This is a genomic window from Tritonibacter sp. AK171, assembly GCF_030127025.1.
In the GTDB taxonomy this organism is placed as follows: domain Bacteria; phylum Pseudomonadota; class Alphaproteobacteria; order Rhodobacterales; family Rhodobacteraceae; genus Epibacterium; species Epibacterium mobile.
This window is the reverse complement of record NZ_CP126134.1, coordinates 2,266,271-2,322,331: the sequence shown is the minus strand read 5'-3', so window position 1 is coordinate 2,322,331 and position 56,061 is coordinate 2,266,271. Positions and strand designations below refer to the sequence as shown.

57 protein-coding genes (2 of these 57 only partly in view) are annotated in these 56,061 nt (G+C 58.3%); 30 read left to right on the top strand and 27 right to left on the bottom strand.

The genetic code is table 11. From position 1 onward, the window contains the following. The 8 genes from QNI81_RS10870 to folD form a co-directional block, all read left to right on the top strand. Positions 1–376, top strand: the 3' portion of a protein-coding gene (locus tag QNI81_RS10870; protein WP_126137541.1) for a tetratricopeptide repeat protein. The gene continues 479 nt to the left of window position 1, outside the view; 376 of the gene's 855 nt are visible here — the last part of the coding sequence; its start codon lies beyond the left edge, outside the window; the stop codon is at positions 374–376. Then, complete coding sequence (gene tilS / locus QNI81_RS10865; RefSeq protein WP_283966508.1) at positions 367–1,647, top strand: tRNA lysidine(34) synthetase TilS; 1,281 nt, start codon at positions 367–369, stop codon at positions 1,645–1,647. Before QNI81_RS10870 ends, tilS begins: the two co-directional genes overlap by 10 nt. Positions 1,648–1,736: 89 nt before the next feature. Next, positions 1,737–3,650: an ATP-dependent zinc metalloprotease FtsH gene (gene ftsH / locus QNI81_RS10860; RefSeq protein WP_005628012.1), complete on the top strand. Its 1,914-nt coding sequence runs from the start codon at positions 1,737–1,739 to the stop codon at positions 3,648–3,650. A gap of 122 nt (positions 3,651–3,772) precedes the next feature. Further along, positions 3,773–4,534, top strand: a complete 762-nt coding sequence (locus QNI81_RS10855; RefSeq protein WP_283966507.1) for a hypothetical protein — start codon at positions 3,773–3,775, stop codon at positions 4,532–4,534. A gap of 68 nt (positions 4,535–4,602) precedes the next feature. Then, a complete protein-coding gene (locus QNI81_RS10850; protein WP_283966506.1) occupies positions 4,603–5,184 on the top strand; it encodes an MOSC domain-containing protein in 582 nt (193 codons plus the stop codon). 176 nt (positions 5,185–5,360) lie between these two features. Beyond that, positions 5,361–7,037, top strand: coding sequence for a formate--tetrahydrofolate ligase (locus QNI81_RS10845; RefSeq protein ID WP_009178184.1), 1,677 nt, complete (start codon positions 5,361–5,363; stop codon positions 7,035–7,037). 65 nt (positions 7,038–7,102) lie between these two features. After that, complete coding sequence (locus QNI81_RS10840) at positions 7,103–7,408, top strand: chorismate mutase (protein ID WP_172599687.1); 306 nt, start codon at positions 7,103–7,105, stop codon at positions 7,406–7,408. A gap of 44 nt (positions 7,409–7,452) precedes the next feature. Then, positions 7,453–8,355, top strand: a complete 903-nt coding sequence (gene folD, locus QNI81_RS10835) for a bifunctional methylenetetrahydrofolate dehydrogenase/methenyltetrahydrofolate cyclohydrolase FolD (protein WP_283966505.1) — start codon at positions 7,453–7,455, stop codon at positions 8,353–8,355. Positions 8,356–8,445: 90 nt separating this feature from the next. On the opposite strand, the gene QNI81_RS10830 is transcribed toward folD, so the two are convergent. The 14 genes from QNI81_RS10830 to QNI81_RS10765 all read right to left on the bottom strand — a co-directional run bounded on the left by QNI81_RS10830 (position 8,446) and on the right by QNI81_RS10765 (position 21,121). Next, positions 8,446–8,853 carry a PaaI family thioesterase gene (locus QNI81_RS10830; protein ID WP_283966504.1) on the bottom strand — a complete coding sequence of 136 codons (408 nt, stop codon included), beginning with the start codon at positions 8,851–8,853 and terminating at the stop codon, positions 8,446–8,448. 97 nt (positions 8,854–8,950) lie between these two features. Then, positions 8,951–10,258, bottom strand: coding sequence for a DUF8689 domain-containing protein (locus QNI81_RS10825; RefSeq protein WP_009178071.1), 1,308 nt, complete (start codon positions 10,256–10,258; stop codon positions 8,951–8,953). Positions 10,259–10,425: 167 nt separating this feature from the next. After that, positions 10,426–10,923 (bottom strand): prepilin peptidase, encoded by a 498-nt coding sequence (locus tag QNI81_RS10820; RefSeq protein WP_283966503.1) that lies wholly within the window; start codon positions 10,921–10,923, stop codon positions 10,426–10,428. Positions 10,924–10,938: 15 nt separating this feature from the next. After that, the gene (locus QNI81_RS10815) at positions 10,939–11,790 is read right to left on the bottom strand and encodes a tetratricopeptide repeat protein (protein WP_283966502.1); all 852 of its coding nucleotides are present in this window, start codon (positions 11,788–11,790) and stop codon (positions 10,939–10,941) included. 33 nt (positions 11,791–11,823) lie between these two features. Continuing rightward, positions 11,824–12,429 (bottom strand): tetratricopeptide repeat protein, encoded by a 606-nt coding sequence (locus tag QNI81_RS10810; RefSeq protein ID WP_065324299.1) that lies wholly within the window; start codon positions 12,427–12,429, stop codon positions 11,824–11,826. A 10-nt stretch (positions 12,430–12,439) separates the two neighbouring features. Next, positions 12,440–13,411 carry a type II secretion system F family protein gene (locus QNI81_RS10805; protein ID WP_283966501.1) on the bottom strand — a complete coding sequence of 324 codons (972 nt, stop codon included), beginning with the start codon at positions 13,409–13,411 and terminating at the stop codon, positions 12,440–12,442. A 10-nt stretch (positions 13,412–13,421) separates the two neighbouring features. Further along, complete coding sequence (locus tag QNI81_RS10800; protein WP_283966500.1) at positions 13,422–14,390, bottom strand: type II secretion system F family protein; 969 nt, start codon at positions 14,388–14,390, stop codon at positions 13,422–13,424. Further along, on the bottom strand, positions 14,390–15,841 hold the full coding sequence (locus QNI81_RS10795) for a TadA family conjugal transfer-associated ATPase (protein WP_283966499.1): 1,452 nt from the start codon (positions 15,839–15,841) through the stop codon (positions 14,390–14,392). Before QNI81_RS10795 ends, QNI81_RS10800 begins: the two co-directional genes overlap by 1 nt. A gap of 32 nt (positions 15,842–15,873) precedes the next feature. Beyond that, entirely contained in the window at positions 15,874–17,118 is a 1,245-nt protein-coding gene (locus tag QNI81_RS10790) for a CpaE/TadZ family protein (RefSeq protein ID WP_009177561.1), read from the bottom strand. A gap of 230 nt (positions 17,119–17,348) precedes the next feature. Then, entirely contained in the window at positions 17,349–17,972 is a 624-nt protein-coding gene (locus QNI81_RS10785) for an OmpA family protein (protein WP_283966498.1), read from the bottom strand. 21 nt (positions 17,973–17,993) lie between these two features. Then, on the bottom strand, positions 17,994–19,397 hold the full coding sequence (locus QNI81_RS10780; protein WP_039983106.1) for a type II and III secretion system protein family protein: 1,404 nt from the start codon (positions 19,395–19,397) through the stop codon (positions 17,994–17,996). 213 nt (positions 19,398–19,610) lie between these two features. Then, positions 19,611–20,474 (bottom strand): Flp pilus assembly protein CpaB, encoded by an 864-nt coding sequence (gene cpaB / locus QNI81_RS10775; protein WP_039983104.1) that lies wholly within the window; start codon positions 20,472–20,474, stop codon positions 19,611–19,613. A 164-nt stretch (positions 20,475–20,638) separates the two neighbouring features. Then, positions 20,639–20,824, bottom strand: a complete 186-nt coding sequence (locus QNI81_RS10770) for a Flp family type IVb pilin (protein WP_005607458.1) — start codon at positions 20,822–20,824, stop codon at positions 20,639–20,641. Positions 20,825–20,935: 111 nt separating this feature from the next. Continuing rightward, the gene (locus QNI81_RS10765; RefSeq protein WP_065324498.1) at positions 20,936–21,121 is read right to left on the bottom strand and encodes a Flp family type IVb pilin; all 186 of its coding nucleotides are present in this window, start codon (positions 21,119–21,121) and stop codon (positions 20,936–20,938) included. Between the two features lie 354 nt (positions 21,122–21,475). Here QNI81_RS10765 and QNI81_RS10760 point away from each other — a divergent pair, with 354 nt between their 5' ends. Then, the gene (locus QNI81_RS10760; RefSeq protein WP_283966497.1) at positions 21,476–22,294 is read left to right on the top strand and encodes a lytic transglycosylase domain-containing protein; all 819 of its coding nucleotides are present in this window, start codon (positions 21,476–21,478) and stop codon (positions 22,292–22,294) included. Between the two features lie 157 nt (positions 22,295–22,451). Here the strand turns inward: QNI81_RS10760 and QNI81_RS10755 are convergent, their stop codons facing one another. The 3 genes from QNI81_RS10755 to QNI81_RS10745 all read right to left on the bottom strand — a co-directional run bounded on the left by QNI81_RS10755 (position 22,452) and on the right by QNI81_RS10745 (position 24,370). Further along, positions 22,452–23,078, bottom strand: coding sequence for a 3-oxoacid CoA-transferase subunit B (locus tag QNI81_RS10755; RefSeq protein WP_005639216.1), 627 nt, complete (start codon positions 23,076–23,078; stop codon positions 22,452–22,454). A gap of 3 nt (positions 23,079–23,081) precedes the next feature. Then, positions 23,082–23,786: a CoA transferase subunit A gene (locus tag QNI81_RS10750; protein ID WP_283966496.1), complete on the bottom strand. Its 705-nt coding sequence runs from the start codon at positions 23,784–23,786 to the stop codon at positions 23,082–23,084. 158 nt (positions 23,787–23,944) lie between these two features. Continuing rightward, the gene (locus QNI81_RS10745; protein ID WP_283966495.1) at positions 23,945–24,370 is read right to left on the bottom strand and encodes a VOC family protein; all 426 of its coding nucleotides are present in this window, start codon (positions 24,368–24,370) and stop codon (positions 23,945–23,947) included. A 62-nt stretch (positions 24,371–24,432) separates the two neighbouring features. Here QNI81_RS10745 and QNI81_RS10740 point away from each other — a divergent pair, with 62 nt between their 5' ends. Continuing rightward, the gene (locus tag QNI81_RS10740) at positions 24,433–25,017 is read left to right on the top strand and encodes a TetR/AcrR family transcriptional regulator (protein WP_283966494.1); all 585 of its coding nucleotides are present in this window, start codon (positions 24,433–24,435) and stop codon (positions 25,015–25,017) included. 96 nt (positions 25,018–25,113) lie between these two features. Here QNI81_RS10740 and topA read toward each other — a convergent pair whose 3' ends face one another. The 3 genes from topA to tldD all read right to left on the bottom strand — a co-directional run bounded on the left by topA (position 25,114) and on the right by tldD (position 30,820). Continuing rightward, positions 25,114–27,768 carry a type I DNA topoisomerase gene (topA, locus tag QNI81_RS10735; protein WP_283966493.1) on the bottom strand — a complete coding sequence of 885 codons (2,655 nt, stop codon included), beginning with the start codon at positions 27,766–27,768 and terminating at the stop codon, positions 25,114–25,116. A gap of 139 nt (positions 27,769–27,907) precedes the next feature. Beyond that, on the bottom strand, positions 27,908–29,056 hold the full coding sequence (gene dprA, locus QNI81_RS10730) for a DNA-processing protein DprA (RefSeq protein ID WP_065324306.1): 1,149 nt from the start codon (positions 29,054–29,056) through the stop codon (positions 27,908–27,910). A gap of 342 nt (positions 29,057–29,398) precedes the next feature. Next, positions 29,399–30,820 (bottom strand): metalloprotease TldD, encoded by a 1,422-nt coding sequence (gene tldD / locus QNI81_RS10725; protein WP_283966492.1) that lies wholly within the window; start codon positions 30,818–30,820, stop codon positions 29,399–29,401. A gap of 181 nt (positions 30,821–31,001) precedes the next feature. Between tldD and coxB the strand changes: the two genes are divergently transcribed. The 11 genes from coxB to QNI81_RS10670 all read left to right on the top strand — a co-directional run bounded on the left by coxB (position 31,002) and on the right by QNI81_RS10670 (position 40,843). Continuing rightward, positions 31,002–31,916 carry a cytochrome c oxidase subunit II gene (gene coxB, locus QNI81_RS10720; protein WP_039983100.1) on the top strand — a complete coding sequence of 305 codons (915 nt, stop codon included), beginning with the start codon at positions 31,002–31,004 and terminating at the stop codon, positions 31,914–31,916. A gap of 122 nt (positions 31,917–32,038) precedes the next feature. Beyond that, positions 32,039–32,980, top strand: a complete 942-nt coding sequence (gene cyoE, locus QNI81_RS10715; RefSeq protein ID WP_005619799.1) for a heme o synthase — start codon at positions 32,039–32,041, stop codon at positions 32,978–32,980. A gap of 1 nt (position 32,981) precedes the next feature. Further along, entirely contained in the window at positions 32,982–33,143 is a 162-nt protein-coding gene (locus QNI81_RS10710; RefSeq protein WP_005619797.1) for a cytochrome c oxidase system small membrane protein, read from the top strand. Between the two features lie 4 nt (positions 33,144–33,147). Next, positions 33,148–33,735 carry a cytochrome c oxidase assembly protein gene (locus QNI81_RS10705; RefSeq protein WP_009178039.1) on the top strand — a complete coding sequence of 196 codons (588 nt, stop codon included), beginning with the start codon at positions 33,148–33,150 and terminating at the stop codon, positions 33,733–33,735. 25 nt (positions 33,736–33,760) lie between these two features. Beyond that, positions 33,761–34,576 (top strand): cytochrome c oxidase subunit 3, encoded by an 816-nt coding sequence (locus QNI81_RS10700; protein ID WP_005619791.1) that lies wholly within the window; start codon positions 33,761–33,763, stop codon positions 34,574–34,576. A 139-nt stretch (positions 34,577–34,715) separates the two neighbouring features. Further along, on the top strand, positions 34,716–35,378 hold the full coding sequence (locus tag QNI81_RS10695) for an SURF1 family protein (protein WP_283966491.1): 663 nt from the start codon (positions 34,716–34,718) through the stop codon (positions 35,376–35,378). Between the two features lie 14 nt (positions 35,379–35,392). Then, positions 35,393–36,784, top strand: coding sequence for a threonine synthase (gene thrC, locus QNI81_RS10690; protein ID WP_283966490.1), 1,392 nt, complete (start codon positions 35,393–35,395; stop codon positions 36,782–36,784). Further along, positions 36,781–38,043 carry a M16 family metallopeptidase gene (locus QNI81_RS10685; RefSeq protein ID WP_005619782.1) on the top strand — a complete coding sequence of 421 codons (1,263 nt, stop codon included), beginning with the start codon at positions 36,781–36,783 and terminating at the stop codon, positions 38,041–38,043. Before thrC ends, QNI81_RS10685 begins: the two co-directional genes overlap by 4 nt. Then, positions 38,043–38,633 (top strand): GNAT family N-acetyltransferase, encoded by a 591-nt coding sequence (locus QNI81_RS10680; protein WP_065320928.1) that lies wholly within the window; start codon positions 38,043–38,045, stop codon positions 38,631–38,633. Before QNI81_RS10685 ends, QNI81_RS10680 begins: the two co-directional genes overlap by 1 nt. A 76-nt stretch (positions 38,634–38,709) precedes the next feature. Continuing rightward, the gene (locus tag QNI81_RS10675) at positions 38,710–40,125 is read left to right on the top strand and encodes an FAD-binding oxidoreductase (protein ID WP_283966489.1); all 1,416 of its coding nucleotides are present in this window, start codon (positions 38,710–38,712) and stop codon (positions 40,123–40,125) included. Positions 40,126–40,240: 115 nt separating this feature from the next. Continuing rightward, complete coding sequence (locus QNI81_RS10670) at positions 40,241–40,843, top strand: methyltransferase family protein (protein WP_283966488.1); 603 nt, start codon at positions 40,241–40,243, stop codon at positions 40,841–40,843. A 69-nt stretch (positions 40,844–40,912) separates the two neighbouring features. Here QNI81_RS10670 and QNI81_RS10665 read toward each other — a convergent pair whose 3' ends face one another. The 3 genes from QNI81_RS10665 to QNI81_RS10655 all read right to left on the bottom strand — a co-directional run bounded on the left by QNI81_RS10665 (position 40,913) and on the right by QNI81_RS10655 (position 43,147). Beyond that, positions 40,913–41,395: a fasciclin domain-containing protein gene (locus QNI81_RS10665; RefSeq protein WP_009177968.1), complete on the bottom strand. Its 483-nt coding sequence runs from the start codon at positions 41,393–41,395 to the stop codon at positions 40,913–40,915. Between the two features lie 215 nt (positions 41,396–41,610). Continuing rightward, entirely contained in the window at positions 41,611–42,150 is a 540-nt protein-coding gene (locus QNI81_RS10660) for an adenine phosphoribosyltransferase (RefSeq protein WP_283966487.1), read from the bottom strand. A 124-nt stretch (positions 42,151–42,274) separates the two neighbouring features. Next, positions 42,275–43,147, bottom strand: coding sequence for an S-methyl-5'-thioadenosine phosphorylase (locus QNI81_RS10655; protein ID WP_283966486.1), 873 nt, complete (start codon positions 43,145–43,147; stop codon positions 42,275–42,277). 192 nt (positions 43,148–43,339) lie between these two features. Between QNI81_RS10655 and dnaE the strand changes: the two genes are divergently transcribed. Continuing rightward, complete coding sequence (dnaE, locus tag QNI81_RS10650; RefSeq protein ID WP_283966485.1) at positions 43,340–46,840, top strand: DNA polymerase III subunit alpha; 3,501 nt, start codon at positions 43,340–43,342, stop codon at positions 46,838–46,840. A gap of 338 nt (positions 46,841–47,178) precedes the next feature. Here dnaE and QNI81_RS10645 read toward each other — a convergent pair whose 3' ends face one another. Continuing rightward, complete coding sequence (locus QNI81_RS10645; protein ID WP_005619765.1) at positions 47,179–47,667, bottom strand: DUF995 domain-containing protein; 489 nt, start codon at positions 47,665–47,667, stop codon at positions 47,179–47,181. Positions 47,668–47,816: 149 nt separating this feature from the next. Then, positions 47,817–48,011, bottom strand: coding sequence for a SlyX family protein (locus QNI81_RS10640; protein WP_005619763.1), 195 nt, complete (start codon positions 48,009–48,011; stop codon positions 47,817–47,819). A 142-nt stretch (positions 48,012–48,153) separates the two neighbouring features. Between QNI81_RS10640 and hisS the strand changes: the two genes are divergently transcribed. The 3 genes from hisS to hisG are packed head-to-tail and all read left to right on the top strand — an operon-like array spanning position 48,154 to position 51,451. Next, positions 48,154–49,668, top strand: a complete 1,515-nt coding sequence (gene hisS / locus QNI81_RS10635) for a histidine--tRNA ligase (RefSeq protein ID WP_283966484.1) — start codon at positions 48,154–48,156, stop codon at positions 49,666–49,668. A 2-nt stretch (positions 49,669–49,670) separates the two neighbouring features. Further along, positions 49,671–50,762: an ATP phosphoribosyltransferase regulatory subunit gene (locus tag QNI81_RS10630; protein ID WP_165809858.1), complete on the top strand. Its 1,092-nt coding sequence runs from the start codon at positions 49,671–49,673 to the stop codon at positions 50,760–50,762. Beyond that, the gene (gene hisG / locus QNI81_RS10625; RefSeq protein ID WP_005649804.1) at positions 50,759–51,451 is read left to right on the top strand and encodes an ATP phosphoribosyltransferase; all 693 of its coding nucleotides are present in this window, start codon (positions 50,759–50,761) and stop codon (positions 51,449–51,451) included. Before QNI81_RS10630 ends, hisG begins: the two co-directional genes overlap by 4 nt. 156 nt (positions 51,452–51,607) lie before the next feature. Here the strand turns inward: hisG and QNI81_RS10620 are convergent, their stop codons facing one another. Together QNI81_RS10620 and QNI81_RS10615 are read right to left on the bottom strand one after the other, a co-directional pair. After that, positions 51,608–52,039 (bottom strand): DUF1489 family protein, encoded by a 432-nt coding sequence (locus QNI81_RS10620; protein ID WP_283966483.1) that lies wholly within the window; start codon positions 52,037–52,039, stop codon positions 51,608–51,610. Positions 52,040–52,255: 216 nt separating this feature from the next. Further along, positions 52,256–52,585: a TIGR02300 family protein gene (locus QNI81_RS10615; protein ID WP_005649809.1), complete on the bottom strand. Its 330-nt coding sequence runs from the start codon at positions 52,583–52,585 to the stop codon at positions 52,256–52,258. Positions 52,586–52,697: 112 nt separating this feature from the next. Here QNI81_RS10615 and QNI81_RS10610 point away from each other — a divergent pair, with 112 nt between their 5' ends. The 5 genes from QNI81_RS10610 to QNI81_RS10590 form a co-directional block, all read left to right on the top strand. Beyond that, positions 52,698–53,399 (top strand): M48 family metallopeptidase, encoded by a 702-nt coding sequence (locus tag QNI81_RS10610; RefSeq protein WP_283966482.1) that lies wholly within the window; start codon positions 52,698–52,700, stop codon positions 53,397–53,399. 32 nt (positions 53,400–53,431) lie between these two features. Next, positions 53,432–54,094, top strand: coding sequence for a GntR family transcriptional regulator (locus QNI81_RS10605; protein ID WP_005649814.1), 663 nt, complete (start codon positions 53,432–53,434; stop codon positions 54,092–54,094). Positions 54,095–54,225: 131 nt separating this feature from the next. Continuing rightward, positions 54,226–55,011 (top strand): serine acetyltransferase domain-containing protein, encoded by a 786-nt coding sequence (locus QNI81_RS10600; RefSeq protein WP_283966481.1) that lies wholly within the window; start codon positions 54,226–54,228, stop codon positions 55,009–55,011. Next, the gene (locus QNI81_RS10595) at positions 55,008–55,901 is read left to right on the top strand and encodes a VOC family protein (RefSeq protein WP_283966480.1); all 894 of its coding nucleotides are present in this window, start codon (positions 55,008–55,010) and stop codon (positions 55,899–55,901) included. Before QNI81_RS10600 ends, QNI81_RS10595 begins: the two co-directional genes overlap by 4 nt. 8 nt (positions 55,902–55,909) lie before the next feature. Further along, on the top strand, positions 55,910–56,061 hold the beginning of the coding sequence (locus QNI81_RS10590) for an amidohydrolase (RefSeq protein ID WP_283966479.1). The gene runs 988 nt beyond the window's last position; the window shows 152 of its 1,140 coding nt (coding positions 1–152); its start codon is at positions 55,910–55,912; its stop codon lies off the right edge, out of view.

Below are 56,061 nucleotides of genomic sequence, written 5' to 3'. Positions count from 1 at the left end.
TGAAGAGGCCGACTACAAATTGGCGATGAGCGATCTGGAAGCTAAAAATTACCAGGCCGCTGCGGATCGGTTTGCGAATTTCAAGCTTGCCTACCCGGGAAGCCCGCTGACCGCCAAAGTAGATTTTGGCCTTGGAAAGGCGCAGGACGGGTTGGGTGACACGCGCGAAGCTGCGCGTTCCTACCTAGCGGCTTTCACCGGTGATACCGCTGGCGCCATTGCACCCGAAGCATTGTTTGAACTGGGCGCCGCGCTGGGGCGTTTGGGACAGACCGATCAGGCTTGCATCACGCTGGCAGAAGTCGCCGTACGCTTCCCCAATGATCCTGCGGTGACCGCTGCAGAGGCGGAGCGGTCTAAACTGGCGTGCTCCTGACGCCGACAGAAGAGGCCCTGATCGCTGAGATCAGGGCTCGTATCGGTGTATTGCCCTCAAAGCTCGGCATCGCTGTCTCCGGTGGCAGCGATTCCGTTGCGTTGATGCATTTGCTTGCGGCACTGGCGCGCAACAGCGGTGCAGACCTTGCGATCGCAACTGTGGACCATGGCCTCCGCACCGATTCGCTGATCGAGGCACGAGGGGTCGCACAGCAGGCCGCAGATCTCGGGCTATCGCATGACATTCTGACATGGCAGCATCCTGCTCAATCTGGGAATCTTCAGGCCGAAGCCCGCGCCGCCCGCTATCGATTGCTAGGGGAGTGGGCGACTGCGCGTGGAATTGAAACGGTTGCTGTCGGCCATACCGCAGACGATCAAGCCGAGACTTTTTTGATGCGTTTGCGGCGCGTCTCTGGTGTGGCCGGCTTGTCCGGTATGGCATCGCGCCACCATCGGGACGGCATCGAAATTTTGCGTCCCTTGCTCGGAATTCGTCGCAGCGATCTGCGCTCTTACCTGACAGCCCGTGAAATCAACTGGGTCGACGATCCTTCCAATCTCGATATGAAATTTGAGCGTGTCCGCGTTCGCGATGCACTGAAAGCACTGGAACCGCTTGGCCTGACCGTAGACGCACTGACGGCGGTGGCTGATAATATGCGGATGGCTGATGATGCCCTTGAGGCCGCGATGCGAGCGGCAGCCGCGACGCTTGGACAGGTGCGTCTGGGCATGGTTGTGCTTGATCATACAGACTTTACCACCCTTGACGATGAATTGGCCCGCCGCATGCTGCTGTCGGCAATCGCATATGTGAACGGCGCAGAATACCCGCCACGACGCGCGCCAGTTCTGGATGCATTGCAGGCTTTGAAAGACGGCCGTGGCGTGACCTTGCAAGGCTGCCAGATCGTCATTCGCGGTAGTCAGATCTGGATCGGCCGTGAGTATGCGGCAGTGCGTCAAGTCGGTGTCTCGTATTTGCCAAGCGCCAGCAAACATATTCCGTGGGACGCGGCTTGGGCAATTTCCGCACCACAGGACTGGACGCAGCAGGTGGAGATTCGCGCGCTTGGTGAGGATGGGCTCGTATTGATCGACGATTGGCGCCAATATGAGGCCCCGCGAGAGCTGCTTAAGTCGCTCCCGTCGGTGTGGCAGGATGCGAACTTGATCGCCGTTCCACCGCTTGAGGAGCGCTCAGACTGGGGTGCTGCGGCAATCCGACGGCCCGAGACATGGGCACGACCCGCTTTATCGCATTGAACCTGACCAAATCATCCTTATTTTAGGTGCAACTGATGGTCGTCGCGTGCTAGTGCCGTGGCGTCCTTGGAATTCTTGGGAGAGCCATTTTGGGCAACGCACGCAATATCGCCTTCTGGGTAGTTCTGTTCCTGCTCGTTGTGACCCTGTTCAATCTGTTCAGCGGGTCCGGCAGCACACTACAGAGCCGCGAGAAGACTTATTCGGAATTCGTGACCGCCGTTGACGGTGGGAACGTCAGCACTGTGACGCTGGATGGCGAACAGGTTCGCTACACGACTTCCGATGGCCAGAGCTACACCACGATCAAGCCGGGAGACGCCGAAGTCACCCAGATGCTGATCGACAACAACATTCCCGTGCGCGCGGAAAAACAGCAGCAATCGACCTTCCAGTCGTTCCTGCTGACCCTTCTGCCGTTCCTGCTACTGATTGGTGTTTGGATCTATTTCATGAACCGGATGCAGGGTGGCGGCAAAGGTGGCGCAATGGGCTTTGGCAAGTCCAAGGCCAAGATGCTGACCGAGAAGCATGGCCGCGTGACCTTTGACGATGTCGCTGGCATCGACGAGGCCAAGGAAGAGCTGGAAGAGATCGTGGAATTCCTGCGCAACCCGCAGAAATTCTCCCGTCTTGGTGGCAAGATCCCCAAAGGCGCGCTGCTTGTGGGCCCTCCGGGCACGGGTAAGACGCTGCTGGCACGCGCGATCGCGGGTGAGGCCGGTGTGCCGTTCTTCACCATCTCAGGGTCCGACTTTGTCGAAATGTTCGTAGGTGTTGGTGCAAGCCGCGTGCGCGACATGTTTGAGCAGGCCAAGAAGAACGCGCCCTGTATTGTCTTTATCGATGAGATCGACGCCGTGGGCCGCCATCGTGGTGCCGGTTATGGCGGCGGCAATGACGAGCGCGAACAGACCCTCAACCAGCTGCTGGTTGAAATGGACGGTTTCGAGGCCAATGAAGGCGTGATCATCCTGGCGGCAACGAACCGCAAGGATGTGCTCGATCCGGCCTTGCTGCGTCCTGGTCGTTTTGACCGCAACGTGACTGTCGGCAACCCCGACATCAAAGGCCGTGAGAAGATCCTCGGTGTGCACGCCCGCAAGACACCGCTGGGCGCCGACGTGGATCTGCGCATCATCGCACGTGGCACCCCCGGTTTCTCCGGTGCGGATCTGGCGAACCTGGTCAATGAGGCCGCGCTGATGGCCGCGCGTGTCGGGCGTCGTTTTGTCACCATGGAAGACTTCGAGAACGCCAAGGATAAGGTGATGATGGGCGCGGAGCGCCGCTCCATGGTCTTGACCGCCGATCAGAAGGAAAAGACCGCATATCACGAGGCGGGGCACGCCGTTGTGGGGCTGAAACTTCCCGAGTGCGATCCGGTCTATAAGGCGACCATCATTCCCCGGGGCGGTGCGCTTGGTATGGTGGTGAGCTTGCCAGAAATGGACCGCCTGAACTGGCACAAGGATGAATGTGAACAAAAGCTGGCGATGACCATGGCCGGCAAGGCCGCCGAGATCATCAAATACGGCGAAGGTCACGTCTCCAACGGTCCTGCAGGCGACATCCAGCAGGCCAGCCAGTTGGCCCGAGCGATGGTGCTGCGCTGGGGCATGTCCGACAAGGTCGGCAATATCGACTACGCCGAAGCGCATGAGGGCTACTCTGGGAATACCGCCGGGTTCTCCGTCTCTGCCAACACCAAGGAACTGATCGAGGAAGAGGTGCGCCGCTTCATCGAGGACGCCTACAAACGTGCATATCAGATCCTGGAAGAGCACAAAGACGAGTGGGAGCGTCTGGCGCAGGGTCTTTTGGAATATGAAACCCTCACCGGAGAAGAGATCAAACGTGTGATGAATGGTGAGCCGCCGCAGGCGGACGATGATGCCGATGATGATGCGGATACCGGAGCGACCTCTGTCACGGCAATTCCGAAAGCTAAGCCTAAAAAGTCCCCGCCCGAAGGGGATATGGAGCCAGAGCCGTCTTCGTAACGGTAGATCTCTATGTATGATGAATGAGGAAATAGCCGCAGCGTCCCTGCGGCTATTTCGTTTTGTAGCGAAGGTGCCATTCACTTCGGCGTGAGCGTTGTCATTAAACTGTCACATGGGTCTTGAAACTGAACCATGCAGTTCAAATCTACACCAGAAGCTTTTCTATTTCTGGTGCGTTCATGCATTCAAAGACTACCCATGCGGCGGCAGCCTCTCAGGCAGGTCATGCGACAAAAATCATTTCTGCGCCGGTTGCGTTTTCAGCATTGATTGCTGCTAGCGTCGGATTTGCAGTTCTGGCGACTGCTTTTTATTACACGCCTTTTCACTCTGGCTTACATGAGGACGGCCCGGTTGAGAAAGTCTCGGCCGCGCTTTGGGCGCTGTGTGCGATCATGGTGTTCTATTTTGCCACGCTACCCGCACTGCGAAAGCACTGGCAGATTCCGATGTTGTTCTCGCTTTTGTGCGCCCGTGAGTTGGATTTCGACAAGCGGTTCCTAAGCGAAGGCATTTTGCAGCTACGCCTCTACTCGGGGGATGCGCCGCTTTGGGAAAAGGCTATCGGCGGACTTGTCATTCTCTTGGTGCTAGTCGTGCTCTGGCGGTTGCTACGGGTAAACGTGCCCATTCTGATGTCGGGTCTGCGGCATCTGAGTGCATGGGCATGGGGCGGCGTATTCGCTGTTGGTTCCATCGTTGTGGCCAAGAGCATCGATGGCATCGGGCGTAAATTTGCGGATTTCGGTGTGACGCCCGATCCGCAGCTTATAGAGACCGCGATGGTCTATGAGGAACTGCTGGAGCTGTTCGCAGCGGCAATTGTGGCATGGTCAATCTGTCTCGTTGGGGCGCAAATTTGGCGAGATAAGAATGCATGATCACGCCTTGTTGTCGGTGAAACTTTGTCTAGACTGCCCGCATATTTCGACAGCAGAAAGACAGCGACATGCCCGTATTACGTGAAACCGAGTTCTTGGGTGAGATTACTTGGTTGGGCATGGTTCCCGCAAATGCCGGTATTCAAGCCGAGGCCCGCGACATGTTGGACTTCGGTTTCAGCGGTGTTGCGGGTGAGCGGCACGAAGGAGCCCAGCGGCCGTCCTGTGTGCGGGTGAAAAATCTCCACACACCCGGCACCGAAATTCGTAACACCCGTCAGGTGACCATTGTCTCTGAGGAAGAGCTTGCTTTGATCGCCGCGGACATGGGCTTAGCGCAGCTTGATCCGCGACATCTGGGAGCGACCATCGTGTTGCGTGGAATCCCCGACTTTACTCATGTGCCGCCAGCGGCCCGTCTGCAGGGGGCTGGTGGTGTGACGCTTACGGTTGATATTGAAAATCGCCCTTGTGTCCTGCCGGGTCGGGAGATCGAGAAAGATCACACCGGGTTTGGACCAAAGTTCAAGACCGCAGCCGAGAATCGGCGGGGTGTCACCGCATGGGTTGAACGTCCCGGACAGCTGAAACGCGGCGATAGCCTGCGCCTGTTTGTGCCCGATCAGCCAGCCTGGGTCGGCGAGCACTGAAGGCCTTGCATGGCATCTCGGCCTGTTTCGATCGTTTCGGGAAAAGGGCCCGCGACGTTCTGGATCGCAATTATGTCGGAAACCAATGGCGCGGTTTGTCTCAGACTCGCTAATCGTAGAGTCATTCTCGGTGTCCGCCACCGGGCCCTGCAACTCCACATCTAGGAAACTAGGCTATGAGCTATAAGAGTGACATTGAGATCGCCCGCGCGGCGAACAAGCTCCCGATTCAGGAAATCGGCGCCAAATTGGGCATGAAAACCGAAGATCTTCTGCCTTATGGCCACGACAAGGCGAAGGTGAGCCAAGAGTTCATCAACTCCGTGCAGGGCAATCAGGATGGCAAGCTGGTCCTTGTGACCGCGATCAACCCGACGCCAGCAGGCGAGGGTAAAACCACCACCACCGTGGGTTTGGGGGATGGCCTGAACCGCATCGGCAAAAACGCGATGATCTGCATCCGTGAAGCGTCCCTCGGTCCGAACTTCGGCATGAAGGGCGGCGCAGCTGGTGGCGGCAACGCGCAGGTTGTGCCCATGGAGGAAATGAACCTCCACTTTACCGGTGATTTCCACGCGATCACCTCTGCACACTCGCTGCTGTCGGCCATGATCGACAACCACATCTACTGGGGCAACGAGCAGGAAATCGACATCCGCCGCGTTGCATGGCGTCGTGTGGTCGATATGAACGACCGCGCCCTGCGCCAGATCACCGCATCGCTCGGTGGCGTGTCCAACGGCTTCCCGCGCGAAACCGGGTTTGACATCACCGTGGCCTCTGAGGTCATGGCGATCCTCTGCCTCGCAAACGACCTGAAGGATCTGGAAAAGCGTCTCGGCGACATCATCGTAGCCTATCGCCGCGACAAGACCCCGGTCTATTGCCGCGACATCAAAGCCGAAGGCGCGATGACCGTGCTCTTGAAGGACGCGATGCAGCCAAACCTCGTGCAGACCCTGGAAAACAACCCCGCCTTTGTACATGGCGGCCCGTTTGCCAACATCGCACACGGTTGTAACTCTGTCATTGCGACCAAGACCGCACTGAAAGTCGCCGACTATGTTGTCACCGAGGCAGGCTTTGGTGCCGATCTTGGCGCTGAGAAGTTCATGAACATCAAGTGCCGCAAAGCGGGCATCGCGCCATCGGCGGTGGTGGTTGTTGCAACTGTACGCGCAATGAAAATGAACGGTGGCGTGGCCAAAGCCGACCTTGGTGCGGAAAACGTCGATGCGGTCAAAAACGGCTGTGCGAACCTTGGCCGCCATATCGAGAACGTCAAATCCTTTGGTGTGCCGGCGGTTGTCGCGATCAACCACTTCGTCACCGACACCGACGCAGAAATCAACGCGGTGAAGGAATATGTGGCCTCCCACGGCGTTGAGGCAGTTTTGTCCCGTCACTGGGAACTTGGCTCTGAGGGCTCTGCACCGCTGGCGGAAAAAGTGGTTGAATTGGTCGAAGGCGGCACCGCGAACTTTGGTCCGCTTTACCCCGATGAGATGCCGCTCTTTGAGAAGATCGAAACCATCGCCAAGCGCATTTATCGCGCCGACGAGGTTCTGGCTGACGCCAAGATCCGCAACCAACTGAAAGAATGGGAAGAGGCGGGCTACGGTCATCTGCCGGTCTGTATGGCGAAGACCCAGTACTCTTTCTCGACTGATCCGAACCTGCGCGGCGCACCCACTGGTCACTCCGTTCCGGTGCGGGAGGTACGTCTTTCGGCAGGTGCTGGCTTCATCGTGGTTGTCTGCGGCGAGATCATGACCATGCCGGGTCTGCCACGCACCCCGGCGGCGGAAAGCATCCGCCTAAACGAAGAAGGTCTGATCGAAGGCTTGTTCTAAGGCTCGAAATGGGCAATCTGCGGCCCGGGGCAAATGCCTCGGGCCGCAGGAGTTTTGAAAGAGAGATGACCCACCGCAAACCGCCGCAAGACTGCGCCGACATGTCCGAACTGCGTCAGGCGATCGATGCCATCGACGTGGAGTTGGTAAAACTGCTTCGGGACCGCGCCGATTACATTGATCGCGCCGTGACACTGAAACAGGCAAATGGATGGCCTGCGCGTATCCAGTCCCGGGTGGAGGAAGTCATCGCCAATGCGTGCCGCGCGGCCGAGGCCGAAGGCCTTGATCCTCAGCTGGTCGAACGCATTTGGCGCGATATGGTGGATTGGTCGATTTCGCGTGAGGCGCGTGAAATCCCCGAGACTTGAGCTGACTCACCCCTGAGGTCGGCACCCTGAGAAGGATTGATACAATGGCAGCAGAAATCATCGACGGTAAGGCCTTTGCGGCCAAGGTCCGCGGTCAGGTGGCCGAACATGTGACCCGCCTGAAAGAAGAGCACGGCATCACCCCCGGTCTTGCTGTTGTGCTGGTGGGTGAAGATCCCGCCTCTCAGGTCTACGTGCGTTCCAAGGGAAAACAGACCGTCGAGGTCGGTATGAACTCTTACGAGCACAAGCTGGATGCCGACACCTCAGAGGCTGATCTGCTGGCACTGATCGGCCAGCTCAATAATGACGCGTCAGTGCATGGTATTCTGGTTCAATTGCCGCTGCCTAAACATCTGGACGAGGATCTGGTGATCAACTCCATCGCGCCGGAAAAGGACGTTGATGGCTTCCACATTTCGAACGTGGGTCTGTTGGGCACCGGTCAGAAATCCATGGTGCCCTGTACGCCGCTTGGGTGTCTGATGATGCTGCGTGACCATCATGGGTCTCTGTCTGGCATGGATGCGGTTGTTATTGGGCGCTCCAACATTGTCGGTAAACCAATGGCGCAGCTTTTGCTGGGCGACAGCTGCACCGTAACGATTGCTCACTCGCGCACCAAGGATCTGCCGGAGGTGGTGCGTCGTGCGGATATCGTTGTGGCTGCCGTGGGCCGACCCGAGATGGTGCCGGGCGATTGGATCAAGGAAGGTGCGACCGTTATCGACGTAGGCATCAACCGGATTGATGCGCCTGAGAAAGGTGAGGGCAAGACCCGCCTTGTTGGGGACGTGCACTACGAAAGCGTAGCCGCTCGTGCCGGGGCGATCACCCCGGTTCCCGGTGGCGTTGGACCGATGACCATCGCGTGTCTGTTGGCCAATACGGTGACTGCGTGCTGCCGCGCGAACAACCTCGCGGAGCCTGAAGGGCTGACGGCATAAATCGGAGCCAGATCGCTCAACGCTAAACTCCCGCCGGATGCACCGCGCGGGAGTTTTTTTGTTCAAGTGTAAGCGCAAAGGGATCGCTAATCAGAGTGCGACGGGGACCATAGTGCCTTGCAGTATGGCGATGAGTTTTTCTTCTTCGTCCGTAATCGCGTGGACTTCTGCGGTTACGACAATCAATCGACGACCCGGTTTTATCACACGGCCCGTCGCGCGCAGGTAATTCCCAGCGCCGGGCGCAAGTAAGTTGATCTTGATCTCGGCTGTCATGACCTCGTGATCATTCGGCATTTTTGTGAGTGCCGCATAGCCTGCGGCAGTGTCGCCAAGCGCAAACGTGAGCGCAGCATGAGCGACTCCGTGTTGTTGGCGACTGCCGGGCAAAATCGGCGCAGTGATTTGCACTTCACCCTCCGTGACGCGCGTTAGGTCTGCACCAAAGGTTTGCATCATGCTCTGTTTGGCAAAGCTCTGACGAATACGTGTTTCCATTTCCTGCCCCCCGTGTTTTCAACTGCTGACCTTATCGATCAAAGAGCAGGAGGTGGCGCATAACGTTGCGACCACCCTGCGTGCACAATGAAGCGGCTTACTTCACGATCACCTCATCCTTGACGAACATATTCGCCCAGGCACGATCTATCAGTTCCGGCGACATCTGATAGGGGATGCCCTCAAATTCACAGATCGAAATCATCTGGTCGATCAGGAACACAGGCTGATAGTTCGCATAGACATTGTTGATGGTTGGATACTTGCTCTTGAGGAGATGCACCAAGGCGGCCTCGTCCAGCGGCATACCTTTCTTGCGGGCCACCATCGCAAAGATCTTGAGAAAGTTTTCCTGATCCGGGCCGTCGATTTTGATCTTGAAGAAGATCCGGCGCAGGGCCGCTTGGTCAAAGATCTCGTTGGGATGGAAGTTGGTGGAGAAGATCACCAGTGTATCAAAGGGGACTTCGAACTTTTCGCCCGATTGCAGAGCAAGAATATCCTTGTTTTCTTCGAGCGGCACAATCCAGCGGTTGACCAGCGCTTGCGGGCTTTCGGCCTGACGGCCAAGGTCGTCGACGATAAAAATACCGCCAGTGGATTTGAGTTGCAGCGGTGCCTGATAGGTCCGTGCGGTCGGGTTATAGACGAGATCCAACATCGACAGTGATAGCTCACCGCCGGTGACCACCGTGGGACGCTCACAGCAGACATAGCGTTCGTCAAAGCGGCGGCGCTTTCGCAGGGCGTTGGGGTCTTCGGGTTCGGCTTCGACTTCGGTGTGGACAATCGGATCGTAGACCGTGATGACCTGACCCGCATATTCAATGGCGCGCGGGACATAAACCCGATCGCCAAGCGCATCGCGAATACCGTTGGAGATGGAGGATTTCCCGTTGCCGGGCGGGCCATACATCAGGATGGAGCGGCCCGCGCTGACAGCGGGGCCGAGGTGATCCAGCAGGCTATCCGGCAGGATCAAGTGGCCCATCGCGGATGTAAGCTGCTGGCGTGTCACCATAATGTTGCGGATCGACTGGCGTTTGACCTGCTCGCGGTAGACATCCAAGGGGACCGGCATTGCGCCAAAATACTCCGACTGAGACAAGGCATCCAGCGCGCGTGCCTTGCCTGCGTCGGTCAGTTGATAGCCCATCTCATTACCAGAGTTGGCGTTGAGTGTCCCTGTGGCTTCGAGGAGCTTTTGCTCGCGCGCCATGTCCACGAGTTCCTGTGTGACCGAGGTTGGCAGGCAGATCGCGCTCGCCAGTTCTGTTACCATGTCAATGTTCTTGCGGAACATCGTCTTAAGCAGGATATCCCGCATCATCACCAATGGCAGGCGCATTTCTGCCAGCCCTTTGGGGGCAGGGGGCGACATGACGGTCAGGTTCTGCATGTTCATTGGGCGAGCCTCTTTCGCGCGATCAGGACGGCGCAGCCGTCGTTCAGGTCTTGGAAAGAGAATATTCAATACTGTGGCAAGACCACGGCAGGCCTGCAGCATTTCCGCGAAGGACCGAGGTGATTTTCAGGAAATTTCCGCCATATGCGCGGGGTGCGGAGGCAGGTTTAGATCGTCACAAATGCAGCAAGGCAGAGGTAGATCGCAAGCGTTGCACCGAGGCACAGACCCATCGGAAATTTGACGCCGACGTTCCAGCTTTGCCAGTCGGGCGCGAGGCGTCGTAGCGGGGTGTGGCGGGCGAGGCGATGTGCCAAGAAGCCCGACAAAAGCGCGGCGGCAAAGATAATGAGGATCAGTTTAAGATCGGCAAACGCCACGTAAGGCGCTGCTGCACCAGCAAATTTCGCGTCCCCCGCACCAACAAGGCCGCTGGCGTAGAAAAGATATCCGATGGCGATACCCGCAGGCAGATGCAGCAATTGCCAGCCGTAATCTGCCCAAGTTGGCATCACGAGTAAGCCAAGGAAGATGTAGATCAGCGCAAGCGTGTCCACCGTCCAATTGGGGATGCGCATGCTCCGCAGATCCGTGAGGGCCACCACGTAGCACAACGGCAAAACACAAGGCAGGAACCACAAAGCGGCCTGAGGTGGGAAATGCATCTGCTCAGGCTCCGATCAGCCGTTTTCAAGCGCTTCCAAGGCGCGTGCGGCGGCATCGAAATGCTGCGGGTGGGTCTCAATCGCTTCGCGCAACAGGCCCTCGCCTGTGCTGACATCGCCCTGTTTCACCGCAGAAAGCGCCATTGTGTGCAACAGCTGTGCCCGTTCCGTCTGCGTCATGCTGATAACGGGCAGGCTGTAATTGCGCTGTGCACCCCGTGCGAGCACGAGGTTGTTTTTTGCTGTGAACAGGTTTGGGTCCTGACGCAGCGCTTCGCCAAAGAGCCGCTCTGCGCCGCTGTAATCGCCGCGTGTGAGCTTGGAATAACCCCAGTTGTTGAATACGCCTGCAGGTTTGGTCGTCAGACCGACCGCAGTGTCATAAAAACTGTCGGCCGCTTTCCAATTCTGTTCGGAATCGGCGATCATCGCTTCGAGACGGTAGCGTTTGAAGGTCTCATGCGTCGGTGGCACAGTATCGAGCACCTTGCGAGCCTTCTCCCATTCATTGTTGCGAATGAGCGCATCGGCCAGTTCCACACTGTCGGCGCTTTGTGCGTCAGGCAGATCGACAACGCGTTGCCACGCGGCTGCGGCCTCGGTGTAGCGTTTGGCTCGAATGAGCGAAGCGGCAAGACCACGGTTCAGATCAACCCGATCGGGCGACTGCTTTACGCTGCGTTGAAAATAGGAGACGGCCTCGTTCGGATCAGCGCTGTTCAGCACCACACTGTTGAGGTTGCTTTCATCGACGACATTGACGTCCTGAAGCGCGCGATCGACGGCTTCTTTGTCAATTTCCTTGCTGCAAGACGCAAGGGTCAGCGCCCCGATCAGCCCTGCGGACAATAGAACCATGTGGCGCATTTTGCTGCGTCCTCTTCTGCTCTGCCTCTGGCGTTACGGTGTCGTTTCGATGCGGTATACGCCGCCACCTTTTCGCACCAGTTTATCTTGTTCGCCTGTGGCAACACTATGCCCTGTGTTGTCAAGATTTTCGAGTGCGAGGCGCAAATTATCGCGGATTGCGTCACTTTGGCCATTGTCCAGCGCATAGGCGCGGCGCAGTATCTGTTCGGCCTCGGCGTATTTGCGTTGTTCCAGCAAGACCGTGCCCAGATTATTGAGTGCTTCGGGCCATTGTGGCTCTTTGTCGACCGCTTGACGCAGCAGGGTTTCTGCCTGCCCAAGCCGTCCCAGACCGAGACTGGCTGAGCCAAGCCCCGAAAGAACTTCTGCGGTGAGACCCTCTTCTAATGCGGCACGATTGAACGCGTCCATGGCGAGTTCATATTGACCCGCGGCGAGCAATCTATGGCCGACTTCCAAACCGCTGACAGTGTCGCCACGCCGGTCAACACCGGGCGCCCATACGCCATCGGAGCCAACGGGAGAAAGTCGTTCACCTTGTCCCGACACACAAGCCGCCACCAGCGCGACGGCACTGATGGCGGCTGTGGGTGAAACAAGGCGAATGAGGTAATGGCGCCTGTTTCGAAAGTTCATTGTGCGAGGCCTATTTTCCTATGTTTCCCAGCCCCTGGACAGAAGGTGCAATCAAGATTGCCAGCAGAGGCGGAACCGTAAGGCCCATTGTGGCAAGGGTCATTTTCGTTGGCAACTTGTTTGCGGCCTCCTCGGCGCGCATCACGCGCTTGTCACGCATTTCCCCGGCATAAACCCGAAGGGCATCCGCGATCGATGTACCAAAGGCCGCCGACTGGATCATGACAGTGACAAAGGATGCCACATCCTGCACGCCACAACGGGTGCCCATGTCTCGCAGCACCTTATCCTTTTCCTTACCGGCCTTCATTTCATAAGCGACAATCTCGAACTCTTCTGCCAGTTCGGGATAGGATGCACGCAGCTCCTTACCGACGCGCACAATAGCCTGATCAAGCGATTGCCCTGCTTCGACACAGACCAGCATCATATCGAGTGCGTCAGGGAAGGCGCGGGTAATGGCTTGTTTGCGTTCCTCAATGCGCCGCGTGATCCAGTACCGTGGCAGGTAGTAACAGGCAGCACCCGGACCGAGCACACGCATCGCCATTTGGTTCGTGGTATAGTCCACATCTGCATTCATCACATAGACGAAGAACAACCCAAGGCCCAAACCGCTTAGACCCAACGCAAACTGCAGGAAATGGAACAGGCGTACCGCATCCTTGGATTGATAGCCCGCTTGACGCAGTTTCAGCTGCATCGCTGACAGTTCTTCAGCGTCTTGTGGTTCCAGAAAGTTTGCAAACTTCTGGAGCTGTTCGTTGCGGCTTGCTTGGCGCAGGCGTTCGTTCTGAGGTTTGGCGCTTTGATTGGATGCCAGATCCCGCTGTAGTTTCTTGAGCGGATCTTCTGGTTGGTTGAGGGCGAAAACAACCGCGACGATGATCAAAACCAAACCGATAAAGCCAACGGCCAGGAGTGGTCCGAAATCGCCAAGGTAGTGGACCAACAAGTCCTGCATATAGGTCAACGGGTTCATAGTTGCCTCCTCAGACCTGAATATCTGTCAGCTTGCGCATCACAAAGATGTTCGCTGTGAGCATGCCGCCCACAATGAAACAAGCTGGCATAAACCACGGATGGTCGAGCACCGAGTCGTAGTAATGCGGATCCATTACCAATGTGCCGCCAAGCGTAAACAGCGGGAAACCCGACAAGAACTTGCCCGACCACTGCGCCTCTGCGGTGATCGCTCTGACACGGCGGAACAGACGGAACCGGGCGCGGATCACTTTGGCGAGCCCGGCCAAAACCTCGGCGAGGTTACCACCTGATTGCTGTTGGATGGTCACGGCCACGGCGAGGAACCGCAAGTCCTGCATGTCGAGACGTTCGGCCATTTCCTTGAGGGCTTCACCCACGTCACGACCATAGGAGCATTCATCTGCGATGATCCCGAACTCTGTCGCCAAGGGGTCGTCGACTTCTTTGGCCACGATCTGAACCGCCGACGAAAATGGATGCCCAACCCGCAGTGAGCGCACCATGAGTTCCACCCCATCCGGGAGTTGTTCTTCCAGCTTGGCCATGCGTTTTTTGGTTTTGGAATTTACCCAGAAGAACACTGCGCCAACGCCGATGATGACTGAGCCAAGCACTTTGACTGGCAATGCGGCCTGTGTGCCGATGCTCAGTCCCACAAAGGCAACCGCGCACAAGACACCCATGATCATGATCAACTGAACAGGTGTAAATGCGATGGCCGCCTTTTGCGCTTTTTCTGCCAGCAGCGAATAAAGCGGGATGGACTGTGAGTTCAGGTGCTGCTGCATTTCCTTGCGGAGTTGCTCCAACACTTGTTCGCGGTTGCCGCCCTTTTCCAGCATTTCCAGACGGCGGTTCACCCGGCTGTTGAGGCTGATGGATTTGCCGAACGCGACCAGATAGATGCCCTCGACAAGCACCAGAACGCCGATAAAGATCAGCCCATAGATGAGTGGCTCAATCCCGAATTCCATCAGCGTGTCTCCATCACGGTTGGCTCATAGATCGACGACGGCAGGTCGTAACCCCAGAGGCGGAAGCGCTCGGAGAAGTGGCTGCGCACACCTGTCGCGGTGAAATGGCCGATAATCTTATTGTCTGGTGTCAGACCAACGCGCTGGAACCGAAAGATCTCTTGCATGGAGATCACATCCCCCTCCATCCCGGTAATTTCGGTGATCGAGGTCATCCGACGCGACCCATCCTGCAGACGCGAGGCCTGCACAATCAGGTTCACAGCCGATGCAATCTGACTGCGCACGGCTTTGATCGGCATTTCGATCCCGGCCATGGCGATCATGTTTTCCAGACGCGAAATACCATCGCGGGCAGAGTTGGCGTGGATCGTGGTCATTGACCCGTCGTGGCCGGTGTTCATGGCCTGCAACATGTCGATCACCTCAGCGCCACGGGTCTCACCCACGATGATCCGGTCCGGGCGCATCCTGAGAGCGTTCTTCAGACAGTCGCGCGGGGATACTTCACCCTTGCCTTCGACGTTGGGCGGGCGGCTTTCCATCCGGCCCACATGGGTCTGTTGCAATTGAAGTTCCGCTGTATCCTCAATGGTCAGGATACGTTCCGCGTTGTCGATAAAGCTCGACAGTGCGTTGAGTGTTGTCGTTTTACCCGAGCCGGTACCACCAGAGACAATGACGTTCAGACGGGTCGACACGGCTGCCTGCAGGTAGGCCGCCATTTCTTCTGTAAAGGCACCGAAGTTGACCAGATCATCAATCTTCAGCTTGTCCTTTTTGAATTTCCGGATCGAAACCAGCGAGCCATCCACCGCAATAGGCGGAACCATGGCGTTAAAACGCGAGCCATCCTGAAGACGAGCGTCAACGTAAGGGTTGGACTCATCGACACGACGTCCTACGGCTGAGACGATCTTGTCGATGATCCGCATCAGGTGCTTTTCATCCTTGAAGGTGATGTCGCTGAGTTCCAGCTTGCCACCACGTTCGATGAAAATCTGTTGCGGACCGTTCACCAGAATATCAGAGACGGTATCGTCTTTCAGGAGGGCCTCAAGCGGGCCTAGGCCTGTCACCTCGTCATAGAGTTCTTTGATAAGCTGCTGACGGTCCTCGCGGTTGAGAACAATGCTCTTTTCCTGCAGGACTTCACCAGAAATCGACGCGATCTCTCCGCGCAGCTCCGCCTCAGAAGCTTTTTCAAGTGCTGCGAGGTTCAGGTTTTCCAGCAATTCCCGGTGCAGATCGATCTTGATCTCACTTAGCCGCTCTTTGCGCTTGCGGTCACGATCCTGCGGGGCAGGGGCGGCGGCAGTGCGCTGATCCGGGCGGCGCAGGATCGTTTTGACCCCTGCTGCCGGGGCGCTGGGGCTTGCAGCCGGTTTTGCGCTCGCGGCCGGGGTTGCAGCGGCAGGGGCGGGGCTTTGCTTCTTGTACTTGGAAAACATGTCGATACCTTCAGGTGCGCACGCGTGGCGGCTTAGGCGGCTTCGGCTTCTGCACGTCCCAGTTCATGCAAGTTTTTCGCCAACTTGGCGATTTCCTTGCGCAATGGGTTCTTGGGCGCAGAGATCGCCAGCGGTTGCCCGTGATCACAGCTGTGCAGAATGGTTTTTCCACCATCCGGCAGTTGCACGTCGATAGAGATGCCAAGACTTTCAGCGAGGCGCTTAACCCGGCTTTTGCCGTTCAGGTCGGTGAATTTCGGAGCGCGGTTAAGCAAGAAACGCAGCTTCTCAAACGGCAGATCCTCAGATTGAAGAGCCCGTTTGACCCGAAGTGCATTTTGCGCCGAACGCATATCCAACTCGATCATGGCAAAGTAGACATGCGCGAGGTTCAGCACCGTTTCAGTCCACTGCACCATCGTGTGCGGCATGTCGATCACCACGAAATCGAAGTGGCTGCGCGCCATTTCGACCACGCGCAAAATATCTTCGGGCGTGATGAATTCCAGCGGCACCATGTCGGCGGGAGACGTCAAAACCTGCAGCTTGTCCTGAAACGACATCAGAGACTGACCAAAGATATCTTCATCCATGGCTTCGGTTTCGCTCAGCATTTCCATGACCGCTTCGCGGCGCGGCAGGTCAAGGTATGTCGAAACCGAGCCTGTTTGCAGATCCAGATCGAGCAGGCACACAGATGGGCGCTCGGTGGTGTTGAGTTCCGCCAACTCCCACGCAAGGTTCACGGCAAATGTCGATGCTCCGGTACCCCCCGCAAGGCCCTGTGTCACAATCACAGCGCCTTCGCGTTGGCTGTCAGCATGTAGCTTGTGCGCGCGTTGCGGTGCCGCTGCCGGTGCGGCGCTTTCGGCGGGTTCGCGCAGGCGGTCAATTGCCGCCGCGAGTTCCTGTTCCGGGAGCGGGTAGGGGATGAACTCATCTGCGCCCTGACGCAACAACTTGTGCAGTGCTGCGGGGGTGACGTCCTCGGCGACAAGGATCACCTTGATGTTTCGAGATTTCGCTTGAGTGATGATTTCTGTCATCAACGGCAGGTTTTCTTCATCCTCCGCGTCGATGGCAAGAGCCACGAACTCCAGGGCTTCGGCCTCGGATTGGTAGAAGAAAGCCAGCGCTTCGGTAAAGCCAAGGTCGCCCCAAGCTTCACCCATAGCAGATTCCATATCCTCGATCAGAAGATCGAAGTTCTGAACGTCCCGACTGATTGTACAGGCTGCGATCGGCACAGCCTCCGTTTGCGAAATCCCACTTGTCATCGCCAGTATCCCCACATTGTTTGGTCCCGGCACCCAGCCGATGTTGGACCAGCGCCGGTTCCATCACAAGGTACACGGCGCCTATGGGATCAGTGTCGTTCTCAATGTGGGCGAGATTGGGGCCAAAAAACTCCGATTGTTGGGAATGTTAATCATGCCTAACAATTTATTACCATCTGGCGGAGTGGCCGACTGCTCGCCCAGATCGGGCGAGCAGATATACTATAGAATCAGTCTTCCGACAGTTCAGTCTTTGCAGAGAGCGAGGTGGGGGCCACAGCGCTCTCGACGTAATCGCGATAGATGATGGCGGCGTATTTACCATCCAGCTCATTGACGCGGGCGGCAACAAACCCGCTGACCTCGGTGACCGTACGCCGGTTGCGGCGTTCGCGTTGATCGGTCAGCACCAAGGGCTGGGTTTCACCAAAGGAGGCGACCGCTTCAAGCCGATTGCGAGCGATCCCGCGTGCAACCAGATAGTTGACCGCCGCGCGCGCCCGGCGCAGGCCAAGCCGCTTGTTGTAGGACTGGCTACCGACGGCGTCTGTATGGCCGTAAACCCGGAAGCGCACTTCTGGAAACTGGCGAATCCAATCGGCCTGTGCGTCCAGAACCTGACGTGCATTCCCATCCAAACTGGCGCTGTCAAAATCAAAGTTGATCGTTGTCGGTACTTCGTTTGCAAACCGGGTCGCCAGCTGGATCCGGTAGCTGCGATCCCCAGAGAGCACCGCCGTATTGTTTTCGTTCGCCGCGCCAAGGTACTGCGAGCCGTGAGGCGCACCCGCTTCTTGGTAGGCGCAGGCCCCGGTGATCAGGGCCAATCCGAAAATTGCTGCGTGTTTCAACATCTGCGCCACCGTGTGTCAGGGTCAGTCAAGAAGATAGCCATAAGAGCCGTTGAAGTCTTGGTTGGCAACCTCCCCAGCCGCGCCCGATTGCGCGCGCTCGGTACGTCCAAACAAGAACAGGTTCTTTTCGCTTGGCGGACGGATGCGATCGGTTGGCAGGGCCAGTGCTTCGCCACGGGTCGGCGTTACAAGATGTGCCGAAACGATGATGACCAGCTCACTTTGGTTGCGTTCGTAATCCGCGCTGCGAAACAGAGCGCCGAGTACCGGCACATCACCAAGCCAAGGGACTTGTGCAGCACCGTCGCGGAATTCATCCTCGATCAGGCCTGCGATGGCAAAGCTCTCGCCGTCACGCAGTTCCACTGTTGTCGCCGTTTCGCGGCGGGAGAAGGCGTTAATCGAGAAGCCATCAAACGTGGCTGCGTTTGTAGTATCTATAGCCGATACAGCTGCTTTGAGTTCGAGATTAATCAAATCTCCGTCCACAACACGCGGAATAAAGTTCAGCTCGATACCAAAGGGTTTGAATTCAACGGTTACAACGCCTTCTTCCTGAGCAACGGGAACTGGATATTCCCCGCCCGCGAGGAAGCTGGCTTCTTGTCCGGAGAGTGCAGACAGATTGGGTTCAGCCAATGTGCGCACAAGGCCCTTTTGTTCGAGTGCTTCGAGCAGGACGTTGAACTGTACCGCGCCAATGTCGAAACCAAAAATGGCAGCTCCCAAGGTATCAGCTTTGAGGTTAACAGGGCTATCGGTTCCAAACACACCCCCGCCTTCTGGCCTGTTGAGGAATGTTCCGGTGGAAACATTGCCATCCGAAGATCCGATCAGCATGGAACCACCAAGCGACTTGCTCACAGAGCGTTCCATCTCGGCAAAGCGGACCTTCAGCATCACCTGCTGGATACCGCCTACAGTCATAAGGTTGCTAACACGGTCCGGCGCATAGCGTTCTGCCAGATCAAGCGCTCGCTGGAGGCGCTGCGCACTTGATACCGTGCCTGACAGAACGATGCCGTCATTGGCCGTGCGAACCTCAATCTTTTCGTTTGGAAGAATTTGCTGCAAGCGCTGTTTGAATTCACTCACATCTGCCGCGACGCGTACATCCACGTTGGTGATCAGTCCGCCAGATCCATCCAGCAGCGTGAGCGTGGTCATACCCGGAGACTTGCCCAGCACATAGATTGTACGATCCGATAGGGAAGAGATATCCGCGATGCCTGGATTGGCGATGCTGAGTTCCGCAAAGGGCACATCCGCCTCGACCACCACAGCGCGGTTCATCGGCACATCAAGAACGGCGTTTGTACCCTTCTTCAACACGCTGATCCCCTGCGCCATGACCGGAGAGGGGGCATAAGATAATAAAAGGGTCAGCCCAGTAAGGGCCGCCGCACAATAACGTCTAACTGACATGTGACCTGCCTTTCCGATCACGCCTCTGAAGTGGGGTCTTAGCGCCCCGAATTTGCGCCTAATGTGCGCGAGTTCTTGTTTCATTGCAAGAATCAATGACTTCGATGTGTTTATTAACAAATTGAGTGAGGGTGAGCGGACACAACGCAACAGGCCCGCAAGATCGTTTCGATCTGCGGGCCTGCTATAAATGTATGTTCCCATTCGGGAATTTTAATCTGTGCAGGGGATCGGAATTTCGATCACTTCTGCGCCGCGTCGGTTGCGGATGGTACAAACCCTGTTCTCTTTTACAGGTTCAGGCGCTTCGACATCACCCAGTCCAAACAACGACCGTTGATCAACTTCAACCAAAGAGGCGATGGTGTCATCCTGTGCACCAACCAATGCAAGCGACAAACGGCCAGTGGATTGAGCCTGAGCGAGCCGCGCCACTTCTTCGGGCTGAGCTTTCACGGTAACCGTGCGTGCGATGATGGCATTGCTGAAATCGCCGCCCGACATCTGATCAACTGCGATCAATTCGATATTGCTTTGGATCAGGCGGGTGACTTCACCGCTACGCTCTTGGCCGCTGCGTGCAGGCGGCTGACCGCTCCAATAAACATCTACCCGATCGCCGGGGCGTAGGAAACCGGATACACCGCTGGCAACGTCAACACGAATGGCGAAGGCCCGCATGCCCTTCTCCAGTCGGGAGGTGATCCCAGCATCTTCACCGGGAGCGGTAATCTTCACAGCCAAGAGGGGCTCGTTCTTTTCCATCGTACGCAGCACGTAGCGTGCATCTTTGGGGCTATCCGATGGAAACAAGTCGCTCTCTTCGCTGAATATCCCCTCGGGAAGGGCGTTCTCCGGCCATGCAACTGCGCGCACATTCTCTTTGGTGAGTTCTTCGCCATAGGTCAGCGTTTTATTGGCTACAAATACATTGACGGTCGGAACTGCAGCTTCGCGGTTCGACCGTTCGTGTGCCAACGCATTCTGGTAGGCTTCGATGTAGTTCTTTGCCATCATGACGGCGCCGCCAGCCAAGGCGACACCCACGACGAGCACAAGTCCGAATACGGCTCTCATGTTGGTCCCTTTCAGTGATGCTCAGGGCGTAAATGCACCGAGGGCGGGAGGTGATTAGGTACTGTACGGTTCTCTGACGCGACGCCTGGTTTCAGTAACAACTGAGACGGCCAATTGGGCACAGTGCATTGCAGTTCGAGAAACATATTTCGTTCAGTTTTCGTTCAAGGTCTTACTCTGGCGATCACTGTGTGAATGTCCTGCGCCAAGTTGCTGAGGGCTGTGGAGACCTCGCCATTCATAAGCGTCGCAGCCAGTACACAGAGTGCGGCGATCATAGCCGCCAGAACGACCCAATCGACCGTGACAGCTCCGTCTTCGCTGTCTCTGAATGTTTTCAGTGTCTTCATGGGTGTACTCCATCAAAAGTACCTTGAGGTGGGTTCTGGGCCATTCAAGCGATCGGCCCAGAACACTATTCTTAGGGAGTTTATCCCGTTCGCAACCTAGTGCGATTAACCTTAGTAGCTGGTGGAGCCGTTGTCGGTCAGGAATGTGCCGGTGTTACCGGTCGCTGTTTCGATGCTGCCGGAGATTTGGCTGTAAACCAGAGTGCCGAGTACGGCGACAGCAGCGGTCAGCACAACCCAGTCAACAGTCACGGCGCCGGATTCGTCATTGCGGAAGTTTTTGAAGAATTTGATCATGGTTCGTCCCTCCTGAGGATCGGTAAATGTTGGCATCCAGCGGGGCGTTTCGTTCATCTGCTCTCTCACCTTCAGATGATGTCCCGCTTTGGATGAGCCTGTTATCCCGAGTGAGGGTGGCAGGAATTGGGCCGAAACCCGGAAATTCGCCGTTAAGATTAAAAAAAGGTTAGCAAGATGGGTAAGGTTATATTCTTAAATGATATTTTAGGTATCTTTTGCGCGTTAACCCTGCACAAACGCGTCAATTGGGGTGCAAATGTGGCGAAATGGGCCAAATCTGCACCGTTGGTCTGGATTTTCGGGGCCTGATCGCAGAAGATTTTCGCAGATAACAGGCAGTGAGCGGGCAGAATGAGAGTGAAACGGGGGCTGGCGATGTTCTGCGGTCTCGTGATCGCGGTTGCGGGACATGCGCAAGAGAGCCCTGCGCCTTTTGCGGATTTTGAGGCCAAGCGTGTGCGACCGCCCACCCCCGGCACGCATAAGCGCATTACCGTGCAGATTGACCCGCAAGCCTCCCCCTCGTCGCAGGGTACTTCTGATGTCGAAGCTGCCGAGGATGGTTCGATTGAGGTGCCCAAGCCGTCCGCACGGTATGAGTGGTTCTGGGCGGAAGTTGGCTCTGATCTGGCCGGTGCATCCCCCGGGCGTCTTCAGGACGGGCTGGCAGTGCTCGAAACCCGCAGTGATATATCGACACCACGCCTGCAAGATTTGCAGAATATGATCGCGGCCTACGGTGTTCAGATGTTGACTTCAACCATCGGCACAGAGGTTTCGCCTGCACTGGTACTGGCCGTTATGGCAGTGGAGTCCGGCGGCAAGCCTGATGCAATCAGCCGGGTCGGAGCGCAGGGCCTGATGCAGTTGATGCCCGATACTGCAACGCAATACGGTGTTGTCGATGCATTCGATCCTCAGCAGAACATTGCCGGAGGCGTGAAGTTCCTCAATCAGTTGGCGAGCGACTTTTCAGGCGATCCGATATTAGTTCTGGCAGGATACAATGCAGGCGCAGGTGCTGTACGCGAGCATGGCGGGGTGCCTCCCTTTGCTGAGACACGGGACTATGTGCCGAAGGTGCTGGCTGCATATCGCATTGCGAGGAATCTCTGTACGACACCACCGATCATGATCTCTGACGGCTGCGTGTTCGAAGCAATGAAATAGGGCGGCGGCACGGTCACCAATCCTAATTTGCAAGCAGCGCAATGCGCTCACTTGGGTGACCGGATCGGATCGCGGTGCGATCCGACCGGGGCGGTGGCGCGGAGGGCATTTGCCCTCCGCGCCACCGCCCACCTCCTCGAAGAGGGAGGTGAAGAATTTAGTTGACGATTGTTGCCGCAGTTGCGGCACGCAGTTCGTCTTCGGTGACACCTTCAGCCACCTCCACGATCTTCAATCCACCTTCTACAACATCCAAAACTCCGAGGTTGGTGATGATGCGGTCCACCACACCTTTGCCTGTCAGGGGCAGAGTGCACTCTTTCAAGAGCTTGGATTCGCCGTGTTTGTTGGCATGGTCCATCACCACGATCACGCGTCCTACACCGGCCACCAGATCCATTGCACCGCCCATGCCTTTGATGAGCTTGCCGGGGATCATCCAGTTCGCCAGATCACCGTTTTCCGCGACTTCCATAGCGCCAAGGATCGCGGCGGCGATCTTGCCACCGCGGATCATGCCAAAGGAGGTCGCACTGTCGAAATAGGCCGTACGGCGCAGTTCCGTGATGGTCTGCTTGCCGGCGTTGATGAGGTCCGGGTCTTCTTCGCCCTCAAAGGGGAAAGGACCCATGCCCAGCATGCCGTTCTCCGATTGGAGCGTGATGTCCTTGTCGCCCACATAGTTCGCCACCAGCGTCGGGATGCCGATGCCGAGGTTCACATACATGCCGTCTTCGAGTTCCTGTGCCGCCCGTGCGGCCATCTGGTTGCGGTCCCAAGCCATGGATCAAGCCTCCTCACGCGGGCGGGTGGTCACTTTTTCGATGCGTTTTTCGTGCTCGCCTTGGATCAGGCGGTGCACGTAAACGCCGGGCAGGTGGATGTGATCGGGGTCCAGGCTGCCAGTGGGCACGATCTCTTCTACCTCGACTACGCAGACCTTGCCGCACATGGCCGCAGGCGGGTTGAAGTTGCGGGCAGTCTTGCGGAATACGAGGTTGCCGGTCTCATCGGCCTTCCAGGCCTTCACAATCGACAGATCCGCAAAGATACCGCGTTCAAGAATGTATTCCTCGCCGTCGAAGACCTTTACCTCTTTGCCTTCGGCGATCTGGGTGCCAACGCCGGTCTTTGTATAAAAACCGGGGATACCGCAGCCGCCAGCGCGCATGCGTTCGGCCAGGGTGCCTTGCGGATTGAACTCCAGCTCCAACTCGCCAGACAGGTACTGACGCATGAATTCCGCGTTTTCGCCCACGTAGGACGACATCATCTTCTTGACCTGTTTGGTCTGCAGCAGGATGCCGATGCCAAAGTCATCGACGCCCGCATTGTTGGACGCAAAGGTCAGATCCTTGGTGCCCGCCAGTTTGATCGCCTCAAGCAGCAGTTCGGGAATGCCACAGAGACCAAAGCCGCCGGCCGCGATGGTCATGCCGTCGAACAGCACCCCGTCCAGGGCCTCGGCGGCAGAGCCGTATACCTTTTTCATGGAACTCTCCCTTCCATTTCCTCTGGGTCAAGCTAATCGCCCCAGTCGCACTGTCGAGTCAACGAATACGGAAGGTTCTGCGTATTTCTACCGATGGTGCAACGGGGCCGGGTGGCCCCGTGCCTCCGGCGGAGGTATTTGGCAAAAAGGTGAAGGGATCAGCCGGGGAGGGCTTCGGCGCTGTATTGCGCGGCGAATTCGGGGCTGGGAGCGATGGGGGTTATGACATCGATCAGAACGCCATTGGGATCTTTGACGATGAAATGACGCTGACCAAAGTCCTCGTCGCAGAGCGGTTTCACCACCTCTAGGCCGCGGCCCGTCAGGCGGATGTACTCCGCGCGAGCATCCTCCACCTCGAAATTCAGCAACATGTGGCTGGTCAGGCCCCGCCCGGTTTCGGGGATTGTCTCATGCCTGCCGTCGAGAATGGCGAGGTTCACGCTTGGATCGGCATCGCATTGCAGGTGGACATACCAGTCCGATGTAAAGGCGGGCGAGAAGCCAAAGTGCTGTTGGTAGAATTGCGCCGTGGCTTCGACGTTCCGCGTCTGGATGACCGGGTAGAATTGAGTGGGTTTCATCTGTCTCTCTCCGTGAGTAACATACAGGCAGTATGTTTCCAATAAACAAACAGGCTGCATGTATGCAAGAGGAAAGTAAATCCACCCCAAATGCGGAACGCCGCGCGCAAATGCGGGCGCGATTGATGGCGGCGGCGCGCACGCTCTTTGTGGAAAAAGGCTATGCTGAGGCCAGCACACCAGAAATCGTGCGCGCGGCCGGGGCAACGCGAGGTGCGCTCTACCACCACTTTGAAGACAAGCAGGCCCTGTTCCGAGCGGTGGTGGAAGCTGAGGCAGAGGCCGTCAGCACCGCCATCGACACCGCTGGAACGCAGGCGGATGAAGAGCAGGCATTGGCTGCGGGGAGCCGCGCGTTCTTTGCCGCGATGCAAAGCGAAGGGCGTGCACAGCTTTTGCTGATCGATGGTCCGGCGGTGCTGGGCGCAAAGGAGATGGACAGGATTGATGCCGGCGGTGGCAGGGCGGCGTTGCGGGCGGGGCTTGCCGCGGCACAGCCCTCCCTGTCCGAGCCGGAGCTGGAGGCCCGCGCGCTGGTTCTCTCTGCAGCATTTGACCGCGCCGCTCTTGCGATCGCACAGGGGCAGGGGCGCGTGGACATCTTTGAGGACGCGATGTCTGCGCTCTTGCGCACTGCTCTGATGTAGAACGGCAAACGCCGCGCGTCAGCGCGGCGCCGGGCCCAACGGGAGGGCCTGCATGCCCATGCAGGTGCGACGGGCGGGAGCGCCCCCGCCTCGCTGTTACTCGCCGGAGGCCTTGGCCGCTTTCTTTTTTGCGGGCGCTTTTTTCTTCGCAGTGGTCTTCTTGGCTGGGGCTTTCTTCTTGCCGGATTTGGCAGCCTTCTCGTTCAACAGCTCGACCGCCATGTCCATGGTCACATCCTTGGCCTCGGTGTTTTTGGGCAATGTGGCGTTCACCTTGCCCCATTTGACATAGGGCCCGTAGCGCCCATCCATGATGTTCACCGGTGCCTTGTCGTCGGGATGCTCGCCCAGCTCGCGCAGCGGTTTGGCCGCGGTAGATCGGCCCCGACCCGGATTGGCGCGTTTTTCCGCCAGCAGTTCCACCGCGCGGTTCATACCGATTTCAAAGACGTCGAGCGTTTCCTTGAGGTTCACATAGACGGGTTTTTCCTCGTCCGGGCGCTGATGCATGATGTAGGGACCAAAACGACCGAGGTTCGAGGACACGAGGCCCCCGTCCGGATGTGCGCCGATTTCACGCGGCAGCGTCAGTAAGGTCACCGCCTGCTCTAGCGTGATATCGTTGGGTCCCCAGCCCGGCAGGTAGTCCTTACCCTGTTTCGGCAGCGACGAACGTGGCGGTTTCTTGTTTTCAGGCGTCGCCTCGCCACGCTGCACATAGGGGCCGAAGCGACCGGATTTCAGGTGGATCTCATCACCGTCGTCCTCGCCCAGAATGCGCTCGTAGCCTTCGGCGCCTTCACCAGAGATCGGGCGAGTGTAGTTGCACTCGGGGTAGTTGCCACAGCCGACAAAACCCCCGGTGCGAGAGGTTTTCAGGTGCAGCTGCCCCGCGCCGCATTTCGGGCAGAGGCGCGGGTCGCCGCCATCTTCGCGCGGCGGATAGAGCTGGGGGGCAAGTGCTTCGTCCAGGATGTCCAGCACTTCGGAGATGCGCAGATCGGACGTCTCGGCAATCGCCGCCGAGAAATCGCGCCAGAAGCTATCCAGAAGTTCCTTGTAGTCCTTGCCGCCTGCACTCACATCATCAAGCTGGTTTTCCAGCGCCGCGGTGAAGTCATACTCCACGTAGCGCTTAAAGAAGTTCAGCAAAAAGATGGTCACGATCCGCCCCTTGTCCTCGGGGAACAGGCGGTTCTTGTCCTTGCGGACATATTCGCGGTCCTGGATCGTGGTGATGACGCTGGCATAGGTCGAGGGGCGACCAATGCCCAGTTCTTCCATACGTTTGACCAGCGTGGCCTCGGTATAGCGCGGCGGGGGCTGGGTGTGGTGTTGCAGAGCCAATGTTGCGCCGTCCTGCGACAGGACAGAGCCGTCTTTGCCTGCTTTTTCAGCCTGTGCTGCAAGCGAGCCTGCGAATTTCAGCGCCTCGCCCTGCATGATCTGGGGCAGGCGCTTGTCGTCCTCGTCCACCACATCGTCGCGGCCTTCTTCGTAGACGCGCATGAAACCGTCAAACAGCACCACCTGACCGGTGGCACGCAGCACCACCTGTTTGTCGTCAGAGCCTATATCGACCGTGGTGCGCTCCAATCGGGCACCGGCCATCTGGCAGGCCAATGTGCGCTTCCAGATCAGATCATAAAGCTTGCGCTGATCGTCCTCGGTCACTTTCAGGCTCGCGGCGTCGCGGCTCATGTCGGTGGGGCGGATACATTCGTGCGCTTCTTGGGCGTTTTTGGCTTTGTTTTTATAGATGCGCGGCTCGCCCGGCACGTAGTCCTTGCCGTAGCGTTTTGCGATCTCGTCACGCGCGGCAGTCACGGCCTCGGGGGCCATATCGATACCGTCGGTCCGCATATAGGTGATCAGACCGGCCTCATAGAGGCGCTGCGCCGCGTTCATGCACTGCTTTGCACCCATGCCGAACTTGCGGCTCGCTTCCTGTTGCAGGGTCGAAGTCATGAACGGCGCAGATGGATTGCGCGCAGCGGGTTTGGCCTCGACCGACAGCACCGACATCTTGCGGCTTGTAACAGCCTGCACCGCAAGTTCGGCTGCAGTGGAATTGGCGAGGCTGAATTTATCGAGCTTCTCGCCGCCCAGAACTGTCAGGCGCGCCTCAAAAGACTGACCGCGCGGGGTGGTGAGATTTGCACGCACCGACCAGTATTCCTGCGGGTTAAACGCCTCAATCTCCATCTCACGTTCGACGATCAGGCGCAGGCAAACCGATTGAACGCGCCCGGCAGACCGCGCGCCGGGCAGTTTGCGCCACAGCACGGGTGACAGGTTGAAACCCACCAGGTAGTCCAGCGCCCGGCGGGCCAGATAGGCTTCCACCAGCGGCATATCCACATCGCGGGGATTTTTCATTGCCTCAGCGACGGCATCCTTGGTGATCGCGTTAAAGGTCACGCGTTTGACATCGGTGTCTTTCTTGATCGACCGGCGCTTTGTCAGCGCCTCTTGCAGGTGCCAGCTGATCGCTTCGCCTTCGCGATCAGGGTCAGTCGCGAGGATCAGTGCGTTGTCATTTTTGAGGGCCTCGGCAATGGCGCGCACATGTTTCTTGGAGTCGTTGCCGACCTCCCAAGTCATGGCAAAATCGTCATCCGGTTCGACCGATCCGTTCTTGGCGGGCAGGTCGCGCACATGTCCGTAGGATGCCAAAACCGTGTAGTCGGAGCCCAGATACTTGTTGATCGTTTTGGCTTTGGCCGGGGATTCGACGACGACGACTGGCATAAAATTGGGCACCTTTCCATACGGGTTCAATCGGCTCTATGGCCGGGCAAAATGTGTCGCGCAAGGGGAGAATGTCAATCCACGCGAAGAAAACAGCCCGTGTAGCTATGGCTGATGATGATGTGTTGCAGGGGTGGATTCAGCGTTTTTTGATGATCACGCCGCCCGGCCCACGACCAATTTCGCCAGAGAGTTCAAGGTCGGTCAGCACGGTACGTATCTTTCGCGCGGGGGTATCGAGGTCATCGATCAGCTGTCCTTCCGGGGTGGGGGCGACGGCAAGGCGGTCTAGGATTTGTTGGTGTAGCGCGGCGGTCTGACGCAGGCTGCGCCGCTCTGGTGGGGGCGACGGGAGGTCGTTGATGTGCGGACGCCGAACGGCGCGTTCCATCTGCATCGGCGGCAATGCGTCAATGATATCACGGGCATCGCGCACCAAGGTTGCACCGTCGCGGATCAGGAGATTGCCACCGCTGGCGCGCCCATCGCAGGGGTGGCCGGGCACAGCCATCACATCACGTCCCAGATCCAAAGCGTCTCTGGCGGTGATCAGGCTTCCGGATTTGATTGCCGCCTCTACCACGATTGTCGCAAGGCCAAGCCCTGCGATGATACGATTGCGAGGTGGGAAATGCCGGGCCTGTGGTTGCAGCCCCATCGGCTGTTCTGAAAGACGCAGGCCTTGCTCTGCGAGTGCTGTGGCAAGGCGTGCATTTTCACTTGGGTATATAATGTCTACGCCGCCGCCCTGAACCGCAATCGTTCCACTGCCAAGTGCCCCCTCATGGGCGCTGGCATCAATGCCTCTGGCAAGGCCGGATACAACGAGGTAGCCCGCTTCTCCGAGATCCCGCGCCAGCCCATAGGCCATGCGCCGCCCCAGTGAGGAGGCGTTACGTGCACCAACAATCGAAATCGCGGGCCGTGCCAGAAGCGACAGATCGCCGATCGCCCATAGTGCCGGTGGAGGGTTGGGGATGTTGGCAAGCAGGCTGGGATAATTGGCATCTCCAAAGCACAAAAGCCGCGCGTTGGCGGCTTTTGCGTTCTCAAACTCGGCGTCCAATGCATCTTTTGAGTATGTTTTATACCCTTTGACGCCTGAAGTCGCTGCCACTTCAGGCAGCTTTTCAAGCACATTCTGTGCTGAACCATACTCGGCCAAAAGCCGGTAGAAGGTCACGGTCCCGATGCCTCGGGAGCGCAACAGGCGAAGCCAGGAATACCTTTGATCTTCCGTGGTGGGTGGGAGTGGGGGGTGAGTGGAAGAATATGCTTCTCCGGTCATGCCCTCGCCTCGCCTTGTTGCGATATTAGGATTAAGGCCTGAGAGGTTAACAGGTGGTGAACATCGCGACAGTTTATCGAGATTTTTCGGTACTTTTGGCTATGTCATTGAAAACTAAGGGTCGTGAAATATTGCACGATGATGTGTGACCGCGATTTGCCCTAAGGTTCATGGTAAACATAGGCCGGTTTTCGGACTCAATAGGGCCGAAAAGCCGTGATTTGTTAAAGAGCCGTGAGCGCAGGGGCTTCCCTTGCGTCATCTAGGGGGCTGAAAAGAAAAGACGACTCGCCCAAACCGGGTGAGTCGTCTTATGCGTGTGCTGTTTTTGAGAGCAGGCGATCAGGTTGCCGAACCCCCAACCGTCAAGCCGCCCATCAAGACACTGGGCTGCCCCACGCCGACCGGCACCCATTGGCCCTGTTTGCCGCAGTTGCCCATGCCGGGATCAAGCGCCATGTCGTTGCCAAGGCCTCGGATCTTCTGCAAGGCAGTTGCCCCATCGCCGATCAAAGTGGCCCCCTTAGCCGGTGCTCCGACCTTGCCGTCTTTGACGCGGTAGGCTTCTGTGCAGGAGAAGACAAACTTGCCATTGGTGATATCCACCTGACCGCCGCCAAATCCCACGGCCCAGATCCCATCCTTGATGTCCTTGACCAGATCTTCAGGCGCGGCATCACCGCCGAGCATATATGTATTGGTCATGCGCGGCATCGGGGCGTGAGCATAGCTCTGGCGACGTCCGTTGCCCGTGGGCTCAACTCCCATGAGGCGCGCGTTCTGGCGATCCTGCATGTAGCCCACGAGGATGCCATCCTCGATCAATGTGGTTTTCTGGCTTGGCGTGCCTTCATCGTCGACAGTAATAGAGCCGCGCCGGTCCGGAATGGTGCCATCGTCCAACACAGTGACACCGGGCGCTGCGATACGCTGGCCCATGAGCCCGGCAAAAGCGGACGAGCCTTTGCGATTAAAATCACCTTCAAGCCCATGACCGATGGCCTCATGAAGCAGAATTCCTGGCCAGCCCGGGCCAAGCACCACATCCATTTCCCCGGCAGGGGCAGGCTCGGCCTCTAGGTTGACCAAGGCGATACGCAGGGCTTCGCGGGCTTTGGCCTGCCAGTCCTGCGGTTCGATCAGCCCGTCGAGCCCAACACGCCCGCCGCCCCCGGCGGTGCCGCTTTCACGCCGCCCGGCATCTTCCACAATTACTGAGACATTCACGCGCGTCATCGGGCGCACGTCGCGCACGCGGGTGCCATCAGAGCGCAGAATTTCGATTTCCTGCAGGGACGCGGCAAGTGTTGCCGATACCTGAACCACGCGCGAATCCAGTTCGCGGGCAAAGCTGTCAATCTCGCGCAGCGTCTCTACTTTGACCGGGAATGCTTGTGCTGCGATTGGATCGAGATCGCCATAGAGCTTTTGATTGGTCGCCTGCGGGGCAGGGGCCATGGTGCCGCCACCGTCCCCCACGGCAAGCCTTGCGGTTTCAGCTGCACGCTGCAATGCAGATATAGACATGGTGGTCGAATGAGCGTAGCCGGCCACCTCACCACGCACGGCGCGCAGGCCAAATCCTTCTGCTGCATCGTAGCTGGCGGTGCGCAGACGGCCATCATCAAACACCAGCGCTTCGGATTTTGTACGCTCAGCAAAGATCTCGCCGTCGTCGGCGCCAGCCAGTGCTTGGCGCAACAACGGCAGAGCCTCATCCTCGGGGAGGGTGGTTTCAAACGGGGAAAAAGCGGTTGTATCCATCAAATCGGCCTCGATTTTTTTGATCTAAGTCAAGAAAGAGACGCTATGACGCGCGCTACCCTCTTTATAACCTCCCGAGAATATGATTTTTAACGGCAACAAAGACAACGGGCGCGGTAGAGTTTTTCGAAACGATTCCGCGACCCCAATCCATGCAACGATCAAGCGATCAGGAAACGACATGAAGAATGCTTTGACGCTTTCGGGCTTTATCGCCGCCCTTTCTAGCCTTCCAGCCATGGCGCAAGAAGGTCTGGAAACCATTGGTAAGCCGACTGACGGTAACCTCGGTTTTCAGCCGGCGGCGTCCGAACTTGCAGAAGGCATTCACCAGCTGGATCACATGATTCTCATCATCATCACCGCGATCTGTGTGTTCGTGGGTGGTCTGCTGCTCTACGCAATCTTGCGGTTTAACCGTCGTGCCAACCCAAACGCGGCGAGCTTTACCCACAACACCCCGATTGAAATTGCATGGACCGTGGTTCCGATTCTGGTGCTGATCGTCATCGGTTCCTTCAGCTTGCCTGAATTGTTCCGCCAGCAGGAAATCCCCGAAGGTGACGTGACCATCAAGGTCACCGGTTACCAGTGGTACTGGGGCTATGAATATGTCGATCACGAGTTCGCGTTTGACAGCTATCTGATTGGTCACCCGGCGACGCTGGACGAAAGCGCGCGCCCAGCGGATGCAGATGTGACTCCCTTCGTTTACAACGATGCGATGAAGCTGAAACTGGAAGAAGCGGGTTATGCGGGCGATGAATTCCTGCTGGCAACCAACACCGCAGTGGTTGTTCCTGTGAACAAAACCATCGTAATGCAGATCACCGCCGCAGATGTGATTCACTCCTGGGCGCTGCCTGCATTTGGTGTGAAACAAGATGGCGTGCCCGGTCGTCTGGCAGAGCTGTGGTTCAAGCCCACCAAAGAAGGCATCTACTTTGGTCAGTGTTCCGAGCTTTGCGGCAAAGACCACGCCTACATGCCGATCACTGTCAAAGTCGTGAGCGAAGAAGCCTATGAAGAATGGCTGAACGGTGCCATTGAGGAATACGCAGGGCTGCCACAGTCCTACGATGTTGCCTCCAACTGATCACGTTCATCCGGTAGATACGCTGCACCCGATCAGGTGCTAAGGCGGCGTATCTTCGGCCTAGACAAAGAACGACCACGCCCAACTGCGTGGTCGTCACTGACCTGAGAAGAGCCTGAAACATGACTGACGCCAGCATTAACGCAAGCATGACCCGCGAAGAGGACGCCTCCTTTGGCGATTACTTTGCGCTGCTGAAGCCTCGGGTGATGTCGCTGGTGGTGTTTACCGCGTTCGTTGGCCTGATGGCAGCACCAATGGGGGTACACCCCGTTGTTGGGTTCGCGGCTATCTTGTTCATTGCGATCGGTGGCGGTGCCTCAGGCGCGCTCAACATGTGGTGGGATGCCGACATCGATCAGGTGATGAAACGCACCAAATCGCGTCCCATCCCTGCGGGTAAGGTCGATAAAGGCGAAGCGCTGAGCCTCGGGCTCGCTCTGTCCGGGATGTCTGTAATCATGCTGGCGCTGGCGACCAATGTATTTGCAGGTGCGTTCCTCGCCTTCACCATCTTCTTCTACGTGGTGGTTTACACCATGTGGCTCAAGCGCGCGACGCCTCAGAATATCGTGATCGGTGGTGCGGCAGGGGCCTTTCCGCCGGTGATCGGCTGGATTGCTGCAACCGGCAGCATGTCGATCGAGCCGTGGCTGATGTTTGCGTTGACCTTCCTTTGGACGCCGCCGCATTTTTGGGCCTTGGCCCTCTTCATGCGCAATGACTACGATATGGCGGATGTGCCGATGCTGACCGTGACCCACGGACGCCGCTCCACCCGCAAGCATATCCTTGTCTATACGGTAATTCTCGCGATCTTTGCGCTCGCCACGGCCTTTACCGGCGTAGGTGGACCGATCTATCTGGCTGTCGCGCTGGTTCTGAATGCGCTGTTCCTGAAGGGCGCTGTGCAAATCTGGCGCCGCGATGAAGACATCTGTGAGATGGATAACTTCAAGGTTGAGCGCTCTTTCTTCAAGCTGTCGCTGCTCTATCTGTTCCTCCACTTTGGCGCGATCCTGATGGAGGCGCTGTTGAAACCCTATGGACTGGGAGGCTGGTAATATGAGCCTGCGCAAAGAACACGAAATCCACAGCCGCCGCAGAGGCCGCAACGTGGGTGTTGGCCTGCTGCTTGCGGGATTCGTCGTGCTGGTGCTGGCGTTGACCATGGTCAAGGTGACCTCGGCAGGCTTCACCTTCCCAGAATTTGAAGGCACGGAGTAACCCCATGGCAATGAGCGGTCCTAAAAAAACAGTGATCCAACTCGTTGGTGTGGTCGCACTGATGGGTGGTCTGGCGTGGGCCTCAGTGCCGTTTTACGACTGGTTTTGTCGTGTCACGGGATTTGGCGGCGTCACCCAGGTGGCCGAAGCTGGCTCCGATCAGGTGCTGAACAAGACGATCAAAGTACGGTTTGACGCCTCAAAAGACCGAGGCATGCCATGGGAATTCAAACCCGTAGAGCGCATCATGGAGTTGAAGATCGGGGAGACCGGTCTTGCATTCTACGAAGCTTACAACCCTACGGATCGTCCGGTTGCGGGGCAGGCGTCGTATAACGTCGCGCCGTATTCAGCGGGTTACTACTTTGAAAAAATTCAGTGTTTCTGCTTTAACGAGCAGGTGCTGCAACCGGGGGAGCGGGTTATGATGCCCGTGACCTTCTTCGTGGACCCCGAGATCGTCGAGGACCCGGAGGCAAAATATGTGCATACGATCACCTTGTCGTATACATTTCATGAGATCGATCTGCCCGAGGGCTATGCTGCCCTCGACACCGGGGACACATCCGGGGCAGAGACGGAACTGAACTAAGGCCGCTTTGGTGAGGGACACTTAAATGGCGCATGCAAAAAATCACGATTTCCACATTCTGCCGCCTTCAATTTGGCCGCTGCTGAGCTCCGTTGGCGCCTTCGTCATGTTGTTTGGCGCTGTGCTTTGGATGCACGACGTCACCGCGTGGCTGTTCTGGGCCGGCCTCGTTGCGGTGCTCTATTCTGCCTTTTGCTGGTGGTCTGAGACCGTTGCTGAGAACAAGGCGGGAGATCACACACCAGTTGTTCTGATCGGCCTGCGCTACGGGTTCATTCTCTTCGTTATGTCCGAAGTCATGTTCTTCTTCGCGTGGTTCTGGTCCTTCTTTAAACACGCCATGTATCCGATGGAGCGGTATGTCGGCAGCGAATATGTCGCGCCTGACATCTACCCGGTCGATGCCTTCCATCTGCCGCTGATCAACACATTGGTGCTTCTGTTGTCTGGTTGTGCCGTGACATGGGCGCACCACGCGCTTGTGCATGAAAACGACCGCAAAGGTCTGATCAACGGTCTCGCCATCGGTATCGCGCTTGGTATCTTCTTCACTGCACTGCAGGGCTACGAGTATGTACACCTGCTGCACAAGGGTTGGGAGTTCGGCGGTGACGAATTCTACTCCAACTTCTTCATGGCGACCGGCTTTCACGGCTTCCACGTTATTTTGGGTACCATCTTCCTCATCGTCTGCCTGATCCGCGCAATGAAGGGTGACTTCACCCCGAAGCAGCACGCCGGTTTCGAGATGGCGGCATGGTACTGGCACTTCGTTGATGTTGTCTGGCTGTTCCTCTTCGTGGCCGTCTACATCTGGGGCACCGCCGGTCTGGCGCACTGATCTCAATGTAGCGGGTACATGATTGCGGTTTTCCTTTCGGCAATCAGCACGTATCTAACGGGGCGCGCGGGGATCACCTCGCGCGCCTCTTGCATATCTCAGGGGCGATGATGGCAATCGGGTCAGGAGGGGTCGTTTGATGCGGCGCGTGATCTTTCTCGCAGTGGTCGGGGGCTTGGGCCTCGTGGCGCTCGTGTCGCTGGGCATCTGGCAGATGCAGCGGCTGACGTGGAAAGAAAACATCCTCTCCACCATCGAGACGCGCATCACCGCCGCGCCGGTGCCCTTGCCGGACACTCCCACGATCGAGGCGGACCGGTATCGCGCCGTGACGATCTCCGGTGAGATCGAACCCGAAGAACTGCATATCTTTTGGGTCACCGAAGCGCAGGGTGCGGGCTACCGCGTGATCTCGCCTTTCGTGACCGACACCGGACGCCGTATCCTTGTGGATCGCGGCTACATCCGGGCCAAGGATAAGGATGATACGCGCCCCACTGGGGCCGCTGTCCTCACGGGGAACCTGCTCTGGCCGGATGAGGGCGACTGGACCACCCCGCCGCCGGAAGAGGACACCAATATCCTCTATGCCCGTGACATCGCGTATATGTCTGACCGTCTGAACACCGAACCGCTGTTGGTCGTGGTGCGTGCGGGGGCCGAAAATCCCACACCGCTGCCGGTCTCCACCGAAGGCATCCCGAACAACCACCTGCAATATGTCATCACATGGTTCTCGCTCGCCCTGATCTGGGCGGCCATGACCGCTGCCTTTCTCTTGCGTACGCGCGCCAAAACCTGACAGGAACTGACGCCATGAAATATATCTCCACCCGCGGCCAAGCGCCTGAACTCACCTTCGAAGAAGCGATGCTAACGGGGCTTGCCCGTGACGGCGGGCTCTATGTCCCGGCAGAGATCCCAACGCTCTCGACTGAGGAGATCGCGGGTTTTGCAGGGCTTCCTTATGAGGAGGTCGCCTTTCGCGTGATGTGGCCCTATGTGTCCGGCTCTTTCACCGAAGAAGAGTTCAAGGGCATCATCGCCCGTGCCTATGCAGGGTTTGAGCATGCCGCCCGCGCGCCGCTGAAACAGATGGCCCCGAACCACTTCCTGCTGGAGCTGTTCCACGGCCCGACGCTGGCTTTCAAGGATTTCGCCATGCAGCTCATTGGTCAGCTGTTTCAGGTCGCGCTCAAACGCCGGGGCGACAGCGTGACCATCGTCGGCGCGACCTCTGGCGATACAGGCTCGGCGGCGATCGAGGCGTTTCGGGGTCTGGATGCGGTCAACGTCTTTATCATGTACCCGCATGGCCGGGTGTCGGAAGTGCAGCGCCGCCAGATGACCACGCCGGATGACGCCAATGTCCACGCACTCGCCGTGGATGGCGATTTCGACGATTGTCAGGCTGCGGTCAAAGACATGTTCAACGATTTCGATTTCCGCGATTCGGTGCATCTGGCGGGGGTGAACTCGATCAACTTTGCCCGCGTGCTGGCGCAGGTGGTCTACTACTTCACCGCCGCTGTGGCGCTTGGTGCGCCGCATCGCAAGGTGTCCTTCACCGTGCCCACCGGCAACTTCGGTGACATTTTTGCAGGCTTCATTGCGCGTCAAATGGGCCTGCCGATCGAACAGCTCGTGGTGGCCACCAATCAGAACGACATCCTGCACCGCTGCCTCTCGGGCGAGGGGTATTTCAAAGGCGAAACCATCCCGTCGATTTCGCCCTCGATGGATATTCAGGTGTCTTCGAACTTTGAGCGGGCCTTGTTTTACGCCTACGATCAGGACGGCGCGGCCGTGGCGCAGCTGATGGACGAGCTGAAAACCGGTGGTGGCTTCAACGTGAGCCAAGGCGCAATGCAGGCGCTGAGTGAGATCTATACCTCCGGCCGCGCCTCCGAGGAGGAGACTTCCGCGACCATCAAATCGGAACTGGCCGCGTCGGGCGAGCTGTTGTGCCCTCATGGTGCGGTGGGTGTGAAGGTCGCCAATGAGCACCTTCAGGACGGTGTGCCCATGGTCACGCTCGCCACCGCGCACCCGGCGAAATTCCCGGCAGCGGTTGAAGATGCCTCTGGCGTGCATCCGCCTCTTCCCCCCCGCATGGCAGATCTGTATGAAAGGTCGGAACGGGTGACCCGGATCGCCAATGATCTTGGCACCATCGAAGATCACATCAGAAAGCACATCGCCAATTGACCGTTAAACAAGACACCCTGCCAAACGGGTTTCGTATCGTCACTGAGTATATGCCGGGGCTGCAATCCGCAGCCCTTGGTATCTGGGTTTCGGCAGGGGGCCGCCACGAGCGGCTCGAACAGAATGGGGTGGCCCATTTCCTTGAACACATGGCGTTCAAGGGCACGAAGCGGCGCACCGCACTGCAGATTGCCGAGGCCATTGAGGACGTGGGCGGCTATATCAACGCCTATACCAGTCGTGAGGTCACGGCCTATTACGCGCGCGTGCTGAAGGACGATGTGGACCTCGCGCTCGACGTGATTGGGGATATCGTTTTGAACTCGGTCTTTGATGAGCGCGAGATCGAGGTTGAGCGCGGCGTGATTCTGCAAGAGATCGGTCAGGCGCTGGACACGCCGGACGACATTATCTTCGACTGGTTACAAGAAGAAAGCTACCGCGATCAGGCCATTGGCCGCTCGATCCTCGGCCCCGCCGAACGGGTGCGCAGCTTTACCAAGGAAGACCTGCGCCGTTTTGTGGCCGAACACTACGGCCCCGGCCAGATGATCCTGTCGGCAGCCGGTGCGGTTGACCACGACCGGCTGGTCAAGGCCGCGACAGAGATGTTTGGCGATCTGGAACCCAAACAGCAGGACGTTGTGGAGACCGCCAGCTTTGTCGGCGGTGAGGCCCGGCGCGACAAGGCGCTGGAGCAAGCTCATGTGGCGCTGGCCTTTGAAAGCCCCAGCTACCGCGCTGACGATATCTATATCGCGCAGATTTATGCGGCGGCCCTTGGTGGCGGCATGTCCTCGCGGCTGTTTCAGGAAGTGCGCGAAAAACGGGGCCTGTGCTACACAATCTTCTCTCAGGCGGGCGCTTATGAGGACACGGGCATGATGACCGTTTACGCGGGCACCTCCGGCGAACAAGTGGCCGATCTGGTGGGTATCACCGTGGACGAACTCAAACGCTCCGCTGATGATATGTCGGATGCCGAGGTTGAGCGCGCACGTGCGCAAATGAAGGCGGGCATGCTGATGGGACTGGAAAGCCCTTCGAACCGTGCCGAACGTCTGGCACGACTGGTGCAGATTTGGGACCGCGTGCCCAGCCTTGAGGCCACAGTCGAGAAAATCGATGCGGTGACCACTGCGGACGTACGCGCCATGGCGGCACAGATCGCACGCGAAGCGCCTGCGGCCCTTGCTCTTTATGGTCCGGTCGCAGATGCGCCGAGCCTTGAGGAGATCGCCCGGAGGCGCGCTGCCTGATGCTTCTGGCCCGTCGGACGGTGAAACTGGAGACGGAGCGTCTGACGCTCCGCCCGCCGGTGCACGCGGATTTCCGGTACTGGGCCTTTCTGCGTCAGCAGAGCAAAGATCATCTGGTTCCGTGGGAACCGGCTTGGTCGCCCGATCACCTCAGCCGCAAATCCTTTACCAACCGGGTCTACTGGGCCAAGCGGTCCATTGCACAGGGGTCGGCCCTGCCGCTGTTCCTGATCCGGCGCGAGGACGATCATCTGGTCGGGGCCATCACGCTGGATAATATCCGGCGCGGTCCGGCCATGGCAGGCACCATCGGGTATTGGACTGGCGCGCAATTTTCCCGCCGGGGGTACATGCGCGAAGCCATCGGCGCGGTGGTACACCATGCTTTCACCCGTCTTGATCTAAGCCGTATTGAGGCCGCTTGCTTGCCGGAGAACGCCGCCTCTCGTGGGCTCTTGGAACGCTCCGGCTTTAAATACGAGGGCGTGGCGCAGTCCTATCTGCAGATCAATGGCCGCTGGCGCACCCATGTGCTTTATGCCGCACTGCGCAATGATCGCCGGGGCAAGACGATGGTGGGACAGGCCTGACCGGCCGTTGCGAAGACGACAGAAGACCGGAGCAACTGGTCTTGCCTTTATGGCGTGGATTTCGGATGCATTGCTTATGACATTGAAATCCGCTGATCCCGCTTTCCTTGATGCTCTTTCTGCCCGTTTGCCTGCGGATACGCTGCGCAGACCTGATGCGCGTTATCTCGAAGAACCTCGTGGGCGCTACAGCGGGCAGGCTGCAGCCGTTGCCCTGCCGCGCAACACGCAAGAGGTCGCAGAGATCATCCAAGCCGCCCATCAGGCGTGTGTTGGCGTGGTACCCTACGGTGGCGGGACTGGTCTTGTGGGCGGGCAAGTGGTGCCGGAAGGCACTACACCGATCCTTCTGTCACTCGAACGGATGCGCAAAATTCGTGCGGTGTATCCGCAGGAAAACGTGCTGATTGCAGAGGCTGGGGCGGTACTCGCGGAGGTGCAGGCAGCTGCCACGGGTGCCGGGCGTCTGTTTCCGCTTTCGCTTGCTGCAGAAGGCACCGCCCAGATTGGCGGCAATCTTTCAACCAATGCGGGCGGCGTGAATGTGCTGCGGTATGGCAATACGCGTGATCTTTGCCTTGGGTTGGAGGCCGTGCTGCCGACAGGAGAGATTTGGCATGGTCTGTCGCGGCTCAGAAAAGACAACACCGGTTACGATCTGAAAAACCTGTTGATTGGCGCGGAGGGCACCTTGGGTGTGATCACGGCCGCTGCGCTGAAACTCTCTCCCATTCCCGCCAATGCTGGCACCGCGATTTTCACCGTGCGCGACCCTGCTGCTGCAGTGGAGTTGCTGGCAATGGTGCGCGACGCAGTGGGCGAGGGGGTGAGCGCGTTTGAGCTAATCCACCGCCAGGGTTTGGACTTTCTGGCCGAGAAGCTCCCTGAACTGCGTCAACCCTTTGATCCCCGCCCCGAGTGGTGCGTTTTGATTGAGCTGGGTCTTGGTAAGGGACAAGATGCCGAAGACGCACTCGCTGACCTCTTTGGGTACGCGATGGAGGCGGAGCTTGCAGAGGATGGTGTTATCGCACAATCCGAAGCTCAACGTCAGTCGCTCTGGGCCGTGCGGGAACATATTCCCGAAGCAAACCGCCTGATCGGGTCTGTGTCGAGCCATGACATCTCGGTGCCGATTTCGCGGATACCAGAGTTCATTCCCGCCGGCTGGAAAGCCATCTCTGACCTGGACTCTTCTCTTAGAATCAATTGCTTTGGTCATTTGGGAGACGGTAACTTGCATTACAACGTTTTTCCCGGTGCCGGGCGGTCACGTGCGGAATACGAGGCATCGCGCGGGGAGGTCAAACGTATCATCCACGATCTGGTCTATGATTACGGCGGGTCCATGAGTGCAGAACATGGGATCGGGCGTATGAAGGTCGGTGATCTTGAACGCTATGGTGACCCCGTGAAGCTCGCGGCGATGCGGGCCATCAAACAGGCGCTTGATCCACATGGCATCATGAATCCCGGCGCTGTGATGCGATAGCGCCCAGGCTTACGATTATCACGGATACGTGATGGCCCCTGCATTGCAGCCTTGCCCACTGAAGACCCAGATAGAGAACGCAGTATTTAGTTAGTTCAATGTGTTGAGGCCTAAAATGTCCCTATTGCAAGCCGCGAGTGTTTTGGTGCTCGCATTTTACATCTTGTCCCTCTTGGCAGGGTCAAGACTGGCCTCAAAGGCTGCGGGACGTTCTGTATGGCTCTTTGGGGCGGCACAAGGGCGGGATCGCATCGCTGCCTTGGGATTTCGCGCCAGTTTTGCCTTGGCGCTGTTGGGGCCTGTGATCTGGGCCTTGATGCCAGATCTTTCTGCACTCAGCCTCGGCGGGTGGAGCGGATATCCTTGGTTGACCTTCATCGGGCATATGTTGGCCATTTGTGGTGCCGGGTTTGCGTTTGCCGCACAGATGGCGATGGGCGCATCGTGGCGTGTTGGTGTCTCCAACGATGCCGTTGGAGAGTTGGTGAGCGCCGGTTTGTTCACCCTGTCGCGCAACCCAACTTTTGTAGGTCAGGCGGCGCTTTTGATTGGCGTGGCATTGGCGGTGCCGACACTGGCAGGCGTGTTCGGTGTAGTGCTGTTCATCGCCTCAGCGCAGATGCAGATCCGCAGTGAAGAGGCGGCATTGCTCAAGGCCCATGGAGATGCCTTCACACGATACACAGCGAATGTGCCGCGCTGGCTGCGCTTGCCCTGAAGAGGCCAAAAGCAGAGGAGCCCGAAGGCTCCTCTCGATCCGTGAGTGGTGTTGTGTGGCCAGAAGGCATTAGCTGCCCGGCATGATGACCTTGTCGATCACGTGGATGATGCCGTTTTCGGCTTCAATATCAGCCTGAATCACCTTTGCCTCATCCACCATGGCACCGCCATCGATGTCGACAGTGATCTCAGCGCCCTGAACGGTGGCGGCTTTCATGCCGTCCGTCAGATCCGAGGACATCACTTTGCCCGGTACCACATGGTAGGTGAGGATGGAAATGAGCTGCTCCTTGTTTTCAGGTTTCAGCAGTTCCTCGACGGTGCCCTCCGGCAGGGCTTCAAAGGCGGCGTCGGTCGGGGCAAACACGGTGAACGGGCCATCGCCTTTCAGTGTATCCACCAGATCGGCAGCGGAAACAGCAGCAACCAATGTGTCGAAATTGTCATTGCCCGATGCGATATCAACGATGTCTTTGGAATGGCCGTCGGCGAAGGCAGCGGTGGCGACGGCAAAGCTGGCGACGGTACCGAGTGCAAACTTGCGGAACATGGGGTAACTCCTCTTGTCTCTATCACGTTGGACGCCGCGACCGCGGCATCTGTGTAGGACAACGAAACAGCGCCGTTTCTGGATCTGGCGGATCTTTGCCAGTGTTGGTTTGACACAAAGAAAAAGCCCCCTAAGCCGGGAGCTTTTTGGAAATCCAGTCACGCTTGCGTGTGAATCTGTGATCCTGCGTGAGCAATCTGGGCGAGATTTTCGCCTTACAGACCCTCAAATTCACAAAGCACATGCACGTCCATCCCGAGGCTTTCGAGATGTTTGCGACCGCCAAGTTCCGGCAGGTCGATAATGAACGAGCAGGAGATGATCTCGCCGCCGAGTTTCTCGATCAGCTTGATCCCAGCACCTGCCGTACCACCGGTGGCAAGCAGGTCATCCACCACGAGGATTTTCTCGCCGGGCTGGATGGCGTCCTTGTGCAGCTCTACGATCGCCTCGCCGTATTCCAGTTTGTATTCCTGAGAAATGGTTGCGCCGGGTAGTTTGCCTTTCTTACGCACGGGCACAAAACCGGTGCCCAGCTGATGCGCGATGGCGCCGCCCAGAATAAAGCCGCGCGCCTCAAGCCCTACGACCTTGTCGATACGCTGCCCCGCATAGGGGTGCAGCATCTGATCCACGGCCATGCGAAATCCACGCGGGTCGGCAAACAGCGTGGTCACATCGCGGAACATGATCCCCTCATGAGGGAAATCGACGATGGTGCGGATGTAGTCTTTGACGGTCTTGGAGGTGCTCATGGGGGTGGGGTCCCTGATCTGGCTTCGCAATCTCGGACAAGGCGGAGACATCAGCCCCGACCGAACCATGGCGGTGTGGCTGATGCCGGGCGTTCATGCAAGCTTCATCTGCATAAAACGATCCTCAGAGAACCCGTCCCGCCACCGCGTCCAGTTTAGCAAGAAGTGCTGGGTCGCGTTTTTCCTTGGCCGTCATTATCGCATATTCCAGCGCGCGGTCGCAGCCATGGGGGCAGGGCGCGCGCGTGGTGCCAAGGCGGGCGGGCAGGCCTTTTATCAGGGTACGTCCCTTTTCGGAATTGCCTTTGAGCGTGGCGATAACGGCCGTTACATCGACCTCGCCATGATCCGGGTGCCAGCTGTCGTAGTCGGTAACCATCGCAACAGATGCGTAACACAGCTCCGCCTCGCGGGCGAGTTTCGCCTCTGGCATATTGGTCATCCCAATCACATCCGCGCCCCATTGTTCGCGGTACATCTTGGATTCCGCCAGCGTCGAGAACTGCGGTCCTTCCATCGCCAGATATGTGCCGCCACGGTGCACATTGATGTGTGCGGCGCGGGCTGCGTCCTCAACGGCGTCGCTCAGGCGTGGGCATGTGGGATGTGCAAGCGCGACATGGGCCACGCAGCCAGACGAGAAAAAGCTCTTCTCGCGTGCAAAGGTCCGGTCGATGAACTGGTCGACGATGACAAAATCGCCGGGAGCCATTTCCTCGCGAAAGGACCCACAGGCAGAAACAGAGATCACATCTGTTGCGCCCAGACGTTTCAGCGCATCAATATTGGCGCGATAAGGCACATCGGTTGGGGCGTGAACATGGCCGCGACCGTGCCGGGGTAAAAATGCCATCTTCACGCCATCCAAGCGCCCGGTCAGGATCTGATCCGAAGGTGCTCCCCAAGGGGTCTCAACGGTTGTCCAGGTGGCGTCGTCCAGCCCGTCGATATCATAGATGCCTGAGCCGCCGATCACAGCAATCATGGTTTCTGTCATTTGGATCTCTCCTGCGGTGTTTGTGCAGTCCTATGGCTGAGAGCTATGTGATCTGGCAAGGTTTTGTGCTCATGCAGGCAGTCTTTTTCGCATGCGGCGTGCCCAGTTCAATGTGAACCGAGGTGAGGTCGTAACGGTCCCGCCGAACGATCATATCTTTCCCACCTGCGCGCGCGGGGGTAGGGTCTGGCCATGACAGCTTCTCCTCGATTCATTCACCTGCGTACCCACACCGAATACTCTCTGCTGGAGGGGGCCGTTCGGCTGAAGAAACTGCCGGATCTGTGCTCATCCAATCAGATGCCCGCAATCGCGGTCACCGATACCAATTCGATGTTTGCAGCACTGGAATTTTCCGTGACGCTCTCGGGGGCAGGGATCCAGCCCATCATCGGCTGTCAGGTCGATCTGACCTTTGAAAAGAGCGATCCCGGTGAAAAGCCGAAATTTCCCGCACCAGTGGTTCTGTTGGCGCAGAATGAGGCGGGCTATGAGCATTTGATGCGGTTGTCCTCGTGCCTCTATGTGAACAACGGCGGGCAGTTGCCACAGGTCTCGCTTGAGGAGCTTGAGGCCAATTCCGCTGGTTTAATATGCCTCACAGGTGGGCCGGAGGGGCCGATTGGCAAACTGCTGCAGCAGGGACAACGCCCCGCCGCTGAGGCATTGATGCAGCGCCTGAAAGAGATGTTCCCGGACCGCCTTTATGTAGAGCTGCAGCGCCATCCGGGCGAGGACGGCCAGCCTGAGGCGGAAACGCTGACCGAGCGGGGCCATGTGGAGATGGCCTACGCGATGGATCTGCCCTTGGTGGCGACCAATGACGTCTATTTTCCCAAAACAGAGATGTACGAGGCGCATGATGCGCTGATCTGTATTGCCGAAGGGGCCTATGTCGATCAGGCGGAACCACGTCGCCGCCTGACCGCACAACATTATTTCAAAAGCCAAGAGGAGATGATCGCGCTCTTTGCCGATCTTCCGGAAGCGATTGAAAATACGGTGGAAATCGCGCAACGCTGCGCTTTTATGGCCTATCGCCGTGATCCGATTTTGCCGAAGTTTGCCGATGACGAGGTGGATGAATTGAGGCGCCAGGCCAATGAGGGCCTGCAGCAGCGCCTCGCGGTGATCCCTCATGCGGTGCCAGTTGAGAAATATCAGGAGCGGCTGGATTTTGAGCTGGGTATCATTGAGAGCATGGGATTCCCTGGCTATTTCCTGATCGTTGCAGACTTTATCAAATGGGGCAAGGAACAGGGTATCCCGGTGGGGCCGGGGCGAGGCTCTGGTGCGGGTTCGCTGGTGGCGTATGCGCTGACCATTACCGACCTTGATCCGCTGCGCTACAGCCTGCTGTTTGAACGCTTCTTGAACCCGGAACGGGTGTCCATGCCCGACTTCGACATCGACTTCTGTATGGATCGTCGCGAGGAAGTGATCAAATACGTGCAGCAGAAGTACGGTCGCGACAAGGTGGGGCAGATCATCACCTTCGGTGCGCTCTTGTCCAAGGCTGCGGTGCGCGACATTGGCCGGGTACTGCAGATGCCCTTTGGTCAGGTGGATCGCCTCTCAAAGATGATCCCGGTCGAAGGTGTCAAACCCGTCTCCATTGAAAAAGCCCTGCAGGATGAGCCACGGCTGGCGGAAGAGGCGCGCAATGAACCGGTAGTGGACCGGCTGCTGACCTATGGCCAGCAAGTGGAGGGGCTGCTGCGCAATGCCTCCACCCACGCAGCAGGGGTTGTGATCGGCGACCGGCCTCTGGATGCGCTGGTGCCGCTCTATCAGGATCCGCGTTCCGACATGCCTGCGACCCAGTTCAATATGAAGTGGGTGGAACAGGCTGGACTGGTGAAGTTCGACTTCCTTGGCCTCAAGACCCTGACCGTGATTGAAAACGCGATGAAGCTGATTTTCAAATCGGGACGGGATCTGCATATCGGGGCCGACGGGACCGAGCTTTATGAACCCGCAGAGGGGGCGGAAAACCAGATCAACCTGATCCCGCTGGATGACGAGGTGACCTATAACCTCTATTCGCGCGCCAAGACGGTGGCGGTGTTTCAGGTGGAATCCACCGGCATGATGGATGCGCTGAAGCGCATGAAACCCACCTGTATCGAGGACATCGTGGCGCTTGTGGCGCTTTATCGTCCCGGCCCGATGGAGAATATTCCAGTCTATTGCGAGGTCAAAAATGGTCTGCGCAAGATCACTTCGGTGCATCCGCTGATCGACCATATCCTTGAGGAAACTCAAGGTATTATCGTTTATCAGGAACAGGTGATGCAGATCGCGCAGGTCATGGCGGGCTATAGCCTTGGCGGTGCGGACCTGTTGCGTCGTGCGATGGGTAAAAAGATCAAAGAGGCGATGGACGCCGAGCGCCCGAAATTTGAGAAAGGCGCGGCGGAAAACGGCGTCGATAAGAAAAAGGCCTCGGAGGTTTTCGACCTTCTGGAGAAATTCGCCAACTACGGCTTTAACAAATCCCACGCGGCAGCTTATGCGGTGGTGTCCTATCAAACCGCGTGGCTGAAAGCGAACCACCCGGTGGAGTTCATGGCGGGCGTCATGAACTGCGATATTCACCTCACGGAAAAGCTCGCGATCTACTTTGAGGAAGTGAAGAAAGGGCTTCAGCTTCCGTATGCAGCGCCAGACATCAACCGCTCTCTTGCGACTTTTGATGTCGTCGACGGTGAGCTGATTTACGCGCTGGGCGCGCTCAAAAATGTGGGCGTCGATGCCATGAACCTGATCGTAACCGCCCGAGGCGATCAGCCGTTTGTGACGCTTTATGATTTTGCCCGTCGGGTGGATCTGAAACGTGTGGGTAAGCGCCCGCTAGAGATGCTCGCACGGGCCGGGGCGTTTGACGTGCTGGATAGCAATCGCCGCCGAGTGTTTGAGAGCCTCGAGGGGCTGGTGCAATATTCTGCCGCCATTCAGGAGCAGAAGAATTCCAACCAAGTCTCGTTGTTTGGCGAGGCGGGCGATGACTTGCCGGAGCCGCGTATGGCGGGAGTCCCCGATTGGCTGCCAGCCGAACGTCTGAGCGAGGAGTTCAAGGCTGTTGGTTTTTATCTGACCGGGCACCCGCTGGATGACTACATGCCTGCGCTCAAACGCAAGGACGTGATGACGCTGGACGAGGTGATGGCGAAAGCGGAGCGCGGCCCCTTCATGGCGAAGATGGCGGGCGTTGTGGCGGGGCGGCAGGAGCGTAAATCCGCACGCGGCAATCGCTTTGCCTTCGCACAGCTATCCGACACCACGGGCGCTTATGAGGTGACGATTTTCTCTGATGTGCTGGAGAAAAGCCGCGATCATCTGGAAACCGGATCGAAAGTGGTGATCACGGCCGAGGCCACTATGGAAAGCGACCAGCTAAAGCTGTTGATGCGCTCGGCAGGGCCAGTGGACTCTGCGATTGCCGATGCGGGTCGGTCCAGTCTGCGAGTCTACCTGGAGAGTGCCTCGGCGGTGGCGACGGTGGCGACGGTGCTGGAGGATGCGAAGAAGGCCGCAAAGAATGCCAGCCCTGGTGAGATCTACGTCTATTTGCAGGACCCGAACCTGCCGGGAGATGTGGAAATGGATCTTGGCCAGCTGTTCCCGATCAATCCGCAAATCAAAGGCGCGCTCAAAAGCCTTGAGGGTGTGATGGACGTGGAGGAGATCTGAGGCCGCTGCTCTGCGCAGGCCAAGCTCCGCGTTTAATTGTGAGTGACCTGCCTCTGTTGCGATTATTGGGACAGTCATGGGGAATGCACGGAATTGTCGCAACTGGCGTCGGGGAGTCCGTCCCGCGGGAATCGTTAAGACAGCAAGTATGCGCGTCTTTGGCGCTAAAGTGCGGTGACGCATTCTCATCACCGTAGGGCGTATGAGCCCCCAGCTCTTTGCGCGTCCAAGGTCTGATCGCGCGGGCTGCTCTGATGGAAAACACAGCGTTAGAAATCAATGAGGGCGCGAGGTTCAGATAAACCTCAGCGCCCTCATCGCATCACTCTGAATCAGCCTTAAAGGCCGAGTTTGTTCTTCGCGGCGTTCACGTCGGACTGGAACACATAGCCACGCTTGAAACTGCTGTTGGAGGAGGTCACAGGCCACCATTCAGAGTCGCCGGGCCAGCTGCGGTACATCACACCCCAACCATTCACAACGTGTTGAATGCAAAGGGGTTCTGAGGAAGAACTACCTGCGCCACTGCCGTCTGGATAGAACCATGTGAGGTCCTGACAAAGGGTGCCATCGGCAGAGACACTCCATGTGCCCGCAGCCATATTTTCAGACTGCTCAGAGCACCAGGCACGCGCCTGATTGTTCGGGGAGAAATAGATCCCGCCCTGACAGTCTTGTCCCCAAATGTCGGTTTTGCCTGAGTAGGTTGCGATCACTTTGCCAGCAGGTGCGGGGCGCGCATTTCTGGGCTTCGGATCAGCTGCAGCGGCCACAGGCAGGCTCGCTACGAGCGAAATGGACAGTAGAGTTTTGATCGTCGGGACCATGGGTCATGTCTCCTTGCGCGTCAAAATGAGCAGACGGTTCAATTTATATAAAATCTTGTCCAAACTTTGAGCCGCAAGGCAAGAGCTATCGCAGACGCGAAAGGGGCAGCTGGGATCATGCGCCAGAGCCGCCGCGAACCCTTTGGCACTTAGTAGTGGGGCGGGCGCTCGTCGCCAAAAATCGCGCCACCGCTGCCTTCGGCCTCCCGCTGGGCCTCGCGCTCCATCAGCATCTGCACGCGCCGCTTCAGGAGGTCGATGTCCGACTGTTGGCTGGTCACGATCTCGTTCAGTTCATCGACGGTGCGGGTCAGATAGGCGATCTGTTCTTCGAGATGTTGCATGGGGCAGGCCTCCTGTGTTGCGGACTGATGTAACGCGGGCGCGGGCAGGCGTCCATGGGGCGTGCGCAGGGCGTCGCACCTTGCTCACTGAGGCCCCTTGGGCTAGACGCAAGCGCGAGAAACCACCCGCAAGGAGGCCACGATGGCCAAAGCCAAGAAACAGCCCCGTCCCAAGGCAATTACGCCCAAAGGATTCCGTGACTATTTCGGCGAAGAGGTGACCCAGCGCACGCATATGCTGGCCACCATTGCGGAGGTTTACCATCATTACGGCTTCGAGGCGCTTGAATCTTCTGCCGTGGAAACGGTCGAGGCGCTGGGCAAGTTTCTGCCCGACGTGGATCGTCCGAACGCAGGTGTCTTTGCCTGGCAAGAGGCCGACGAGAACGACCCCGAGGGCAAGCCGGGCGACTGGATGGCGCTGCGCTATGACCTGACCGCCCCCTTGGCGCGTGTTTATGCGCAGCACCGCAACGATCTGCCCAACCCCTATCGCCGTTTTGCGATGGGGCCTGTGTGGCGCAACGAGAAACCCGGCCCCGGCCGTTATCGCCAGTTCTATCAATGCGATGCGGATACGGTTGGCACGGCCTCCATGGCGGCGGATGCAGAGATCTGCATGATGCTGTCGGATACGCTTGAAAAGGTTGGCATCCCGCGTGGCGACTATCTGGTGCGCGTCAACAACCGCAAGGTCCTGAACGGCGTGCTGGAGGCGATGGGCCTTGCCGAGGAGGATCCCAAGCGCGACGACGTCCTGCGCACCATCGACAAGTTCGACAAGGTGGGCGAGAGCGGTGTGCGCGAGCTTCTGGGCAAGGGACGGCTTGATGCCTCTGGCGCCTATATCGACGGCGTGGGGCTGGGGGACCAGCAGGCAGAGCCGGTGCTGGCGTTCCTGACGTCCAAGGGCGACACCGTGGCAGAGACCATGACCAACCTGCGCGCCGCCGTGGGTGACAGCAAGGTCGGCCAGGAGGGTGTTGCCGAGCTGGAACTTATGGGCGCGCTCTTTGCCGCTGCGGGCTATGGCGACGACCGCATCCTGATCGACCCGTCGATCGTACGCGGGCTTGGCTATTACACCGGACCGGTGTTCGAGGCCGAGCTGACCTTTGAAATCTTTGATGAAAAGGGCCGCAAGCGCCAATTCGGCTCGGTTGCGGGCGGCGGGCGCTACGACGGTCTGGTGAAACGCTTCACTGGCCAAGAGGTGCCTGCGGTGGGCCTGTCCATCGGGGTTGATCGCCTGCTGGCGGCGTTGCGCGAAAAGGGCCGCCTGGCCGCGACCCCCACCGGCCCGGTGGTGGTGACGGTGATGGACCGCGACCGCATGGCCGACTATCAGGCCATGGTCGCGGAACTGCGCCAGGCGGGCATCCGCGCCGAGGTCTACCTTGGCAACCCCAAGAACTTTGGCAACCAGTTGAAATACGCGGACAAACGCCATTCGCCCGTGGCTGTGATCGAAGGTGGCGATGAAAAGGAACGCGGTGTGATCCAGATCAAGGATCTGATCCTCGGTGCCAAGATCGCTGAAAGCGCCACCTTGGAAGAGTGGAAAGAACGCCCGAGCCAGTTCGAAGTGCCCCGCACGGAGCTGGTCGCGAAGGTGCGTGACATCCTCGCCAGCCAAGCCAAAGATCAGGAGGGCTGACCATGCCCAACCGTTCCCAGATCGAAGCCCGCGCGGCGCTGTTGCGTCAGCGCTTTGAAGTGGCGGGCGGCGTTGTCGTCGACCCGCCGCTGTTGCAACCTGCTGATATCCTGCTGGATCTCTATGGCGAGGATATCCGTGCGCGCGCCTACGTGACCTCAGACGCACTGCGGGGCGAGCAGATGCTGCGCCCGGATTTCACCCTGCCAATGGTGCAGATGCATATGAAGGGCGGTGCGGAACCTGCGCGCTATACCTATGCGGGGCAAGTGTTTCGTCGTCAGGAACACGACCCGGATCGCGCCAATGAATTCGTGCAGGTCGGCTATGAGGTCTTTGACCGCACCGACCCGGCGGACGCGGATGCCGAGGTCTTTGCGCTGTTTCAACTGCAATTGCGCGGATTGGAATTGCGTGTGGCGACCGGTGATATTGGTATCCTCTTGGCTGCGGTCGAGGGGCTCAACACCACGGAGGTGCGCAAAGCGGCGCTGCGGCGGCATATCTGGCGTCCGCGCCGGTTCCGCGCGCTCTTGGATCGCTTTGCCGGGCGTACCCCCATGTCCGAGAGCCGCAAGAAACTATTGTCGACCACAGGCCCGCTGACCGGCACCGCACCGGAGATCGGCAAGCGTCGCGCAGCAGAGATTGACGCGCGGGTTGAAACCCTGCGGGCAGATGCGGCGGCACCACCGATTTCAGAACATGAGATGGAAGCGCTGGAGGCCTTGCTGGCAGTGCGCGAAACTGTGCCTTATGCGCTGGAACAGATGCGCGACATTGCGGTCGATCTGCCTGCGATCCTGCCGGCCCTGGATCGGCTGGAGGCCCGCACATCTGCGATGAAGGCGCGCGGGATCGCGATTGATCAGCTCGACTTCGAGGCCTCATATGGCCGCACCTCTATGGAATACTACGACGGCTTTGTGTTTGGCTTTTACGCCGAACGCCGTCCGGACCTGCCCCCCATCGCAACGGGGGGGCGTTATGACGCGCTGACGCGCTATCTGGGGCAGGGGGATGAAATCCCTGCGGTGGGTGGTGTGATCCGCCCCGATCTGATCCTGACGCTTGAAGGGGAGGTTCGGTCATGAGCATCAAACTGGGTGTGCCGTCCAAGGGGCGGCTGATGGAGAAGACCTTCGACTGGTTTGCAAAACGCGGCATCACCCTGTCGCGCACCGGATCTGATCGCGAATACGCAGGTGCGGTCGAGGGTGTCGAGGGGGTGGATCTGGTTCTGCTGTCGGCGGGTGAAATCCCGCGTGAACTGGCGGCGGGCCGCATTCACCTAGGTGTGACCGGCACCGACCTGGTTCATGAAAAACTACCGCGTTGGGAGCAACAGGTGGAGGAGCTAGAGCCGATGGGATTTGGCGAGGCCGACCTGATCCTCGCGGTGCCGCAGTTCTGGATCGACGTGGACACGCTCGAAGATCTCGACGCCGTCGCCGCTGCGTTCCGGCGCACCCATGGCCACAGATTGCGGATCGCGACAAAATATCACCGTCTCATTCGTGAGTTCTTGGCGGATGCAGGTGTTGCGGATTACCAACTGATCGACAGTCAGGGCGCAACCGAAGGCACGGTGAAAAACGAGACTGCCGAAATGGTGGCCGATATTACCTCCACCGGAGAGACCCTGCGCGCCAATCACCTGAAAATCCTGTCGGATGGCCTGGTGCTGCGCAGTCAGGCAACGCTGTGGCGCAGTCGGGTGGCGAAATGCACGTCAGAGGAAAAATCTGCGCTCAAAACGCTACTGGTTAAGATTGATAACTAATGGTTGATGCGAGGCTCTGCCTCGCGCTCCGGGATATTTGGGTTAGAAGAGGAAGGGCCGCGGTGATCGCGGCCTTTTGGTTCTTCTAACTTGAAATATCCTGGGGTGAACTGGCCATCAGGCCAGGAGGGGCAAAGCCCCTATTCTTCTTCGGCGTCAGACCACACCGATTTCTGCCAGTGCCTGAGAGAGTTCCGCAGGCAATGGCTCTTCGCTCTCACGCCCTGTCGGGAGGTCAGATGGAGTATCCTCAGGCTTCAGATAGCGCCATCCCTGGAAGGGGCGTTTCGGTGCCGTATGTGTCCGGTGGATTTCGGGATCAAGGACGATCGCACAACGTCGGATCTCGTCATCGCCGAACACTTCGTCCATTCGTAGAATACGCTGACGGCACTGGATCAACCCTTTGATGACCCAATAGATCGACCCACCTTGCAGGATTTCCGGCTCACGTTTGGGCCACATGCGGGTAACGTGACGGGGCAGCCCATCTTGCCAGCGTTTGGCATAGACCGCTTGCCAGTCCGTCAAACCCTCTACGCTTTCCGTGCCTACAGAGAGCTTAACGAGGTTTATATGTTTATCCACAAGATGTCCCCAGAGTCGCCCATAAGTTCGGCTTGATATTGTAGCCTGAGTGCGGAGAACGACAAGCGCTGGGTGTTGAGACTGGCGCGCTTGTGACATGCGTGCGCTATCGGAGCCGTGAGATGCGAGGTTGCAATCCGCGCTCTTTGGCGCTGGTTTGTACCGATGAGCAATCTCCCCCGATGCTATTGATCAGCGCGGGGGAGATTGAAGTGATCAGGTTTCTTCGTCTTCAGACGCGACATCGGCGAGTTCGTCGAGGGACACGTTGTCCTCTTCATCGTCGTCGTCCAGCACGTCATCGCCGAGATCCATATCAACGGCATCATCATCATCGTCGAGGACCGCATCGTCAGAATCGTTGTTCTGCTTCGCCTTCAGGCTTGCGGCATCTTCGGCGTCGGCTTCGATCATACGGCTCTTGGTGGTGTCAATTTCGACAGCTTCGCCGGTGTAGGGGCTGATGATCGGGTTCTTGTTCAGGTCGTAGAACCGTTTGCCAGTGGTCGGGCAGACGCGTTTCGTACCCCATTCTTCCTTGGGCATGTGGATTCCCTTATAAAATAGCATGAGTCGGTGAGACGATTCAGGTGCCTTGCCATATGCCGCCTACCCTGTCAAAGCCTTTGCTCGCCTGTGGCGTAGGAGGAGGAACGTGATGCCGGAACTGAGCCTCGCGGGTGAACCGGAAGTACGAGTGACTTTGCGCAGGTCTGCGCAGGCTCGCCGCATGTCTCTGCGGATCTCTTCGCTCGATGGGCGGGTGACCCTGACGCTGCCGAAACGGGTCTCCGAGCGGGAGGGGCGGGCATTTTTGCTGGAAAAGGAAGAATGGATCCGAGGTCATCTGGCGAAACAGCCAGAGCGGATTGATGTAGGCCTTAGGACGACCCTGCCCGTTGAGGGTCGAGAGGTGTCCATCCGTTTAGGTGCAGGACGCCGTGTGATGCGCGAAAACGATATGCTGCTGGTGCCGGAGCCCGCACCTGCGCGGAGGCTGCAGCGATACTTGCGGGAATTGGCACGGGATCGGCTGGCTGCAGCGTCAGATCTTTATGCGGCCCGGCTCGGGTGCAGGTACACGAGCCTTACTCTGCGTGATACGCGGTCTCGCTGGGGATCCTGTTCATCGACCGGGGGCTTGATGTACTCTTGGCGGCTCATTCTCGCCCCGCCCGAAATACTGAACTATGTCGCAGCGCATGAGGTTGCACATCTGCAAGAGATGAACCACTCGCGCGCATTCTGGGCTGTCGTTGAGAAAATACATGGCGATTACCGTGCGCAGCGCCGCTGGTTGCAGGGCGAAGGCAATGCGCTGCACCGTTATCGTTTCGATGAGGATGCCGAGGGGGATTGATCTTCCGATGATTTGTGATCACATGCTGCGTCATGGATAAGCTGCTTACGGGCAATCGGCCCACTGCTGAAAATACGGGTTCCGCCCATGATCGCGTCTATCGCGCCTTACGAACCCGTATCATGCACGGGGCGATTGCACCGGGAGCGGCGCTGACCCTGCGCGGTATTGGCAAGGACTATGATGTCTCGATGACGCCCGCGCGAGAGGCCGTACGGCGTTTGGTGGCAGAAGGGGCGCTCTTTTTGTCGTCGTCCGGGCGCGTATCGACACCGGAATTGTCCAATGAGCGGATCGAAGAACTGGCCGCCCTGCGCGCTCTGATTGAGGTGGAACTGGCTTCGCGTGCTCTACCGCGGGCGCACATGGCGTTGATAGACCGGTTGCAGGCGATCAATGGCACCGTGGCGGAGATGATCTCCAAACGCGACGCGGTGGGGTATATTCGGACCAATCTCGAATTTCACCGTACACTCTATCTGCGTGCGCAGGCACCTGCGATGCTGGCGATGGCGGAAACGGTCTGGTTGCAGTTGGGACCGACCATGCGGGCGCTTTATGGACGGTTGGGGCGAACCGAGCCACCGCAGAACCACAAGCTGATTATCGCGGCTTTGAAGGCCGGGGATGAGCCGGGGCTCAGGCTTGCGGTGCGCACCGATGTGACGCAAGGGCTTCGGCTGCTGGCAGGATAGGTTTGGTGCGCAGTGGCGTTCTTTTGAGATGCCCAATGCGTTCTCGCATGGGCAACGCGGCGCTGCCGAACTGTGTCTTGTGAAGATCGCGTGATCTGTGCAGTCTCCGGTCAGGAGCAGCGAGTGAGGATATGATGCGCGCCAACCCACTGAGACAAAGCCTGCTGCCTGCCGTGCGCAGCTTGTTTGAGGCTGATCCCGACTTGCGTGTGGTCTACGGCTATGATCCGCAACAGATTTCAGATGTTCCGTCGCTCCTTGCCACTGTTCTTGCCTCTTGCATGCCAGAGGCAGCGCTCCGAGATCTGGTGCGCCGCACAGCGGCAGATATCTTTGCGTGCTCGGCCGAATTGGTGGAGGTTGTGCTCGACGATCTCCTTGCCACGACCGCGCGGGATGAGGCCCCCGGAGGTGCTGCGCAGGTACTGCATATGGCGCATGGGTTTCAGGCGCTCTTGTCTTACCGTCTGACCCGCGCGTTGTGGACCGCTGGACGTGAGCCGCTGGCGCTGGGTTTGAAGTTACAATTCACCCGCGCGCTTTCGGTCGAGATCTGGCCACAGGCCACGATAGGTCGCGGGATTTGGGTGGATCATGGGCTTGGGCTGGTGATCGGCCAGACCGCTGTGATCGAGGATGATGTTTCGCTTTGGCATGGCGTGACCTTAGGGTCGAATTTTGTCGACATGGGAGACGCCCGTCACCCGATTTTGCGGCGCGGTGTCGTCGTCGGAGCCGGGGCGACGATCCTCGGGCCGGTGGAAATCGGCGCAGGCGCGACCATCGCTGCCGGAGCGGTGGTGACGCGCGATGTGCCTGCGGGTCATGTTGTCACCGGGCCGCGCGCGCAAGATCGCGGGGCGGCGCGGTTTGCCGGTTTCACATCATTAGAACAGCTTAGGAGAGAGGGTGCATGAGTTCGCTTGGTATTGATCACCCGTTGGTGTGCGTGCGCGACTTGTCGATGATGCGCGAAACCTACTGCAGCCTTGGGTTTTTGATGAAACCGCCGGGAATGCACCCATGGGGCACCTCTACGGCGTTGGTCATTTTTCGCGATCAACTGCTGGAACTGGTGGGAGTTCAGAATGAAACCCTGCTCGACACATATGCTGCGGGTGAATTCCGTTTCGGGCGGCACGTGCAGCATTGGCTGGCAGAGCGCGAAGGGGTTTGTCTCTCGGCGCTGAACTCCCGCGATGCAGCGGCGGATGAAGCGCGCGTCGTGGCACAGGGAGGCACCTGTGAGGGCACCATAGAGTTTGGCCGCGATGTGACGCGCGATGACGGCACACCGGACCGCACCCAAACCACGCTCAAGATATTCACGCGGGCAGGGCTGCCCCGGCTCAGCATGTTCGCTTGCCAGCAACACCGCCGCGACCTGATTGAATTTCCGGACTGGATGGACCATCCCAATGGAGCTCACGGTTTCGCTTCTGCGACCATCCTGGCCGAACCTGACGCCCAGCCCGCGGTGCGCGATTGGCTGGCGGTTTTGCATGGCGCGGATGCCGTTCGGGACACCGACTGGGGCTTTGCGGTCGCGACCGCGAACGGTGATTGGCGCGTTGTCAGCCGCGCCACTGCGCCCATGCTCTTTGGTGCGCTGCCGGATGAACTAGCCCCAGATGGTGCGCCATCTGTCATCTCGCTGGATATCCGGTGTGAGTCGCTGTCCCGGTTGCGCCCCTTTATTGCAGCCGCGAATTTTACCTCTCGTGAGGTTGATGGTGCGCTGGTCCTAAGCGACGTCACGCGTCTGGGCGGCATCCTGCTGAGCTTTCAAGAAATACCAAAGATCTGAGAGATACCATGTTCGACACTTCGCACATCAACGACGCCATCGCCTTGCGCCGCGACCTTCACCGCCACCCGGAACTGGGGTTCGAGGAGCACCGCACCTCCGAAAAGATCGCAACGCTTCTGGGGGGATGGGGGTGGCGAGTGCATCGCGGATTGGCCGG

Excerpts from the sequence above, each read along its gene's own strand:
- QNI81_RS10850 (WP_283966506.1), top strand. The coding sequence starts at position 4,603 with ATGCCCGTATTACGTGAAACCGAGTTCTTGGGTGAGATTACTTGGTTG.
- QNI81_RS10845 (WP_009178184.1), top strand. The coding sequence starts at position 5,361 with ATGAGCTATAAGAGTGACATTGAGATCGCCCGCGCGGCGAACAAGCTC.
- QNI81_RS10840 (WP_172599687.1), top strand. The coding sequence starts at position 7,103 with ATGACCCACCGCAAACCGCCGCAAGACTGCGCCGACATGTCCGAACTG.
- folD (WP_283966505.1), top strand. The coding sequence starts at position 7,453 with ATGGCAGCAGAAATCATCGACGGTAAGGCCTTTGCGGCCAAGGTCCGC.
- QNI81_RS10830 (WP_283966504.1), bottom strand. The coding sequence starts at position 8,853 with ATGGAAACACGTATTCGTCAGAGCTTTGCCAAACAGAGCATGATGCAA.
- QNI81_RS10825 (WP_009178071.1), bottom strand. The coding sequence starts at position 10,258 with ATGAACATGCAGAACCTGACCGTCATGTCGCCCCCTGCCCCCAAAGGG.
- QNI81_RS10820 (WP_283966503.1), bottom strand. The coding sequence starts at position 10,923 with ATGCATTTCCCACCTCAGGCCGCTTTGTGGTTCCTGCCTTGTGTTTTG.
- QNI81_RS10815 (WP_283966502.1), bottom strand. The coding sequence starts at position 11,790 with ATGCGCCACATGGTTCTATTGTCCGCAGGGCTGATCGGGGCGCTGACC.
- QNI81_RS10810 (WP_065324299.1), bottom strand. The coding sequence starts at position 12,429 with ATGAACTTTCGAAACAGGCGCCATTACCTCATTCGCCTTGTTTCACCC.
- QNI81_RS10805 (WP_283966501.1), bottom strand. The coding sequence starts at position 13,411 with ATGAACCCGTTGACCTATATGCAGGACTTGTTGGTCCACTACCTTGGC.
- QNI81_RS10800 (WP_283966500.1), bottom strand. The coding sequence starts at position 14,390 with ATGGAATTCGGGATTGAGCCACTCATCTATGGGCTGATCTTTATCGGC.
- QNI81_RS10795 (WP_283966499.1), bottom strand. The coding sequence starts at position 15,841 with ATGTTTTCCAAGTACAAGAAGCAAAGCCCCGCCCCTGCCGCTGCAACC.
- QNI81_RS10790 (WP_009177561.1), bottom strand. The coding sequence starts at position 17,118 with ATGACAAGTGGGATTTCGCAAACGGAGGCTGTGCCGATCGCAGCCTGT.
- QNI81_RS10785 (WP_283966498.1), bottom strand. The coding sequence starts at position 17,972 with ATGTTGAAACACGCAGCAATTTTCGGATTGGCCCTGATCACCGGGGCC.
- QNI81_RS10780 (WP_039983106.1), bottom strand. The coding sequence starts at position 19,397 with ATGTCAGTTAGACGTTATTGTGCGGCGGCCCTTACTGGGCTGACCCTT.
- cpaB (WP_039983104.1), bottom strand. The coding sequence starts at position 20,474 with ATGAGAGCCGTATTCGGACTTGTGCTCGTCGTGGGTGTCGCCTTGGCT.
- QNI81_RS10770 (WP_005607458.1), bottom strand. The coding sequence starts at position 20,824 with ATGAAGACACTGAAAACATTCAGAGACAGCGAAGACGGAGCTGTCACG.
- QNI81_RS10765 (WP_065324498.1), bottom strand. The coding sequence starts at position 21,121 with ATGATCAAATTCTTCAAAAACTTCCGCAATGACGAATCCGGCGCCGTG.
- QNI81_RS10760 (WP_283966497.1), top strand. The coding sequence starts at position 21,476 with ATGAGAGTGAAACGGGGGCTGGCGATGTTCTGCGGTCTCGTGATCGCG.
- QNI81_RS10755 (WP_005639216.1), bottom strand. The coding sequence starts at position 23,078 with ATGGCTTGGGACCGCAACCAGATGGCCGCACGGGCGGCACAGGAACTC.
- QNI81_RS10750 (WP_283966496.1), bottom strand. The coding sequence starts at position 23,786 with ATGAAAAAGGTATACGGCTCTGCCGCCGAGGCCCTGGACGGGGTGCTG.
- QNI81_RS10745 (WP_283966495.1), bottom strand. The coding sequence starts at position 24,370 with ATGAAACCCACTCAATTCTACCCGGTCATCCAGACGCGGAACGTCGAA.
- QNI81_RS10740 (WP_283966494.1), top strand. The coding sequence starts at position 24,433 with ATGCAAGAGGAAAGTAAATCCACCCCAAATGCGGAACGCCGCGCGCAA.
- topA (WP_283966493.1), bottom strand. The coding sequence starts at position 27,768 with ATGCCAGTCGTCGTCGTCGAATCCCCGGCCAAAGCCAAAACGATCAAC.
- dprA (WP_065324306.1), bottom strand. The coding sequence starts at position 29,056 with ATGACCGGAGAAGCATATTCTTCCACTCACCCCCCACTCCCACCCACC.
- tldD (WP_283966492.1), bottom strand. The coding sequence starts at position 30,820 with ATGGATACAACCGCTTTTTCCCCGTTTGAAACCACCCTCCCCGAGGAT.
- coxB (WP_039983100.1), top strand. The coding sequence starts at position 31,002 with ATGAAGAATGCTTTGACGCTTTCGGGCTTTATCGCCGCCCTTTCTAGC.
- cyoE (WP_005619799.1), top strand. The coding sequence starts at position 32,039 with ATGACTGACGCCAGCATTAACGCAAGCATGACCCGCGAAGAGGACGCC.
- QNI81_RS10710 (WP_005619797.1), top strand. The coding sequence starts at position 32,982 with ATGAGCCTGCGCAAAGAACACGAAATCCACAGCCGCCGCAGAGGCCGC.
- QNI81_RS10705 (WP_009178039.1), top strand. The coding sequence starts at position 33,148 with ATGGCAATGAGCGGTCCTAAAAAAACAGTGATCCAACTCGTTGGTGTG.
- QNI81_RS10700 (WP_005619791.1), top strand. The coding sequence starts at position 33,761 with ATGGCGCATGCAAAAAATCACGATTTCCACATTCTGCCGCCTTCAATT.
- QNI81_RS10695 (WP_283966491.1), top strand. The coding sequence starts at position 34,716 with ATGCGGCGCGTGATCTTTCTCGCAGTGGTCGGGGGCTTGGGCCTCGTG.
- thrC (WP_283966490.1), top strand. The coding sequence starts at position 35,393 with ATGAAATATATCTCCACCCGCGGCCAAGCGCCTGAACTCACCTTCGAA.
- QNI81_RS10680 (WP_065320928.1), top strand. The coding sequence starts at position 38,043 with ATGCTTCTGGCCCGTCGGACGGTGAAACTGGAGACGGAGCGTCTGACG.
- QNI81_RS10675 (WP_283966489.1), top strand. The coding sequence starts at position 38,710 with ATGACATTGAAATCCGCTGATCCCGCTTTCCTTGATGCTCTTTCTGCC.
- QNI81_RS10670 (WP_283966488.1), top strand. The coding sequence starts at position 40,241 with ATGTCCCTATTGCAAGCCGCGAGTGTTTTGGTGCTCGCATTTTACATC.
- QNI81_RS10665 (WP_009177968.1), bottom strand. The coding sequence starts at position 41,395 with ATGTTCCGCAAGTTTGCACTCGGTACCGTCGCCAGCTTTGCCGTCGCC.
- QNI81_RS10660 (WP_283966487.1), bottom strand. The coding sequence starts at position 42,150 with ATGAGCACCTCCAAGACCGTCAAAGACTACATCCGCACCATCGTCGAT.
- QNI81_RS10655 (WP_283966486.1), bottom strand. The coding sequence starts at position 43,147 with ATGACAGAAACCATGATTGCTGTGATCGGCGGCTCAGGCATCTATGAT.
- dnaE (WP_283966485.1), top strand. The coding sequence starts at position 43,340 with ATGACAGCTTCTCCTCGATTCATTCACCTGCGTACCCACACCGAATAC.
- QNI81_RS10645 (WP_005619765.1), bottom strand. The coding sequence starts at position 47,667 with ATGGTCCCGACGATCAAAACTCTACTGTCCATTTCGCTCGTAGCGAGC.
- QNI81_RS10640 (WP_005619763.1), bottom strand. The coding sequence starts at position 48,011 with ATGCAACATCTCGAAGAACAGATCGCCTATCTGACCCGCACCGTCGAT.
- hisS (WP_283966484.1), top strand. The coding sequence starts at position 48,154 with ATGGCCAAAGCCAAGAAACAGCCCCGTCCCAAGGCAATTACGCCCAAA.
- QNI81_RS10630 (WP_165809858.1), top strand. The coding sequence starts at position 49,671 with ATGCCCAACCGTTCCCAGATCGAAGCCCGCGCGGCGCTGTTGCGTCAG.
- hisG (WP_005649804.1), top strand. The coding sequence starts at position 50,759 with ATGAGCATCAAACTGGGTGTGCCGTCCAAGGGGCGGCTGATGGAGAAG.
- QNI81_RS10615 (WP_005649809.1), bottom strand. The coding sequence starts at position 52,585 with ATGCCCAAGGAAGAATGGGGTACGAAACGCGTCTGCCCGACCACTGGC.
- QNI81_RS10610 (WP_283966482.1), top strand. The coding sequence starts at position 52,698 with ATGCCGGAACTGAGCCTCGCGGGTGAACCGGAAGTACGAGTGACTTTG.
- QNI81_RS10605 (WP_005649814.1), top strand. The coding sequence starts at position 53,432 with ATGGATAAGCTGCTTACGGGCAATCGGCCCACTGCTGAAAATACGGGT.
- QNI81_RS10600 (WP_283966481.1), top strand. The coding sequence starts at position 54,226 with ATGATGCGCGCCAACCCACTGAGACAAAGCCTGCTGCCTGCCGTGCGC.
- QNI81_RS10595 (WP_283966480.1), top strand. The coding sequence starts at position 55,008 with ATGAGTTCGCTTGGTATTGATCACCCGTTGGTGTGCGTGCGCGACTTG.